The sequence below is a fragment of the Pseudomonas entomophila genome (genome assembly GCF_013523165.1).
GTDB lineage: Bacteria > Pseudomonadota > Gammaproteobacteria > Pseudomonadales > Pseudomonadaceae > Aquipseudomonas > Aquipseudomonas entomophila_A.
In genome coordinates this window covers 1-57,671 of sequence record NZ_JAAMQI010000018.1, presented here as the reverse complement: position 1 = coordinate 57,671, position 57,671 = coordinate 1, and the positions used below count along the sequence as shown (strand labels likewise).

The 57,671-nt window shown below is 56.2% G+C and carries 46 protein-coding genes and 8 pseudogenes (1 of these 54 running past the window's edge); 43 read left to right on the top strand and 11 right to left on the bottom strand.

What is annotated here, in order from left to right; genetic code table 11:
* From tssH to G7Z99_RS14820, 9 genes are all read right to left on the bottom strand, one after another.
* A protein-coding gene (gene tssH, locus G7Z99_RS14860) for a type VI secretion system ATPase TssH (RefSeq protein ID WP_181095035.1) crosses the window boundary here: on the bottom strand, nt 1–794 show its start. Its footprint begins 1,804 nt before the window's first position; only the first 794 of its 2,598 coding nucleotides appear in the window; its start codon is at nt 792–794; its stop codon lies beyond the left edge, outside the window.
* A complete protein-coding gene (gene tssG / locus G7Z99_RS14855; protein WP_181095034.1) occupies nt 791–1,861 on the bottom strand; it encodes a type VI secretion system baseplate subunit TssG in 1,071 nt (356 codons plus the stop codon). Before tssG ends, tssH begins: the two co-directional genes overlap by 4 nt.
* The gene (tssF, locus tag G7Z99_RS14850) at nt 1,825–3,645 is read right to left on the bottom strand and encodes a type VI secretion system baseplate subunit TssF (RefSeq protein ID WP_181095020.1); all 1,821 of its coding nucleotides are present in this window, start codon (nt 3,643–3,645) and stop codon (nt 1,825–1,827) included. The genes tssG and tssF overlap by 37 nt, the downstream gene beginning before the upstream one ends.
* Nucleotides 3,645–4,127, bottom strand: coding sequence for a type VI secretion system baseplate subunit TssE (gene tssE / locus G7Z99_RS14845; RefSeq protein ID WP_181095018.1), 483 nt, complete (start codon nt 4,125–4,127; stop codon nt 3,645–3,647). The genes tssF and tssE overlap by 1 nt, the downstream gene beginning before the upstream one ends.
* Nucleotides 4,128–4,153: 26 nt before the next feature.
* Nucleotides 4,154–5,656 (bottom strand): type VI secretion system contractile sheath large subunit, encoded by a 1,503-nt coding sequence (gene tssC, locus G7Z99_RS14840; protein WP_181095016.1) that lies wholly within the window; start codon nt 5,654–5,656, stop codon nt 4,154–4,156.
* Nucleotides 5,657–5,667: 11 nt separating this feature from the next.
* A complete protein-coding gene (tssB, locus tag G7Z99_RS14835) occupies nt 5,668–6,207 on the bottom strand; it encodes a type VI secretion system contractile sheath small subunit (protein ID WP_181095091.1) in 540 nt (179 codons plus the stop codon).
* Nucleotides 6,208–6,270: 63 nt separating this feature from the next.
* Nucleotides 6,271–7,020, bottom strand: a complete 750-nt coding sequence (locus G7Z99_RS14830) for a hypothetical protein (protein WP_181095014.1) — start codon at nt 7,018–7,020, stop codon at nt 6,271–6,273.
* 443 nt (nt 7,021–7,463) lie between these two features.
* On the bottom strand, nt 7,464–7,982 hold the full coding sequence (locus tag G7Z99_RS14825; RefSeq protein ID WP_258197049.1) for a hypothetical protein: 519 nt from the start codon (nt 7,980–7,982) through the stop codon (nt 7,464–7,466).
* Nucleotides 7,983–8,028: 46 nt separating this feature from the next.
* A complete protein-coding gene (locus G7Z99_RS14820) occupies nt 8,029–9,060 on the bottom strand; it encodes a hypothetical protein (protein ID WP_181095012.1) in 1,032 nt (343 codons plus the stop codon).
* A 258-nt stretch (nt 9,061–9,318) separates the two neighbouring features.
* Between G7Z99_RS14820 and G7Z99_RS14815 the strand changes: the two genes are divergently transcribed.
* From G7Z99_RS14815 to G7Z99_RS14745, 14 genes and pseudogenes are all read left to right on the top strand, one after another.
* Nucleotides 9,319–11,172 (top strand): type VI secretion system Vgr family protein, encoded by a 1,854-nt coding sequence (locus G7Z99_RS14815; RefSeq protein WP_181095010.1) that lies wholly within the window; start codon nt 9,319–9,321, stop codon nt 11,170–11,172.
* Between the two features lie 10 nt (nt 11,173–11,182).
* On the top strand, nt 11,183–11,770 hold the full coding sequence (locus G7Z99_RS14810) for a DcrB-related protein (protein ID WP_181095008.1): 588 nt from the start codon (nt 11,183–11,185) through the stop codon (nt 11,768–11,770).
* Between the two features lie 31 nt (nt 11,771–11,801).
* Nucleotides 11,802–12,269, top strand: coding sequence for a DcrB-related protein (locus tag G7Z99_RS14805; RefSeq protein WP_181095006.1), 468 nt, complete (start codon nt 11,802–11,804; stop codon nt 12,267–12,269).
* A gap of 6 nt (nt 12,270–12,275) precedes the next feature.
* A complete protein-coding gene (locus tag G7Z99_RS14800; protein ID WP_258197048.1) occupies nt 12,276–16,493 on the top strand; it encodes an RHS repeat-associated core domain-containing protein in 4,218 nt (1,405 codons plus the stop codon).
* On the top strand, nt 16,494–16,907 hold the full coding sequence (locus G7Z99_RS14795; protein ID WP_181095004.1) for an immunity 22 family protein: 414 nt from the start codon (nt 16,494–16,496) through the stop codon (nt 16,905–16,907).
* A 568-nt stretch (nt 16,908–17,475) separates the two neighbouring features.
* A pseudogene (locus tag G7Z99_RS14790) lies at nt 17,476–20,730 on the top strand (RHS repeat-associated core domain-containing protein); the annotation flags it as partial.
* Nucleotides 20,731–21,288, top strand: a complete 558-nt coding sequence (locus G7Z99_RS14785) for an imm11 family protein (RefSeq protein WP_181095002.1) — start codon at nt 20,731–20,733, stop codon at nt 21,286–21,288.
* Nucleotides 21,289–21,846: 558 nt separating this feature from the next.
* Nucleotides 21,847–24,333: pseudogene (locus tag G7Z99_RS14780) on the top strand (RHS repeat-associated core domain-containing protein); the annotation flags it as partial.
* A 440-nt stretch (nt 24,334–24,773) separates the two neighbouring features.
* Complete coding sequence (locus G7Z99_RS14775) at nt 24,774–25,775, top strand: hypothetical protein (protein ID WP_181095000.1); 1,002 nt, start codon at nt 24,774–24,776, stop codon at nt 25,773–25,775.
* A 300-nt stretch (nt 25,776–26,075) separates the two neighbouring features.
* A pseudogene (locus tag G7Z99_RS14770) lies at nt 26,076–28,870 on the top strand (RHS repeat-associated core domain-containing protein); the annotation flags it as partial.
* A gap of 14 nt (nt 28,871–28,884) precedes the next feature.
* Entirely contained in the window at nt 28,885–29,886 is a 1,002-nt protein-coding gene (locus tag G7Z99_RS14765; protein WP_181094998.1) for a hypothetical protein, read from the top strand.
* Between the two features lie 313 nt (nt 29,887–30,199).
* A pseudogene (locus tag G7Z99_RS14760) lies at nt 30,200–31,744 on the top strand (RHS repeat-associated core domain-containing protein); the annotation flags it as partial.
* Nucleotides 31,745–32,163: 419 nt separating this feature from the next.
* Nucleotides 32,164–32,778: a hypothetical protein gene (locus G7Z99_RS14750; protein ID WP_181094996.1), complete on the top strand. Its 615-nt coding sequence runs from the start codon at nt 32,164–32,166 to the stop codon at nt 32,776–32,778.
* A 234-nt stretch (nt 32,779–33,012) separates the two neighbouring features.
* The gene (locus G7Z99_RS14745) at nt 33,013–33,474 is read left to right on the top strand and encodes a hypothetical protein (RefSeq protein ID WP_181094994.1); all 462 of its coding nucleotides are present in this window, start codon (nt 33,013–33,015) and stop codon (nt 33,472–33,474) included.
* Nucleotides 33,475–33,571: 97 nt separating this feature from the next.
* On the opposite strand, the pseudogene G7Z99_RS14740 reads toward G7Z99_RS14745, so the two are convergent.
* Nucleotides 33,572–33,821 (bottom strand): annotated as a pseudogene (locus tag G7Z99_RS14740) (IS630 family transposase); the annotation flags it as partial.
* Here G7Z99_RS14740 and G7Z99_RS14735 point away from each other — a divergent pair.
* The 24 genes and pseudogenes from G7Z99_RS14735 to G7Z99_RS14635 all read left to right on the top strand — a co-directional run.
* Nucleotides 33,816–34,311, top strand: a pseudogene (locus tag G7Z99_RS14735) (RHS repeat domain-containing protein); the annotation flags it as partial. The pseudogenes G7Z99_RS14740 and G7Z99_RS14735 overlap by 6 nt on opposite strands.
* Before the next feature lie 356 nt (nt 34,312–34,667).
* Complete coding sequence (comJ, locus tag G7Z99_RS14730; RefSeq protein WP_181094993.1) at nt 34,668–35,147, top strand: competence protein ComJ; 480 nt, start codon at nt 34,668–34,670, stop codon at nt 35,145–35,147.
* 185 nt (nt 35,148–35,332) lie between these two features.
* Nucleotides 35,333–35,554: pseudogene (locus G7Z99_RS20205) on the top strand (hypothetical protein); the annotation flags it as partial.
* Between the two features lie 79 nt (nt 35,555–35,633).
* Nucleotides 35,634–36,227 carry a hypothetical protein gene (locus G7Z99_RS14725; protein ID WP_181094991.1) on the top strand — a complete coding sequence of 198 codons (594 nt, stop codon included), beginning with the start codon at nt 35,634–35,636 and terminating at the stop codon, nt 36,225–36,227.
* A gap of 97 nt (nt 36,228–36,324) precedes the next feature.
* Nucleotides 36,325–36,756, top strand: a complete 432-nt coding sequence (locus G7Z99_RS14720; RefSeq protein ID WP_181094990.1) for an NTF2 fold immunity protein — start codon at nt 36,325–36,327, stop codon at nt 36,754–36,756.
* Between the two features lie 179 nt (nt 36,757–36,935).
* A pseudogene (locus G7Z99_RS14715) lies at nt 36,936–37,961 on the top strand (type IV secretion protein Rhs); the annotation flags it as partial.
* A 74-nt stretch (nt 37,962–38,035) separates the two neighbouring features.
* Entirely contained in the window at nt 38,036–38,281 is a 246-nt protein-coding gene (locus G7Z99_RS20295; protein WP_445675011.1) for a hypothetical protein, read from the top strand.
* 164 nt (nt 38,282–38,445) lie between these two features.
* Nucleotides 38,446–38,979: a hypothetical protein gene (locus G7Z99_RS20290; RefSeq protein ID WP_258197047.1), complete on the top strand. Its 534-nt coding sequence runs from the start codon at nt 38,446–38,448 to the stop codon at nt 38,977–38,979.
* 83 nt (nt 38,980–39,062) lie between these two features.
* Nucleotides 39,063–39,698, top strand: coding sequence for an imm11 family protein (locus G7Z99_RS14705; protein WP_258197046.1), 636 nt, complete (start codon nt 39,063–39,065; stop codon nt 39,696–39,698).
* A gap of 208 nt (nt 39,699–39,906) precedes the next feature.
* On the top strand, nt 39,907–40,707 hold the full coding sequence (locus G7Z99_RS14700; RefSeq protein ID WP_219854233.1) for a hypothetical protein: 801 nt from the start codon (nt 39,907–39,909) through the stop codon (nt 40,705–40,707).
* A gap of 11 nt (nt 40,708–40,718) precedes the next feature.
* Complete coding sequence (locus tag G7Z99_RS14695) at nt 40,719–41,321, top strand: DUF1963 domain-containing protein (RefSeq protein WP_181094989.1); 603 nt, start codon at nt 40,719–40,721, stop codon at nt 41,319–41,321.
* Between the two features lie 285 nt (nt 41,322–41,606).
* On the top strand, nt 41,607–41,864 hold the full coding sequence (locus G7Z99_RS14690; RefSeq protein WP_219854232.1) for a DUF7716 domain-containing protein: 258 nt from the start codon (nt 41,607–41,609) through the stop codon (nt 41,862–41,864).
* 29 nt (nt 41,865–41,893) lie between these two features.
* Nucleotides 41,894–42,295 (top strand): immunity 22 family protein, encoded by a 402-nt coding sequence (locus G7Z99_RS14685; RefSeq protein ID WP_181094987.1) that lies wholly within the window; start codon nt 41,894–41,896, stop codon nt 42,293–42,295.
* Nucleotides 42,296–42,450: 155 nt separating this feature from the next.
* Nucleotides 42,451–42,942, top strand: coding sequence for an SMI1/KNR4 family protein (locus G7Z99_RS14680; RefSeq protein WP_181094986.1), 492 nt, complete (start codon nt 42,451–42,453; stop codon nt 42,940–42,942).
* A gap of 332 nt (nt 42,943–43,274) precedes the next feature.
* Complete coding sequence (locus G7Z99_RS14675) at nt 43,275–43,685, top strand: immunity 22 family protein (RefSeq protein WP_181094985.1); 411 nt, start codon at nt 43,275–43,277, stop codon at nt 43,683–43,685.
* Between the two features lie 568 nt (nt 43,686–44,253).
* Entirely contained in the window at nt 44,254–44,784 is a 531-nt protein-coding gene (locus G7Z99_RS14670; protein WP_181094984.1) for a DUF4303 domain-containing protein, read from the top strand.
* 147 nt (nt 44,785–44,931) lie between these two features.
* Nucleotides 44,932–45,159 (top strand): SMI1/KNR4 family protein, encoded by a 228-nt coding sequence (locus tag G7Z99_RS19910; protein WP_258197045.1) that lies wholly within the window; start codon nt 44,932–44,934, stop codon nt 45,157–45,159.
* 20 nt (nt 45,160–45,179) lie between these two features.
* Complete coding sequence (locus G7Z99_RS19905) at nt 45,180–45,422, top strand: hypothetical protein (RefSeq protein ID WP_258197044.1); 243 nt, start codon at nt 45,180–45,182, stop codon at nt 45,420–45,422.
* 153 nt (nt 45,423–45,575) lie between these two features.
* Entirely contained in the window at nt 45,576–45,881 is a 306-nt protein-coding gene (locus tag G7Z99_RS14660; protein WP_181094983.1) for a hypothetical protein, read from the top strand.
* Nucleotides 45,882–45,984: 103 nt separating this feature from the next.
* Entirely contained in the window at nt 45,985–46,479 is a 495-nt protein-coding gene (locus G7Z99_RS14655) for a hypothetical protein (protein ID WP_181094982.1), read from the top strand.
* A 101-nt stretch (nt 46,480–46,580) separates the two neighbouring features.
* Nucleotides 46,581–47,072 carry an SMI1/KNR4 family protein gene (locus G7Z99_RS14650; RefSeq protein ID WP_258197043.1) on the top strand — a complete coding sequence of 164 codons (492 nt, stop codon included), beginning with the start codon at nt 46,581–46,583 and terminating at the stop codon, nt 47,070–47,072.
* Nucleotides 47,073–47,209: 137 nt separating this feature from the next.
* Nucleotides 47,210–47,716, top strand: a complete 507-nt coding sequence (locus G7Z99_RS14645) for an SMI1/KNR4 family protein (protein WP_181094978.1) — start codon at nt 47,210–47,212, stop codon at nt 47,714–47,716.
* 214 nt (nt 47,717–47,930) lie between these two features.
* A complete protein-coding gene (locus tag G7Z99_RS14640) occupies nt 47,931–48,071 on the top strand; it encodes a hypothetical protein (RefSeq protein ID WP_181094976.1) in 141 nt (46 codons plus the stop codon).
* Nucleotides 48,072–48,200: 129 nt separating this feature from the next.
* The gene (locus tag G7Z99_RS14635) at nt 48,201–48,656 is read left to right on the top strand and encodes a DUF6386 family protein (RefSeq protein WP_181094975.1); all 456 of its coding nucleotides are present in this window, start codon (nt 48,201–48,203) and stop codon (nt 48,654–48,656) included.
* A 32-nt stretch (nt 48,657–48,688) separates the two neighbouring features.
* On the opposite strand, the gene G7Z99_RS14630 is transcribed toward G7Z99_RS14635, so the two are convergent.
* Nucleotides 48,689–49,603 (bottom strand): LysR family transcriptional regulator, encoded by a 915-nt coding sequence (locus G7Z99_RS14630; protein ID WP_258197042.1) that lies wholly within the window; start codon nt 49,601–49,603, stop codon nt 48,689–48,691.
* Nucleotides 49,604–49,814: 211 nt separating this feature from the next.
* Here G7Z99_RS14630 and G7Z99_RS14625 point away from each other — a divergent pair, with 211 nt between their 5' ends.
* From G7Z99_RS14625 to G7Z99_RS14605, 5 genes are all read left to right on the top strand, one after another.
* A complete protein-coding gene (locus G7Z99_RS14625; RefSeq protein ID WP_181094973.1) occupies nt 49,815–50,837 on the top strand; it encodes a zinc-dependent alcohol dehydrogenase family protein in 1,023 nt (340 codons plus the stop codon).
* A 440-nt stretch (nt 50,838–51,277) separates the two neighbouring features.
* Nucleotides 51,278–52,591, top strand: a complete 1,314-nt coding sequence (locus G7Z99_RS14620) for a hypothetical protein (RefSeq protein ID WP_181094971.1) — start codon at nt 51,278–51,280, stop codon at nt 52,589–52,591.
* Nucleotides 52,588–53,973, top strand: a complete 1,386-nt coding sequence (locus tag G7Z99_RS14615) for an aminotransferase-like domain-containing protein (protein ID WP_181094969.1) — start codon at nt 52,588–52,590, stop codon at nt 53,971–53,973. Before G7Z99_RS14620 ends, G7Z99_RS14615 begins: the two co-directional genes overlap by 4 nt.
* A gap of 72 nt (nt 53,974–54,045) precedes the next feature.
* Complete coding sequence (locus G7Z99_RS14610) at nt 54,046–55,701, top strand: VRR-NUC domain-containing protein (RefSeq protein ID WP_181095072.1); 1,656 nt, start codon at nt 54,046–54,048, stop codon at nt 55,699–55,701.
* Nucleotides 55,698–57,671, top strand: a 1,974-nt coding sequence (locus tag G7Z99_RS14605; RefSeq protein WP_181094967.1) for an ATP-dependent DNA helicase, incomplete at its 3' end; no start/stop codon positions are given. The genes G7Z99_RS14610 and G7Z99_RS14605, both read left to right, overlap by 4 nt.

Here is a 57,671-nt window from a genome sequence, read left to right as displayed (position 1 = left end):
CCCAGGTCGAGGGTGTGCAGGGCCACGTCCTTGAGCACTGCGGGCACGTCGCCCTGGGCGATGCGCAGCGCCAGGCCTTCGACCACGGCGGTCTTGCCGACCCCGGCTTCGCCGGTGAGGATCGGGTTGTTCTGGCGACGGCGGGTGAGGATGTCGACCATCTGGCGCACCTCGAACTCGCGGCCCAGCACCGGGTCGATGCGGCCTTCGCGGGCGCTCTGGGTCAGGTTGACGGTGTACTGGTCCAGCGCCGGGGTCTTGCCGCCGGCCTTGCTGGTGCTGGCCACCGGGGCGGCCGGGCTGGCCAGGGGGCTGGCCAGTTTCGATTCGGGGCTGCTCTCGACCAGGGCGGCCAGGTTCAGGCGCAGGTCGTCGGCGTTGATCTTCTCCAGCTCCGGGGCCGAGCCGATGACCACGCGGCGCAGTTCGGCATCGTCGAGCAGCGCTTGCAGCAGGTGGGCGCTGCGCACCTGGCCGACGCCATACTCGATCGAGGCCAGCAGCCAGGCCTGCTCGATCATGCGGGTGATGTGCGGGGAGAGCGCCGGGGTGCGGGTGTTGCCCTTCTTGAAGGTGCCGAGCGCGGTCACCAGCTGCGCCTGCAGGCGCTCGGCCACCACGTCATAGTGACGCAGGATCGGCGCCAGGTCGCTCTCGCCGTCGTCGAGCAGTTGCAGCAGCAGGTGCTCGACCTCGACGTCGTAATGGTGCTCGGACAGGCACAGGGCTGCAGCGCTTTCAGTGGCCGCGCGGCTGGTTTCGTTGAGCTTGGCGAACAGAGACTTCAGGTTCACAGGGCGACCCCATCGTAAGGAATGTGGAAGACGGCGCAACGCGAAGGCTCCGCGTCGCGGTCGGGACGTTTGAGCCAACCCAGCCAGCCCAGGGCGACGTTGCCCTGACGGCCCAATTGCGCGCGCGGCACCGCCTCGCGCTTGATGCGCGGGGCGATGTCGAAATCGAGTTCGGCGCCGACGTAGAAGCGCACCAGTTCCACCAGTTGGCGGTAGCACGGGGTGCCGGGCTGGAAGCGCCGGTAGTCGGCCAGGTCCAGCGGGCCCAGCTCGATGCGGATGCTCGACTGGTAGTCCCAGACCCGGTCCCCGGCCACGGCGCTGTGGCCGAGCTGGGCGTTCTTGCGCCCTAGTTGCGTGCGCTGCTCGGGCTGCAGGCGCAGCCAGCGCCCGGCGAACTGCCTGACCTGGATCGGCAGGCCGAACTGGAAGCCGAGCATGACTTCCAGGTTGAGCGCGTTGCGCGGCTTCTGGCTGAACAGCCCGGCGAAGTAGCTGAACAGGTCGCGGCGCAGGGCCGAGGGGTGCTCTTCGAACTTCAGCGCACGGGCACGCGGGCCCAGGCCGATCAGGCTCAGCAGGTAGCCCTCGAACGCCGAGCTGTCCTTGCGCTCGTGCTCGATGTGGAATTTGTACTTCTGCCACGCTTCGTAGAACAGCGTGGTCATGCGGTGCGAGAAGATGTCCAAAAACGCATGGGCGGCATCGTCGCGGTACTGCACGTGGCGTTCGAGCAGCAGCTCGGTGTACGGGCGTGGCAGCACGCCCGACGGGCCCACCAGCCCCATGAAGGTCACCTGGACTTCCGACAGCGGCAGGCCGGCCGGCGATACCTTGCCTTCGCGCTCGAAGTGCAGGTCGCTGACCTCGCTGGCCGGGAACGCCAGCGACAGCTGCGTGCGAAAACGCAGCGGGTCTTCGTGCGGCCGGGTCGCCAGGTCCATGCGCCCGGAGCGGCTGTAGTGCAGGCGGAGCAGACGCACCAACTGGAAGAACTCGAAGCGGTGCGGTTCGGCTCGGGCCTGATCGATCAGACCAGGGGCTGATCGCCAGTGCGGGCTGGCCATTGAACGACTCTCTTCTCTCGTTGTTGGGTACGTAGGGTCAGTTGGGTGAAGCTGTTCATCGAGCAGTACTGGCCGAAGAAGTGGTCCAGCACCTGGCCGAACAGGAACACGCCGCTGCCGATGAACTGGCGCTCGTCCAGGGTCAGGGTGATGCCCACACCGCGCACGAAGTTCGGGCGCGGGTGGCCGATGCGCGCCACCACCGGCTCGCTCTCGATGGCCTTGATGCCGTTGATCTGTTTGCGGATGGCCGAGACGTTGCGGTAGTTGTACAGCGACAGCAGTTCGAGCAGCACTTCGCGGCCCTGGCTGACCAGCGACAGGTGGTTGAGCGACAGGTGGGCGATCAGCCGCCAGATCAGGCCCTTGCCCAGCGGCACGCGCACGCTGGCGGTGGGCTTGCGCAGGCAGCGGATGTCGTCGATCACCGAGTTGGCCGGGATGCTGAAGTCGCCGCGGTCGCCACCGAAGGGCAGCATCAGCGGCACGTCCCGGTTGCTGCAGGTCAGGCTGATGCTGAGGGTGTCGCTGCCGCCGTCGATCAGTTCCAGGTCGCGGTCGACCACGCGGATGCTCATGGCCGTGGCGTCGGCCTGGTTGCGGCGCCGGGCGATCCAGAAGCTGGCGTGCGGGTCGTGCTCGCCACGGGGTTCGAAGAACGGCTGGCAGGTGGCGACCTGATCGATCCCGCCGAGCTTGCGCACCCGTCGCACGCGGTCGATGGACACCACCTCGGCAGCACTGTGCATGCGCGTGTCGGGGATGACCGGGTACTCGTGCTGGGTGTGGGTCAGCTTGATCGGCTCGGCCTGCTGACGGAACAGGTTGATGATCGGCGTGCAGTTGAGCTTGAAGTTGTTGCGCCCGATCGTCTGGGTCAGCCGCGCCAGGCGGTCATTGAGATCGTAATCGGCAAAGTAGAAGTTCAGCTCGACCTGCGCCAGGGCCTTGTCGCGCAGTGGGCGCGCCAGGCCGGTGAGGTCGAAGAACATGAACTTGTCGGGGAAGGTGAAGTACTCGTGCAGCAGGCGATAGCCCAGGAACGAGCGCTCGGAGTAGTCCACCAGCCCTTCGTCGCGGCCATAGCCGACGCTTTTGAGGGCATCGGCGGGCAGGGCGATCTCGCGGCGACGGCCGTCCTCGTCGAAGCTCAGGGTGACCTTGGCCAGGTTGTTGAACAGCAGCTCGTACAGCTGCAGCATCAAGGTTGCCTCGCCATCGAGGAAGAACCGCAGCCGGTCCAGCGCCAGTTCGCCGAACAGCGCCTCGCCGCTGGCCTGCAGACCGATGCGCAGGCGTGCCACCAGGTCGGCGCTGTGGCCATTGAAGGCCGAGCGCTCGAGTTCGGCGAAGGACGCCTGCTGCACGGTGATCGGCCAGAGCGACACCGGGTAGCAGGTGCGGAACCGGCACACCACGCCGTCCACGGCATTGGCGTGCAGCTCGGTGTGGCGTGGCACCTCGTAGGCCTCGGTGACCTTTTCCTGCTTGCCCAGGCTCAGCTCGACGATCGACATCGACGGGGTCGGGCGCAGGTAATGCGGGTACAGCACCTCGAGGAACGACTCGACGATCTCCGGAAACTCGTCGTCGAGCTTCTTGTGCACCCGGGCCGACAGGAACGAGAACGCCTCGATCAGCCGCTCGGTGTGTGGGTCTTCGCAGTTGTCGCCCTCGATCAGTAAGCGCGAGGCGATTTTCGGGTACTGCGCAGCGAACTCCTGGCCGAGGAAGCGCAGGTGCGACAGTTCCTTTTCGTAATAGGGCAGCAGTTCGTCGAGCATCAGTTGAGGTTCTGTACTGTGTATTCTTGGGTGTTGACCTGCAGCACGGCGTCGAAGGACACCTGGCGGCTGATGTCCTGCAGGCGCAGGACCGCATCCACGCGGAAGGTCAACATGCGGTGGCCGTCTTGCTGGGCCAGCAGCTGGACACGCACGCGGTGAAAGCGTCGGTCCCCGGTGGTGATCGCCCGCTCCAGCTGGTGCTGGATCAGCCGACGATCGTGTGGGTCGAGCACGCTGCGGCTGGTGAAGTCCGGCATGCCGTACTCGAGGATGGACCCGGCCAAATGCGGGAAACCCTCGAGTTCTTCGGCGACCAGGGACTGACGCGTGTTCACCAGCACCTCCAGGTCACGCACGATGCTGGCCTTGTATTCGGCCAGGGAAAACGTGCGCAGGCCGCTCGGCTCGGTCGACTGGTGCGGACGGTCGTCCAGCAGTCGATCGAGCAGCGAGGGCAGGAGGCGAGGCGGGTTACTCATGTGTCGTCCTTGTACACACCGTCCGATCAGCTACGCGCGCCTTGGGGCAACTCGGCCACCAGGCGCAGCGACGCGGTCAGTTCGTCCAGCTGGTAGTGTGGGCGCAGGTAGGTCACGGCCTTGTACACGCCTGGCTTGCCCGGCACCTCGAAGACCTCGGCGCGCGCTTCGCGCAGCGGGTACTTGGCCTTGGCTTCCTGGCTGGCGGTGTCGTCCAGCAGCACATAGCTGGCCAGCCACTGGTTGAGGAAGTTCTCCACGTCCATGCGCGAGGCGAAGCTGCCGATCTTGTCGCGCATGATCGCCTTCATGTAGTGGGCGATGCGCGAGGTGGCGAAGATGTACTGCAGCTGCGCCGACAGGCGTGCGTTGGCGTTGGCGATGTCGGTGTTGTACTGCTTCTGCTTCTGCGCCGACTGGGTGCCGAAGAACGCGGCGTAGTCGGTGCCCTTGCAGTGCACCAGCGGGATGAAGCCCAGGTCCGACAGCTCCTTCTCGCGGCGGTCGGTGATGGCGATCTCGGTCGGGCACTTGAGGGCGATTTCGCCATCGTCGGTCTTGAAGGTGTGGGTCGGCAGGCCTTCGACCAGGCCGCCGCCTTCGACGCCGCGAATGGCCACGCACCAGCCGTAGCGCGAGAACGCGTCGGTGACGCGGGTGCCCAGGGCGTAGGCGGCGTTCATCCACAGGTATTTGCTGTGGTCACGGCCATCGACGCTCTCGACGAAGTTGAATTCCTCCACCGGCGTGGTATCCGGGCCGTACGGCAGGCGACCGAGCACGTGGGGCAGGGTCAGGCCGACGTAGCGGGAGTCTTCCGAGGCGCGGAACGACTTCCACTTGGCGTATTCGACGGTGTCGAAGATCTTCGCCAGGTCGCGCGGGCCGGACATCTCGGTGAACGAGTCCCAGCCGAACAGCTCGGACGACGCCGCCGAGATGAACGGTGCATGGGCCGCGGCGGCGACGTGGGAGATCTCCTCGAGCAGGTACATGTCCTCGGGGCTGCGCTTGAACTCGTAGTCGCCGATCAGCATGCCGAAGGGCGCGCCCCCGAAGGTGCCGTACTCTTCTTCGTAGACCTTCTTGAACAGCGCGCTCTGGTCGAATTCGCTGGCCGACTTGAGGTCGCGCACCAGGTCCTTCTTCGAGGCGTTGAGCAGCTGGATCTTCAGGTTGGTGCTGGTCTCGGTCTGGTCGACCTGGTACTTCAGGCCGCGCCAGGAGGCTTCCAGCTGCTGGAACTCGCTGGCGTGCATGATCTCGTTCATCTGCTCGGAGAGCATCGAGTCGATCTCGGCGATGCGCGCGTCGAGCACGGCGATCAGGTCCTTGCTCGGCGTCACTTCGCCTTCCAGGACCTGGTTGACCAGCTCGCCGATCAGGTCGCGGGTGCGGTCACGCTCGGTGTCGGAGCGGGCCACGCGGCTCTGCGAGATGATGCTGTCGAGCAGCGACGGCTGGGGCGCGAAGTGCTCGACTTCGACCAGGTCGCTGGCCGGTTGGGATTCGGTGTGCTTGTCGGTCATGGTCAGGCTCCTCAGGCGCGATCGTCGCTGGACGGGTCTTTCACTTCGGCCTCACGGCCGAATTCCTTGCCCAAGGTCTTGAGCTTCTCGGTGTTCTGCAGCACGTCCATCAGCAGCTCTTCGAGCTTGTCGTTGCCGCCCATCTTGTTGCGCAGGTCGGCCAGCTTGTTGCGCACTTCCAGTAGCTTGCGCAGCGGCTCGACCTGCTTGACCACGTTCTGCGGCTCGAAGTCTTCCAGGCTGTTGAAGTTAAGCTCCACGCCCAGCTGCGTGCCGTTCTTGGCCAGGGTGTTGTCCACGCGGTAGGCCAGGCGCGGCTTGATGCCCTTGAGCACGCCGTTGAAGTTGTCACGGTCGATGAAGATGAACTTGCGGTCCTTGAGCTTGGGCAGCGGCTCGAGCGGATTGCCGGAGAAATCGCCCAGCACGCCGACGACGAAGGGCAGTTCCTTCTTCTCGATGGCATCGCCGATGTCCACGTCGTAGGTGATATGGACCCGAGGCGCGCGAACGCGGTCGAGTTTGTGCTGGGTGCTTTCCTTCTTCGCCATCGTGTTCTCCAATGCGAGCGTTTCGCTACGAATCATGGCGCCGCCCCTGGTCGGGGCCGCGCATTACAATCCTTCGATCGTCAGCAGCAGGCGCTGACGGATGTCGTCGTTCATGTCCAGAATGTTGTCGCGCCCGACCAGCTCCTCGAAACTGGTGTTGCCGGCGATCTGCGTGCTGCTGCGGATGACCGCGTCGTCCGGCAGGGTCGAGCGCACCGGCGAGCTGAGGATGCAGAAGGGCAGGTCGCCCAGGCCCTTGAGGCGCTCGAAGCTCAGCGCGAAGCGCAGGCCCTCGAACAGACGGCCCAGGCCGGGGGATTTGCTCAGGCAGTAGAACAGCACCAGGTAGTGCACCACGAAGCGGTACAGCTCGGCGCTGCTGCGGTTGGGGTCCTTGACGACGTCTCGGAACTTGGCCAGCTCGAAGGCGCTGAAGCCCACCACCCAGCGCGTCGGGCTGATGATGCGAATGACCTGGCCGCTCGGCTCGAGGACCTTGTCGTATTCCAGGGGGAAGAGTTCGGGCGTGGTGCTGATCAGGTTGAGCGGCACGTCCAGCTCGCTGACCAGCTGGAAGGGCGCGGCCGAGCCGACGCGCTCGTAGAGTTCGATGAGCGACTGGAAATGCCCCTGGGTCTCGCGGCCACTGCCGCGCTGGGCGCCTTGCAGGTATTCGCCGAACAGCGTCTGCGGACGAATCAGCGGCGCCACGGTCGCAAGGTAGTCCGCCGCCTGCGCCTTGAGCGCATCGGAGATCGCGCGCGTCTGGCTACGCAGCTTGATCAAGGCTTCGACATCAAACGTCTGTGTCATTCGTACATCGTCCATGAGCCTGCATGAGCGTCCTGAAACGCCGGTGGCGTGGACCCGAAAACGCACCACTCGGCCCGGTGCGTCTGGTGCTGGCACATGAATATCGTGTTGCCAGCAATGCCGAGTAGGGCACCCCGCTGTGGAAGAAGTTCCTGCGAGGGGGGTGATTTTTTCCCTGTTTGGAGGGGTTGCGCAATGGTGGCTTGGTGCTATCTATGGGTGGTTTACGACCCTAAAACTGGGGGCTTGGGCCTAAAGGCCTTGGGCGATGCAGGGGTAAGGGACATTTTTGAGCGGTTGCAGAGGATTTTTTCAAAATGTGAACTGCGTCTCAAATATGAGACGCGTCATGGAGTTGTCGGTGAGGCGGTCGAGGGGTGGAATGATGGCATTACAGTGACGGGATTGGGTCGCATTGCCCTGGCACGACGCTGGCTGGCGGTTCAGTTTCGTCCATCCACCTGGATGCACATATCCTTCCCATCGACCCGCTTGCAGGGCCAGTGATCCTTGATGTAGAAGTCCGGCTTGAAGCACAGCCGATCATCGTTGACCCAGAACAGCTGCCAGGCCGAGCCTGAAATCAGCAGCTTCGAACACGGGGAGTAATCCCGAGCGAGCAGCGCTGCCGTGGTTAGCACCGCTAAGGCCGGCGACACGTACAGCATGGACCTGAGCGTGATCTGCAACGACCGGACCTGGAAGCGGAACAGTCGCGACCCTCTGGGCGGGTCGAACTTCTCGCCGCGCCAGACCGCGTTCGCACAGCCCACGACGATGAGCGGCGTGACCACTAGAGGCGCCAGCAGGAAGAAGCCCAGGTAAGGCGTTTCCACGACCGGGGCATGGCGCAGGATTCGCCCGAACAGCGGCAATACATCCGCCGCCAGCCAATAGGCCGAGGCCACGCCCACGGCGAGCATGCCCAAACCCAGCACGCCTGCGATCAGGCGCAGCCCCATTGGGGATGGCTGCGAGGAGGGCGACGAAGAACGCGCAGGCATGGGGTCAGAACCCCGGCAGGTTGAACGTGGGCAGCTTCGGCAGTTTCGGCAGGCTGGGCATGTTGGGCAGTTCGGGCCGTGGCCATCCAGGCAGGTTCAGATCGCCCGGTTGAAGCTTGCGCAGCACCCACGACTTCGCTTCGTCGTACAACTGCTCGGCGATGCCGTCGGCGATCTCGCTCACAGTCTGTTGGGCGTACTTGCGCAGATCGTCCACCTTGATCTCCGCCAACTGCTCCTGCAGGGCCTGGATGTGGTCGACGGCATAGCGCAGGCCGGCCTTGACCGAGTTCTTGATCCCGTAGTGGTTGTCGAGCGCGTTCAACCCCCAGCCAATGGCCAGGACTACGGCAGCCCCGGCGATGGCCGGCGCGGCGGCAAGGGTGAAGACGCTACCGACCGCCAGCGCCGCCGCATAGCCGATGGCCGAGGCAACGCCCGCCTTGACCAGCTCGACACCTATCCCGGCGAACAGGTCGGACCAGACGCTCTCGTCGTTGAAGAACCACTCGACCGCCTCGATGCCGACCCCGACGTAGCACGACAAACGAAACCCCGAGAGGGCAGAGCCACGGATGCCGTAACGACCGATGCCCATTTCGACGATTTTCGAGTGCGTTATGCTGTAGCGCGTGCCTTTCAAGGCGCTGCGCAGACCGGGATAGCCCGACAAGATGATGTATTGTTTGCCATTGCGCACGGAGATACGAGCCTTGGTGCCGATTCCGCCAAGGTCGCGGACCATCTTGACGATGTTCTTGAGGTCCAAGGTAGACATCGCCAGGGGCACACCCGCATTGGTGTTGACGAACTCGTGCACGGTCGCGTCGTAGACCGATTTCACCGGATCGTAGATGCCCGTGAGTACGCCAGCCTGGCTTCGCGTACAGGCCTGCGGCGATTGCGTGCCAACACCGGCCATCTGTAGCCCCGTCCCAGGCAGCATGAGGTCTGCCACCGCAAAGATCATGACTTCACGGTGGTTCTTGTCCATATCGCATTCGACGCGGCTGAGTTGCTCTTCGCTCAGGCTCATGGCGATTCTCCCTGTGATCGCGAACGTCGAGCCTTGCGCTCGACGGCGGGAGCCTACACCGGGCTCAGGGGTCAGGGCAAACCGACCCGTCCCGCGGCGCGCGTGGCGTGTACGCGGCCGGGCCAGAGCCTGTCAGCCCTGTACGCACCGTGCGGACAAGACATGAGTGGTTACTTTGTGGCCTAGTGCCATCATTTGACAGCCGGGCGCGTTGGCGTTTTCATTGGATGCTTTTCCGACTGCTGCAGGATGCTTGGAATGATTATGGATGCTGTGAAGTCGATGCTGAGCCAGAACAAACGGCTGTTCACCTTCGACTCGCCATTGCCGCCCGAGCAGGAGCTGCAACTCCTGAGTTTCTCCGGCCGCGAAGCCATCTCCGAGCTGTTCAGCTTCCAGGCGCACCTGATCTCCCAGGACGCGCGCATCGAACTCAAGAAGCTGATCGGCAAGAAAGTGACGCTGGGCATCGCCCTGGCCGATGGCAGCACACGCTACATCAGCGCACACGTCTCCGACTTCGTGCACACCGGGGCCGATGCCGGCATCGCCAATTACACGGCCGAGCTGGTGCCGTGGATCTGGATCCTCAGCCGCCGCCGCGACTCGCGCATCTTCCAGGACAAGACCACCGAGCAGATCGTCAAGGAAGTCTTCGCGTACTACCTGACCCTTGCCGAACACGAATTCCGCCTGAGCAAGCCGCTCAAGCCCATCAGCTACTGCACCCAGTACCAGGAATCGGACCTCAACTTCGTGCTGCGCCTGCTGGAGCAGGAGGGGCTGTTCTTCACCTTCGAGCACACCCAGGAAGGCCACCGGATGATCATCAGCGACGACAGCAGCGAGCTGCCGCCGCTGGAGCGTCAGCCGGTGATCCGCTACCACAGCGCCTCGGTCACCGAGACCGCCGACTCGATCACCACCTGGTCGTCCAGCCGCCGCCTGCAGCCGACCCGGCTGACCCTCAAGTCCTACGACTACAAGCAGCCGCGCAACCCGCACCTGGTGCAGCTCGACTCGATCAACCAGCAAGGCGAGGTCGGCCAGTACGAGATGTTCGAGTACGAGGGGCTATACGGCTATTCCGACCTCGACGAAGGCACCCGCAAGGCCCGCCACCGCCTGGAAGCCATGGAAGTGCATGGCAAGACCTTCAACGGCGAGAGCAACTGCCGGGCCATGGAGCCGGGCCGCCACTTCCAGCTCACCCAGCACTACGACCACGACAACGACGCACCGGCCGATCGCGAGTTTCTGCTGCTGTCGGTCAACCACTGGGGGCGTAACAACTACTCCAACGAAGGCGAAGCAGGCTACCGCAACAGCTTCACCTGCATCCGCCGCAAGATCACCTTCCGCCCGATGCAGCACACGCCACGCGGCGTCATCAGCGGCCCCCAGACCGCCATCGTCGTCGGCCCACCGGGCGAAGAGATCTACACCGACGAACTGGGCCGGGTAAAGCTGCAGTTCCACTGGGACCGCAATGGCGAGTTCAACGACCAGAGTTCGTGCTGGGTGCGGGTGGCGCAGTCTGGTGCCAGTGGTGGGTTCGGCAGCATTTTGATCCCGCGCGTGGGCGACGAGGTCGTGGTGGTGTTCCTCGACGGCAACCCGGACCGGCCGTTGATCATGGGCAGCCTGTACAACAGCAACAACACGCCACCGTGGTCGCTGCCGGCGAACAAGACCCAGAGCGGGTTCCTGACGCGGTCGATGAAGGGGGATGGCGCGACGGCCAACTTCTTCCGCTTCGAGGACAAGGCGGGCGCCGAGCAGATCATCATGCATGCCGAGCGCAACATGGATACGGAGATCGAGCTGGATGAAACCCACGACGTGGGCAACAACCGCACCATCACCGTCGGCGGCACGCACACCGAACAGATCAAGAAAGACACCGTCGTCCAGGTGACCGAGGGCTCCTACACCCTGCAGGTGGACAACCAGTTCATACAGGTATCGGCCAACGAGCACATCATCCTGAAGGTCGGTGACAGCAGCATCACGATGACCCCCGAAGGTATCGAGATCAAAGGCAAGGTCATCGTCACCACCAGTACCGACACCACGCAGATCACCGGCGCCGCCGTGCGGATCAACGACTGAGGCCAGGCGCATGTACAAGCCTTCGATCTACGACCGTATCTCTGCCAAGCGCGCCGCCCAGGAAGAGGCGGCACGCCTGGCCAAGCTGGCAGAGGCCGCCAGCGAGCAGGAAGCGGCTGTCGAAGCCGCCGTGCCCGTCCCCGTGGCGGCGCTCGATGTGGCCAGCAGCTTCACCTTCGCCGGTTTCAACCTCCAGTTCCCACAGCACTTGCGGTTTCGCGATGTGCAGACAACGCTCGAACACGAGGGTGAGCTGATCGCCCTGAGTATCCGTCGGCGTGACGTGCGTGCTGCGCAGACGCTGGATCAGCTGTTCGAGGCGGCTATTCAAGCCTTGCGCGAACGACATCCGCAGCTGCGCGTGATTCGCCAGCGCGACGGCCATCTGGCTGGCAACCCGGCCAAGGTGCTGGACTTTCATTTTCAAGCCGGCGGTGAGCCCTGCCATGGCCGCCTGATCGGTGCATTGGTGCCGGTCGAAGGCGCTGAAACGCCCCAGTGGATGGACCTATCCACCGTGATCGATCCGACCCGTCCCGGTCTGAGCCAATGGCTGGCCGAGTTCGATCAGGTATTGGACGGCCTCGCGCTGCGCTGACCTCTTTTTCGTTATCAGGAAATCTCATCGCATGGATTACGAGTTGCAGGAAGGCAGCATCGCGCTGCCAGAAGGGTTCGACGATCGTACCGTCAACATGTTCGTGCTGGGGTCCAGCATCCCGGCACCACTGAGCATCACCGTCTCGCGCGATACGCTGCTGCCGGATGAAACCTTGCAAGCCTACGTCGATCGCCAGATCAAGATGCTCACGTCCAAACTGCGCGGTTACACGCGCATCGGCAACACAGCGGTTGCACTGTCGACCACCGCGCCCATCCCTGGCATCCAGATCGACGCGTACTACATGAACCAGGGCCGCCCGCTGTACCAGCGCCAGGCAGCCTTCATTACCCGCCCTGGACGGGCCTTGATCTTCTCCACCACGGCTCAGGCCGATTTCAGCGCCGAGCAGACCCAGGACTGGAACAACCTGCTGGCCAGCTTCACCCCACGCGCCGCGGCTACGACCGGCACTGAGCCAGGCGAGCAGGAGTAACGCCCCATGTTCGAAGCGGCCCGGTTCGGCGACGAGATTTCGCACACTGGCGCGCTGGGGGGCTTCCTGATCGGAGCTGCCCTGGGTATCGCGCTGGTGGCCACGGTGGCGATCGCCACGTTCACCTGTGGGTTCGGCGTGGCCTTGCTGGCCGGCCTTGCAGCTGGCGTCGGAGGCAGCTTGCTGACCGCCGCCGGAGAGGCGCTAGGCAGTTTGTTGACGTCCCCCTCAGGGACGATCACCACTGCCTCACCGAACGTCTTCATCAACAGCCGCAAAGCCGCCCGCGTCGAAAAGAGCATCGGTGCCTGCGACAAGCACCCAGGGCCGGTGCAGATCGCCGAAGGCTCGACCAACGTCTTCATCAACGGCGTCGCTGCGGCCCGCAAGGGCGACAAGCTCACCTGTGGCGCCACCATCACCAGTGGCTCGGGAGACGTGATCATCGGCGGTGGCACCTACCGCTATCTGCCCGTGGACGACGAAGTGCCCGAGTGGTTGCGCACCACGGTGGATGTCCTGATGGCCGTCGCGGGCGCGGCGGGTGGTATCGCCCAGCTGATCAAGGCAGGTACGCAGGCCGGCATGAAGGCCATCATGCCTTGCGCCCTGAAGTTCACCGCAGGCTTCGTGGCCGGTGAAGTCGCCAGCCGCTACGTGGTCGAACCCGTGGCACGACGCGCCATCGGTGGCCTGGTCGGCAATCCCGTGGACCTCACCACGGGCCGCAAGGTCATCCCCGACGAGCTCGACTTCAGCCTGCCCGGCCTGATGCCGATCGAGTGGACCCGCTTCTACGCCAGTGATCTCACCGTCGACAGCGTGCTGGGCCGCGGCTGGGTCCTGCCGTGGGAGCAGAGCCTGCGTCGCCAGGACAGGTTCATCTACCTCACCGACAACCAAGGCCGTGAAGTGCCATTCGTGGCCCTGCAGCCAGGCGAGCGCATCTACAACCCGCATGAGCAGGTGTACCTGGTCTGTACCGAAGGCGGCCATTACATCCTGCAGACGCTGGACAACCTGTTCTTCTACTTTGGGGAAGTGCCGGATACCAACACCAATGTCCCTATCGAGCGTATCGAAAATGCGCTGGGCCACTTCCTGCACTTCACTCGCACGCCCGATGGCAGGCTGACCGACATCAGCGCCACGGGCGGTGTTCGCGTGCACCTGCACTACGACCACCCCCTGGGGCGCCTGACCGACGTCAAACGCGTGGTGAACAACGAAGCAGTCGAAACGCTCACCCAGTACCGCTACGACGAACACGGCCAGCTCAACGCCGTGGTCAACCGCAATGGCGATACCGTGCGCAGCTTCAGCTACGCCAACGGGTTGATGGTCAGCCACAGCAACGCACTGGGCCTGACCTGTCATTACCGCTGGGACACCCTGGCGGGCAAACCCCGCGTGGTCGATCACTGGACCAGCGATGGCGAACACTACCGCTTTCGTTACGACATCGAGGCGCGCACCAGTTGGGCCACCGACGTGCTCGGTCGCGAGTTGCAGGTGCACTACAACGCTGATCATCGCGTCATCGCCAGCCGTGATTATGGCGGTGAGCGCTACGCCGTCGAACTGGATGAGCAAGGCAACATGGTCGGCCTGGACCTGCCCGACGGCAACCGGCTGACCTTCGTCTACGACGAGTACGCCCGTCTGCTCGAAGAGGTCGATCCGCTGGGGCGCAAGATCACCTATGAGTACCACCATCTGACCACGCTGGTGACCCAGGTCAGCTACCCCGACGGCAGCACCTGGAAGGCGCGCTACGACGACAAGGGCAACCTGCTCGCCGAGTTCGACGCACTGGGGCAGATGACCGAATACCTCAATGGCGAGGACGGCCTGCCGCATACCATCATCGATGCGACATACAAGTCCAAGTACCTGTGGTGGAACAACCGTGCGCAGGTCGAGCGTTTCCAAGACTGCTCGGGCAAGAGTACTTGGTATCGCTATGACGAACGCCAGCATCTGGTAGCAGTAACCGATGCGCTGAATCAGACTACGACGCTGGAGCGTAAGCCTGATGGTGAGGTGATTCGGATCATTCACCCGGATGGTACGACGGAACGCTTTACCTACAACGTTCACGGCCAGGTGCTCAGCCACACCGATGGCAAGGGCCAGACCGTGCAGTTGATGCGCACAGGACGAGGTTTGCCGAGCAGCCGGCAGGATGCCAAGGGTCAGCGGGTTCGCTACGAGTATGACAAGGCCATTCGCCTGACGGCGTTGGTCAACGAGAACAATGCCACCTACAGCTTTGCCTACGATGCCTCGGATCGCCTGACTGAAGAAGTGCGGGTCGATAACCTGACACGGCGCTTCAGCTACGACATCGCCGGTCATCTCACCTGCCTGGATGAGATTGGCTACGGTGAGCGTGGCGAGCGGCCTGAACGTCATACCCTGTTCGAGCGTGACAAGATCGGTCGGTTGATCGCCAAGCTCAATGGCGACGCCAAGCAGACGTACGCCTACGACGATGTCGATCGGTTGTTGAGTGTCGAGCGACATCCGAGCGATGTGGGCAAGCGCGTCGGGGTTACTGGAGAGAAGCTTGAGTACGGCTACGACATATTGGGCCGACTGACCCAAGAGATTACGCCAGACGGTACCTTAAGCTATGAGTATGATCCTCTAAGCAACCTGACCACACTCACGTTGCCCGATGGCCGCAAGATCAATCACCTGTATTACGGCAGTGGTCACCTGCACCAGTTAAACGTGGATGGCCAGGTCATCAGCGACATGGAGCGAGATGACCTGCACCGTGAGGTATATCGCACACAGGGCAAGCTCACCAGCTGCTTTGGCTACGACGCCATGGGCCGCAAGGCTTGGCAGTATGCCTCGACACTGCCTGCTGACAAGCTCTCGCAGGTTCATAATGCGGGGATTCAGCCGGCGCTGTATGTGGAGCACGCGTATAACCCAATCCATCGGCGTTACGAGTACGATCCAGCCGGTGAACTGGTGCGTACGTTGGACAAGCTGCGCGGTGAGATCACGTACGAGTACGAAGCCAACGGCCAGTTGCGTAGCCGCAATACCGGCTCGATCACCACCAGCGAGAGCTTCCGCTACGACCCGGCAGCCAACCAGTTGGACTTCGATGCGCGGCAGTTCGACAAGGTGAAGGACAACCGGATTCGGCAGTGGCGGGATCAGGAGTACCGGTACGATCCGTGGGGCAACCTGATCGAGAAGCGCTCGGGGCCTAGCAAGGTGCAGTACTTCAGCTATGACTGCGAGAACCGGCTGGTGCGGGCGGAGACGTTCCGTGGGGGACGGTTGGAGAGCAAAGGTGAGTACCGCTACGACAGTCTTGGGCGGCGAGTGGCCAAGCGGGCTGAAATCGAAGGTGTGGTGGAGCAGAAGCGCTTCCTTTGGCAAGGGTTGCGGATGCTGCGCGAGGAGACGCCTGGGCAGAACATTGTGTACCTTTACGAGCCGGGGAGCTATGCGCCGTTAGCGCGGGTCGATCAGGTGGAAGGGGAAGGGCAGGAGGTCTATTACTTTCATACGGATCAGATTGGGACGCCTCTGGAATTGACTGATGGTAATGGGAAAATAGTTTGGCAAGGAAAGCATCAGGCTTGGGGGGAGGCTGATTTACCGATTCGAGATTCAGTTGAGCAGAATATAGTATTCCCAGGTCAGTATCTAGATAAAGAGTCAGCCTTACATTACAATATTTTTAGGTATTACAGTCCGAAAATTGGCAGGTACTTAACCCAGGACCCAATAGGGTTGAGGGGAGGGTCGAACCTTTATGCGTATGTGCCTTCTCCTACCAACTGGATCGACCCACTGGGGTGGGTGCCTTGGCCAAAAAATGGCTTTGATTCTTGGTTTAATAATGCCTCGGTTCAGGATATTGTCGATAATAAAAAGGCTGTTGAAGGTGCTCTTCGACGTCCAGGGGGCATGCATGAAATGTTCCCGGTATCCCTTGCCTCCAAGGCTAAAGAACTCGGGTTCACTGCTCAAGAGCTAAAGGAACTGACAGTTCCGACTAAAGACATTACATTTGTTGATGTGATAGATAGCAAAGGGAGGCTCGTCGAAAGCGGACCACATCATGGGAGCCGGGCAGGCAGATTTTTCCATAACCAATTGATTAAAGATCTAAACCGTGCGCAGAGTAAATCTCAAGCGCTCAGTGTGATTGAGTCTCACCATAGTAAGCATATGAAGCTAGGAGCGTGCTAAATGAGTGCGGAAAGTATCGATCAGTATGATAAAGTTCACGTATGGGTTGGAACTAACTTTTCTCCCGAAGATGAATATCTTAAATATTTCGAGCTAGACTACTCGGTTGATATAGATGATCCTTCCTATCGGGTTTGCGGTTTTTGTAAGGACATTGGTATTACATGGTATGATGAAGACTTTATAGGGATTATGCCGAGGAAAGAAAAAGAAGTTGGCATTGATGAAATATTAGTTGACTCTGCAGTTGATCGTGATTTACTGCCCGAAGTAAAGTCTCAGTGTCTGAGATTGGGCCTTTCCAAGGCAAACGCAATATTTTGGTATTCTGATGGAAGTGTTGAGGTTCCAGATTCAGAAAATTTAGAATATAACGGATTGAAATATGTAGGGTTATACGAAGGAGAGTCATGACTAGTTGTGGCGGTTAAATTATGTGGGTGGCGATCTTTACGCTGCACAAGATGCTAAGTGCTGCGATTTATTGCTCAAGAAGTCAATCTTGGTAAGCTGGATAGTAGCACAAGCTTGATTTCCTGCATTATGTTCGTGGTTTCCTACGGTAAGCGTAGGTGGCCACGATATTGCGGTGATGAACGTGATTGACTGCCTAGTGAAGTCTGTCAAGGGGAAGGGGTTTTAACCTTTTTGTTGGCGCATGTAAAGATTTAACAAGTGGTCCTTTTTAACATGCCTTGCGCAATTTTTTTGGGTGCTTATTTTGCTTTGTTGTTAGAAGTTTGAGTTAATGTTTTTATGATTTATTGGCGCGATCTTTAATAATCTGGTTTAATATTTTAGCTTGATGGGTCCTGCATGGACTTATGCGGTGCTCTTGTTGCGCTTGCAAAAGATTATTCTCAGCTCTCATAGTTGGCGAAGGTGATTTTAGATTCAACTTTAGTGGTGTTCTTGTTCATATGCCAGCGACTTGATTGTCGCGGTTGAGTCTTGCCGTGGGAACTGAGTCTGCGTCGCCAGAAAGCGCATCTACAACCCGCATGAGCAGGTGTATCTGGTCTGTACCGAGGGCGGCCATTACATCCTGCAGACGCTGGACAACCTGTTCTTCTACTTTGGGGAAGTGCCGGACACCAACACCAATGTCCCTCTGGAGCGCATCGAAAATGCGCTGGGCCACTTCCTGCACTTCACCCGCGACAAAACCGGCAGGCTGACCGACATCAGCGCCACCGGCGGCATTCGCGTACATCTGCACTACGACCACCCCCTGGGGCGCCTGACCGACATCAAACGTGTGGTGAACAACCAGGCGGTCGAGATACTCACCCAATACCGCTACGATGAACACGGCCAGCTCAACGCCGTGGTCAACCGCAACGGCGATACCGTGCGCAGCTTCAGCTACACCGACGGGTTGATGGTCAGCCACAGCAACGCATTGGGCCTGACCTGCCATTACCGCTGGGACACCCTGGCGGGCAGACCCCGCGTGGTCGATCACTGGACCAGCGATGGCGAACATTACCGCTTCCGTTACGACATCGAGGCGCGCACCAGCTGGGCCACCGACGTGCTTGGTCGCGAGTTGGAGGTGCACTACAACGCCGATCACCGCGTCATTGCCAGCCGTGACTACGGCGGCGAGCGTTACGCCGTCGAGCTGGATGAACAGGGCAACATGGTCGGCCTGGACTTGCCCGACGGCAATCACCTGACCTTCGTCTACGACGAGTACGCCCGCCTGCTCGAGGAAGTCGATCCGCTGGGCCGCAAGATCACCTATGAGTACCACCACCTGACCACGCTGGTGACCCAGGTCAGCTACCCCGACGGCAGCACCTGGAAGGCGCGCTACGACGACAAGGGCAACCTGCTCGCCGAGTTCGACGCGCTGGGGCAGATGACCGAATACCTCAATGGTGAAGACGGACTGCCGCACACCATCATCGATGCGACGTATAAGTCCAAGTACCTGTGGTGGAACAACCGTGCCCAGGTCGAGCGTTTCCAAGACTGCTCGGGCAAGAGTACTTGGTATCGCTATGACGAACGCCAGCATCTGGTAGCAGTAACCGATGCGCTGAATCAGACTACGACGCTGGAGCGTAAGCCTGATGGTGAGGTGACTCGGATCATTCACCCGGACGGTACGACGGAGCGTTTCACTTACAACGTCCACGGCCAAGTGCTCAGCCACACCGATGGAAAGGGCCAGACCGTCCAGCTGATGCGCACAGGGCGTGGCTTGCCGAGCAGTCGCCAGGACGCCAAGGGTCAACGAGTCCGGTACGAGTACGACAAAGCCATCCGCCTGACGGCGCTGGTCAACGAGAACAATGCCACCTACAGCTTTGCCTACGATGCCTCGGACCGCCTGACTGAAGAGGTGCGGGTCGACAACCTGACCCGGCGCTTCAGCTACGACATCGCCGGTCATCTCACCCGCCTGGATGAGATCGGCTACGGCGAGCGAGGGGAGCGACCTGAGCGCCATACCCTGTTCGAGCGCGACAAGATCGGTCGGTTGATTGCCAAGCTCAACGGCGACGCCAAGCAAACGTACGCCTACGACGATGTCGATCGGTTGTTGAGTATTGAGCGGCACCCGACCGATACAGGCAAGCGGCTAGGGATCACCGCGGAGAAGCTCGAGTACGCCTACGACGTGCTGGGCCGACTGACGCAAGAAATCACGCCCGACGGCACGCTGGGTTATGAGTACGACCCGCTGAGCAACCTGACCACGTTGACCTTGCCCGATGGCCGCAAGATCAATCACCTGTATTACGGCAGCGGTCACCTGCACCAGCTGAACGTGGATGGTCAGGTCATCACCGACATGGAGCGCGATGACCTGCACCGCGAGGTCTATCGCACCCAGGGCAAGCTCACCAGTTGCTTCGGTTACGACGCCATGGGCCGCAAGGCCTGGCAGTACGCCTCGACGCTGCCTGCCGACAAGCTGTCGCAGGTGCACAACGCCGGGATTCAGCCGGCGCTGTATGTCGAGCATGCCTACAACCCGATTCACCGGCGTTACCAGTACGATCCTGCCGGTGAACTGGTGCGCACGCTGGATAAGCTGCGCGGCGAGATCACGTACGAGTACGAAGCCAACGGTCAGTTGCGTAGCCGCAATACTGGTTCGATCACGACCAGTGAGAGCTTCCGCTACGATCCAGCAGCCAACCAGCTGGACTTCAATGCGCGGCAGTTCGACAAGGTCAAAGACAACCGGATCCGGCAGTGGCGGGACCAGGAGTATCGGTACGATCCGTGGGGCAACCTGATCGAGAAGCGCTCGGGGCCGAGCAAGGTGCAGTACTTCAGCTATGACTGCGAGAACCGGCTGGTGAGGGCGGAGACGTTCCGCAATGGTCGGTTGGAGAGCAAGGGTGAGTACCGCTACGACAGCCTTGGACGGCGAGTGGCCAAGCGGGCTGAGATCGAGGGTGTGGTGGAGCAGAAGCGCTTCCTTTGGCAAGGATTGCGAATGCTGCGCGAGGAGACGCCTGGGCAGAACATCGTGTACCTGTACGAGCCGGGGAGCTATGCGCCGTTAGCGCGGATCGATCAGGTGGAAGGGGAAGGGCAGGAGGTCTATTACTTCCATACGGATCAAATTGGAACACCGCTGGAATTGACAGATAGTCGAGGAGGAATCGTTTGGCAGGCGACATATAGTTCGTGGGGTGAAATTGAACGCGTCCACGTCAATAAGATTCAGCAAAGCTTGCGGTTCCAAGGTCAGTACAGTGATAGTGAAACCGAATTGCATTACAATACATTCAGGTACTATGATCCTGAAAGCGGTAGATTTGTTACTCAGGACCCGATCGGACTAGAGGGTGGCTTTAACCTCTATCAGTATGCCGCCAACCCGTTGGGTTGGTTGGATCCGACAGGTCTGGCAACTTACAACACTATGCCTGGCATTTCGGGTTTCCAGAAGCATCATATCATTCCGCAACAGCTACGTGATCATTCGGTTTTGAAAGCAGCGGGCATGAATATCCATGAGTCGAAAAATATAATTTATTTGCCCAAGTACGCTGAAAATCACCCAGTGAGAACTGTACATAGAGGATCCCATCCAGAGTACAATGCAAAGGTCCTAGAAAGTTTAGACGAAATTGAGTTGAAAGGCCTAGAAAACGGATGGGGAAAAGAAGAATATCGCAGCGCGGTTAATAAGCTTATAAGTAAGAATCGTCAAGGGTTAAGGCGAGGAAAAATAGGGTTGAACAAAAATTCAATAAGGAGCACCTGTTAAATGAAGCTAAAATTTCCAGATGATAAATATCCTGAAAAATACTGGCTTAAATATGATCGAGAAGTCAATCCGAGGCACGTTGAGTTCTTGCTAGGAAAAAGAATTGATACAAAAGGCAATGCTATTTTATTTTTTCTTAAAGATAAAGTTAGTTTGGCAGCCATCAGTAAATACGACTTCCTTTACAGTGATGGGGCTGATGTGGTAAGTGAGAATGTCGCCAAAGTACTTAATGAGATTTGTCCTGATGATATTCAATTGTTGCCGGCTATAGTAAATGTAAATGGCGTGGTTCTTTCGGGTTATTATGCTTTGAATTTGCTAAAGTCAGAGCCTGCTTTGGATTTGGAAAATTGTGTCTACTCTTATTTGGGAGAAGATGCTGACGCTCCAAAGAGATTCGAAAAAATAGCTCTTTTAGACAGGGAACCCTCGTCTGATATTTTCAGGGCTTCGGAAAAAAGGACTAGTATTATTTTATCGGACCGACTTGCAAAGGAGTTTGAAAAAGCTTCGGTGAAAGGCATAAAATTTGTATCAAAAATTGAAGGTTTTTAGAGGTCGCTTGTAATCCGCTGTTTAATGCTAAGAATAGTTGCGATTATGTTCTTAGAAAATCGGAGAGTAAGTCATGTTGCTATCCTACTAGAGCCTAGCAAGCAATCATGTGTCTAGATTTTGGGTGATATTTAGTCTAGTTTGGTAATAGATATGATTCCAAAATGGCTGTTGCGGTATTGAAATGAGAGAATTGGCTTAGGATTGGAGCGAAAAATCATTGGTGATTTTGAAGTTGGCGGAGCCAATTTTTATCGTCAGTTATTATTTGTCTATGGGTAAAGGTCTAGCCGAATTATTCAAGATTTCTAAATTAAGGGTGTCTTAGCTTTCGCATTGCCTGTGCGGCGAACAGCATAGGGATTTTGACAAGATCTTTAAAAATAGATATTGAGGTTAAAGGCTATGGATTGCCACAAAAAATTCTATGTGCTTATATGAGAGTTAGCAGGTGTAATGGATTGTCCCTGTGTCCAGGTTTTACAAGCTCATTTCAAATGGTTATTTTGGGGTGCCATCTATTACAAACGCTAGACAACCAACGTCACGGTTAACCGCAACGACGATGCATTGGGTCTGACCTGCTGCTACCTTCGGGACACCCTAGCGGGCAAACCCCATGTGGTCGATCCCTGCTGAATCAGCGATGGCGAACACTACCGCTTCCGTTACGACATCAAGGCGCGCACCAGTTGGGCTACCGACGTGCTCGGCCGTGAGCTGCAGGTGCACTACAATGCTGACCACCGCGTCATTGCCAGCCGTGATTACGGCGGCGAGCGCTACGCTGTCGAGCTAGATGAGCAAGGCAACATGGTCGGCTTGGACCTGCCCGATGGCAATCGGCTGACCTTCGTCTACGACGAGTACGCTCGCCTGCTCGAGGAAGTCGATCCGCTGGGCCGCAAGATCACCTATGAATATCACCATCTGACCACGCTGGTGACCCAGGTCAGCTACCCCGACGGCAGCACCTGGAAGGCGCGCTACGACGACAAGGGCAACCTGCTCGCCGAGTTCGACGCCTTGGGGCAGATGACTGAGTATCTCAACGGCGAGGATGGCCTGCCGCACACCATCATCGATGCGACGTATAAGTCCAAGTACCTGTGGTGGAACAACCGTGCCCAGGTTGAGCGTTTTCAGGACTGTTCGGGCAAGAGCACCTGGTATCGCTACGACGAACGCCAGCATCTGGTGGCGGTGACCGATGCGCTGAATCAGACCACGACATTGGAGCGTAAGCCGGACGGTGAAGTGACGCGGATCATTCACCCGGATGGTACGACGGAACGCTTTACCTACAACGTTCACGGCCAGGTGCTCAGCCATACCGATGGCAAGGGCCAGACCGTGCAGTTGATGCGCACAGGACGAGGTTTGCCGAGCAGCCGGCAGGATGCCAAGGGTCAGCGGGTTCGTTACGAGTACGACAAGGCCATTCGCCTGACGGCACTGGTCAACGAGAACAATGCCACCTACAGCTTTGCCTACGACGCCTCCGATCGCCTGACTGAAGAGGTGCGGGTCGACAACCTGACCCGGCGTTTCAGTTATGACATTGCCGGGCATCTTACGCGGTTGGATGAGATCGGCTACGGCGAGCGAGGGGAGCGACCTGAGCGTCAGACACTGTTCGAGCGCGACAAAATCGGTCGCTTGATTGCCAAGTTCAATGGCGACGCCAAGCAGACGTACGCCTACGACGATGTCGACCGGTTGTTGAGTGTCGAGCGGCATCCGACCGATGTGGGCAAGCGCATAGGAATTGCTGGTGAAAAGCTCGATTACGTCTATGACGCACTGGGCCGACTGACGAAAGAAATCACCCCTGACGGCACGCTGGGTTATGAGTACGACCCGCTGAGCAACCTGACCACACTCACGTTACCCGATGGCCGCAAGATCAATCACCTGTACTACGGCAGCGGTCACCTGCACCAGCTGAATGTGGATGGCCAGGTCATCACCGACATGGAGCGCGATGACCTGCACCGTGAGGTGTATCGCACCCAAGGCAAGCTCACCAGCTGTTTCGGCTATGACGCCATGGGCCGTAAGGCCTGGCAGTACGCCTCGACGCTGCCCGCCGACAAGCTGTCGCAGGTGCATAACGCCGGGATTCAGTCGGCGCTGTATGTGGAGCATGCCTACAACCCGATCCACCGGCGTTACCAGTACGACCCGGCGGGTGAACTGGTGCGCACGCTCGACAAGCTGCGTGGTGAGATCACGTACGAGTACGAAGCCAATGGCCAGTTGCGCAGCCGCAACACCGGCTCGATCACCACTAGTGAGAGCTTCCGCTACGACCCGGCGGCCAACCAACTGGACTTCGATGCGCGGCAGTTCGACAAGGTCAAAGACAACCGGATCCGGCAGTGGCGGGATCAGGAGTACCGGTACGATCCGTGGGGCAACCTGATCGAGAAGCGCTCGGGGCCTAGCAAGGTGCAGTACTTCAGCTATGACTGCGAGAACCGGCTGGTGCGGGCGGAGACATTCTGTGAGGGGCGGTTAGAAAGCAAAGGTGAGTATCGCTACGACAGCTCTGGACGGCGGGTGGCCAAGCGGGCCGAAATCGGAGGTGTGCTCGAGCAGAAGCGCTTCCTATGGCAAGGGTTGCGAATGCTGCGCGAGGAAAGGCCTGGGCAGAACATCGTGTACCTGTACGAGCCGGGGAGCTATGCGCCGTTAGCGCGGGTCGATCAGGTGGAAGGGGAAGGGCAGGAGGTCTATTACTTCCATACGGATCAGATTGGGACGCCGCTGGAGTTGACGGATGGTCGAGGAAAAGTTGTTTGGCAGGCGACCTATAATTCATGGGGTGGTATTGCATTAACTTATACAAAAAAAGTCGAACAAAATTTTCGGTTTCAAGGGCAATATTTCGATTTAGAAAACGGCCTGCACTATAATCTATTTAGGTACTATGCTCCGGATATAGGAAGATTTACAAGTCAAGATCCTATTAGTTTGGCTGGTGGAAGCAATCTATATAGGTACACATCCAACCCGATAAGATGGGTGGATGTATTAGGATTAATGCCGTTGGCAAATCCTGTGAGTGTTGGTCATCATATGGTTCCACACTCATTAGCAACATCTCTTGGTATTACTCCGTTCAACTCGTTCAATAATGTTCCTTCAATGTTCTGGTTAGAGCCTGGTCAATGGACGGGGGATGAACATGATGCAATGCATGGCTTCAATAACAAAGGCAAAGAGACAAAGCCTGTAGTGACATGGAAGGCATATAATGCAAAAGGCTTGACAGAAGAGAAATGGCTCCAGTCTCTCGAGTCGCATTACAACAACCCAGAAATATCTCACTACAGAGGAGACTTGAGGCTTGTAGAAAATGGAAAGCCTGGGAGGCTCCTGGCCTCGAACGTTTCCCCAGCAGAAGGATGGGAAATCACTAAAAGGTGGGCAAGATCCAAAGGGGCAGCAGTGCCAGGGTGTAAATAGTGAGGAGAGAAAATATGCAGTATATAACTACAAATGATTGTAGGATAATTGCCAGTTCCGTACTGAGGATAGCTGGCATACATATAAAAATGTCAAGCTTTGATTTTGCCGAGTTCAAAAATTCGCAAAGAAAAACTTTAGTTAGCTGGAGCGCGGAGGATAGAGGGATCTATTACGGAGCTGCTGTAGGTAGTCAGAAAATTTCAGAAGAAAAGCTCAGTATTGAAGTTTCAAATCCAGGTGAAGTGATTATAGATCTTGGTTCCGAAGAGCTAGTATTAAATAGAGATTTCATTGAGTGTGGCAAGTATGATCTTTCGGTTGAGATATATCTTGATATTCCGCTGAAACATTATGGAGAAGCGCCAGATCACATAAAGCCCTTGTTTAAATATTCTGAAATTGTCCATGTCATTATAAACTTGACAAGGCAGCAGAAATCGCCTTTAAAAATTGGAAAGGAAAAGAATCCAGTTTATAATAGTTATGGGCAGCTAGGGTTCTTCATCGCCGATCTAGATAAAATGAATGAATACATTGTATCTAAGCTTGGCAAGGGTGAATTGAATCTGAAAGACGCTTTCTGTGAGACTGAAATTGCTAATGAGCTATTCGATGCTGGGCTTTTGATATTGGTTTGGGGAATGACTCCAACAGCCTATTATATCTATGATTTGGATTCGCCTGATGACGCTAAATTAGTTCCAAGTCTAGAGCAGCCTCAGTTTAGTGGGTCTTATAGGTTTAGATCTGACATAAAAAATCCAAGTGTTGTCCCAGGAGATTATTTACTGGATTGGCCTAAATGCGTAGAGTTAGATTTTCCCAAAATTTCTCTTGTCGGAGAAGGCGAGTCAGTAGAGGTTGATGTGCATGTTATGGGATATTATTATCCGGGCATTGGTACAGGGCCGAATTTTCCTGTCATAACGGTCTTTAGGAGTGAAAAATCTATAGATAGTCAGCCGCTGCTTATGGTTGATATGAGTTTCGCAGAGCCAGAGCTATGTTTTTAAAATCGTGTATTCAAAATATTTTCCTAATGTTCGATAACACCTATGCGCATTATAAGAATTCGTTAGTCATAAAATCCGATTAAGCCATACCTAAGGAGGCTCCGAGCAACTTCGGCAAAACGGGCGCTCGGGCGCAGAAATGAACAAACCCTGCCCATTCCAACGCAGCAGGGCCGTTTTGCTAAGGTAAACCGGACTTTTCAGCCCGATCTGCCGCTTTACACCCGTAACTTGCCCATACCCATCACCTGTTTTCGGGCCATCCCTAAGCGGTTAAATTCTTGAGGGTTTGGAAGCGTACTTAGATTGCCCTATAGCAATGCACTAGACCTGACCTACCACTACCGCTGGGGCACTTTCGCAGGCAAACCCCGTGTGGTCGATCACTGGACCAGCGATGGTGAACACTACCGCTTCCGTTATGACATCGAGGCACGTACCAGTTGGGCTACTGACGTGCTCGGTCGCGAGCTGCAGTTGCACTACAACGCCGATCACCGCGTCATCGCCAGCCGTGACTACGGCGGCGAGCGTTACGCCGTCGAGCTGGATGAGCAAGGCAACATGGTTGGCTTGGACCTGCCCGACGGCAACCGCCTGATCTTCGTCTACGACGAGTACGCCCGTCTGCTCGAGGAAGTCGATCCGCTGGGGCGCAAGATCACTTATGAGTACCACCACCTGACCACGCTGGTGACCCAGGTCAGCTACCCAGAGGGCAGCACCTGGAAGGCGCTTTACGACGACAAGGGCAACCTGCTCGCCGAGTTCGATGCCCTGGGGCAGATGACTGAGTATCTCAACGGCGAGGACGGCCTGCCGCACACCATCATTGATGCGACGTACAAGTCCAAGTACCTGTGGTGGAACAACCGTGCCCAGGTTGAACGCTTTCAGGATTGTTCGGGCAAGAGCACTTGGTACCGCTATGACGAACGCCAGCATCTGGTAGCAGTAACCATGGCAAGGGCCAGACCGTGCAGTTGATGCGCACAGGACGAGGTTTGCCGAGCAGCCGGCAAGATGCCAAGGGTCAGCGGGTTCGCTACGAGTACGACAAGGCCATTCGCCTGACGGCGTTAGTCAATGAAAACAATGCCACCTACAGCTTTGCCTACGATGCCTCGGATCGGCTGACTGAAGAGGTGCGGGTCGACAACCTGACCCGGCGTTTCAGTTATGACATTGCCGGGCATCTTACGCGGTTGGATGAGATCGGCTACGGCGAGCGAGGGGAGCGACCTGAGCGTCAGACACTGTTCGAGCGCGACAAAATCGGTCGCTTGATTGCCAAGCTCAATGGCGATGCCAAGCAGACGTACGCCTACGATGATGTCGATCGGTTGTTGAGCATTGAGCGGCATCCGACCGATACAGGCAAGCGGCTAGGGATCACCGCGGAGAAGCTCGAGTACGCCTACGACGTGCTGGGCCGACTGACCCAGGAGATCACGCCCGATGGCACGCTGGGTTATGACTACGATCCCCTGGGCAACCTGACCACGCTGACCTTGCCCGATGGCCGCAAGATCAATCACCTGTACTACGGCAGCGGTCACCTGCATCAGCTGAACGTAGATGGCCAGGTCATCACCGACATGGAGCGCGATGACCTGCACCGTGAGGTATATCGCACCCAGGGCAAACTCACTAGCTGCTTCGGCTATGACGCCATGGGCCGCAAGGCCTGGCAGTATGCCTCGACGCTGCCTGCCGACAAGCTGTCGCAGGTGCATAACGCGGGGATTCAGCCGGCACTGTATGTGGAGCATGCGTATAACCCGATTCACCGACGTTACCAGTACGATCCGGCGGGTGAACTGGTACGTACACTGGACAAGCTGCGTGGTGAGATCACGTACGAGTACGAAGCCAACGGCCAGTTGCGTAGCCGCAACACCGGCTCGATCACCACCAGCGAGAGCTTCCGCTACGACCCGGCAGCCAACCAACTGGACTTCAATGCGCGGCAGTTCGACAAGGTCAAGGACAACCGGATCCGGCAGTGGCGGGACCAGGAGTATCGGTACGATCCGTGGGGCAACCTGATCGAAAAGCGTTCGGGGCCGAGCAAGGTACAGTACTTCAGCTACGACTGCGAGAACCGGCTGGTGCGGGCGGAGACGTTCCAGAGTGGTCAGCTGGAGAGCAAGGGTGATTATCGCTACGACAGCAATGGACGTCGAGTGAGCAAGCAGATTGAAACTCAAGGCGTGGTCGAGCAAAAGCGCTTTCTTTGGCAAGGGTTGCGGATGCTGCGGGAGGAAACGCCTGGGCAGAACATCATATACCTGTATGAGCCAGGGAGTTATGCGCCGTTGGCGCGAATTGATCAAGTAGAAGGGAAGGGGCGAGAAGTCTATTACTTCCATACGGATCAGATTGGGACGCCGCTGGAGCTAACAGATAGCAAAGGTGAAATCGTTTGGCAGGCGACTTACAATTCTTGGGGTGGTATTGCATTTACTTATGCAGAAAAAGTTGAGCAAAATTTTCGGTTTCAAGGGCAGTATTTTGACTTGGAAAATAGGTTACATTATAATCTATTCAGGTACTACGATCCGGATTTAGGAAGATTTATAAGTCAGGATCCTATAGGTTTGGCTGGTGGAAGTAATCTATATAGTTATACGTCCAATCCTATAAGGTGGGTGGATGTATTGGGATTAATGCCGCTGGCAAATCCTGTGAGAGTAGGTCATCATATGGTCCCTCACTCATTGGCAACATCCCTCGATATTGCTCCATTTAATTCATTTAATAACGTTCCGTCAATGTTTTGGCTAGAGCCTGGGCAGTGGACAGGGTATGAGCATGACGCAATGCACGGATATAGTAATAAAGGAGATGAAACAAAACCGGCAGTGACAAGGAGAGAATACGATGCAAAAGGTTTGACAAGAGAAAAGTGGCTTCAGTCACTCGAGTCTCACTATAATAATCCAAAAATCTCAAGCTACAGAGGAGATTTAAGGCTTATAGAAAATGGAAAGCCTGGAAGAATTCTTGCTTCAAATGTTTCTCCAGCGGAAGGCTGGGAAATTACTAAGAAGTGGGCAAGAGCAAAAGGTGCAGCAATGCCTGGATGTAAATAGTGAGGGAAGAGAATATGCAGTATATAACTACTAATGATTGTAGATTGGTCGCTAACTCCGCTCTAAATATTGCGGGAATTAATATTGCAATGTCAAATTTTGATTTTGCAGAATTTAAATATTCGCAAAGAAAAACTTTGTTAAGCTGGAGTAGAGAAGGCGGAGAGATTTACTATGGCGCTGCTGTTCGTAGTAAGAAGATTTCAGAGAAAAGTCTTAGTTTCGAGGTTTTAACGCCAGGTGATGTGGGGATAGATCTTGGTCCCGAAGAGCTGGTGTTAGATAGTGGTATTATTGAGTGTGGAAGATATGTTCTTTCGGTTGAAGTCTATCTTGATATTCCATTGAAAAGCTTTGGCGAAGTTCCTGATCACATAAAGCCCTTGCTCGAATATTCTGAAATTGTTCATGTTATTGTAAAGTTAGAAAATGAAGAAAAACCAATTTTTAAAACTGGCAGAGAAAGACAGCCAGTTTATAATAGTTATGGTGAGCTTGGTTTTTTTATTGCTGATTTGGAGAAAATGAACGAATACGTAGTGTCTAAGCTTGGTAGAGGGGAAGTAAACCTAAAAGACGCTTTTTGTGAGACTGAAATAGCTAATGAGTTGTTCGATGCTGGGCTTTTGATACTGGTTTGGGGGATGACGCCGACAGCTTACTATATTTATGGGTTGGAGTCAGCAGAAGATGCCAGGTTGATTCCAAGTTTAGAACATCCTCAGTTTAGCGGGGGCTATAAATTTAGACCTGACATCCAAAATCCGAGTGTTGTGCCGGGAGATTATTTGCTAAATTGGCCCAAATGCATGGAGTTAGATCTTCCCAAGATTTCGCTTATTGGAGAAAGTGGCTGGGTGGAAATTAATGTGCATGTTATGGGGTATTATTATCTAGGTGTTGGTACAGGGCCAAATTTTCCAGTCATAACTGCCCGTCGAAGTGATGAAGCAAAGACGAGTCAGCCGTTGCTTATGGTTGATATGAACTTTGCAAAGCCAAAGCTATGTTTTTGAAATGTTACATGCAAGATTTTACCATATTTGATGGCGCCTATATGTGAAACAGAAATTTGCTAATCGCAAAATTCGATTAAGCTGTCTTAGTGAGGGTTTTCAAGAATTACCTATGAAACTATTTGCCCAGTACTACTGGTTCGATCGCGATCAGCGAGAGCTTCTGCTACAACCCGGCAGTCAACTAGCTGGGATTTAATGCGCGGCAGTTCGGCAGGGTGAAGGGCAACCGGATTCGGCAGTGCCGAGACCAAGAGCACCGGTATGATTCGTGGGGTAACCTGATCGAGAAACGTTCAGGACCGAGTAAGGTGCAGTATACAGCTTCGCCTTCGATGCCTTGTATCGCCTGACTGAAGAAGTGCGGGTCGACAACCTGACTCGGCGCTTCAGCTATGACATCGCCGGACATCTCACGCGGATGGATGAGATCGACGACGGCGAGCGCGGCGAGCGACCTGAGCGTCATACCCTGTTCGAGCGCGACAAGATCGGGCGGTTGATCGCCAAGCTCAATGGCGACGCCAAGCAGACATACGTCTACGACGATATCAACCGCTTGCTGAGCATTGAGCGGCACCCGACCGATGTGGGCAGGCGCATCGGGATTACTGGAGAGAAGCTCGAATATGCCTATGACGTGCTGGGCCGACTGACGAAAGAAATCACGCCCGACGGCACGCTGGGTTATGAGTACGACCCGCTGAGCAACCTGACCACGTTGACCTTGCCCGATGGCCGCAAGATCAATCACCTGTATTACGGCAGCGGTCACCTGCACCAGCTGAACGTAGACGGCCAGGTCATCACCGACATAGAGCGCGATGACCTGCACCGTGAGGTGTATCGCACCCAGGGCAAGCTCACCAGTTGCTTCGGTTACGACGCCATGGGCCGTAAAGCCTGGCAGTATGCCTCGACGCTGCCTGCCGACAAGCTGTCGCAGGCGCACAACCCGGGAATCCAGCCGGCGCTGTATGTGGAGCATGCGTATAACCCGATCCACCGCCGTTACCAGTACGATCCTGCCGGTGAACTGGTGCGCACGCTGGATAAGCTGCGCGGCGAGATCACGTACGAGTACGAAGCCAACGGTCAATTGCGTAGCCGCAACACCGGCTCGATCACCACCAGCGAGAGCTTCCGCTACGACCCGGCAGCCAACCAGCTGGATTTCAATGCGCGGCAGTTTGACAAGGTCAAGGACAACCGGATCCGGCAGTGGCGGGACCAGGAGTATCGATACGATCCGTGGGGCAACCTGATCGAGAAGCGCTCAGGGCCGAGCAAGGTGCAGTACTTCAGCTATGACTGCGAGAACCGGCTGGTGCGGGCGGAGACGTTCCAGGGTGGGCGGTTGGAGAGCAAAGGTGAGTACCGCTATGACAGCCTTGGACGGCGGGTGGCTAAGCGGGCCGAAATCGAGGGTGTGCTCGAGCAGAAGCGCTTCCTTTGGCAAGGGTTGCGGATGCTGCGTGAGGAGACGCCTGGGCGGAACATCGTGTACCTGTACGAGCCGGGGAGCTATGCGCCGCTAGCGCGGATTGATCAGATGGAAGGGGAAGGGCAGGAAGTCTATTACTTCCATACGGATCAAATTGGGACACCGCTGGAGTCAACGGACAGCCAAGGGGAAGTTATTTGGCAGGTTACGTACCGCTTGTGGGGCAAAATTGAGCGTGTCCACATCGAAAAGATCAAACAGAATCTGCGTTTTCAAAGGCAGCATTAGGATTACGAGACCAAACTACATTATAATCTTTTCAGATATTTTGAGCCTTATGCCGGAAGATCTATAACTCAGGATTCTATAGGTCTAGAGGGTAGTTGCAATCTATATTCGTACACACCTAATCCGCTTGCATAGATTGATCCACTTGAGTGTGTAAAAGCGCTGTAAGTGGCAAGAAGGGAACCAAAAAAGCTGAGCATGATCTTGAGCGAAATGGCTATACAGTTGTCGTTGAAGAGCTAACTATGAAATTAAACGGAAGTCGGATGCGAGCAGGCTTTGTAGCACGTGACAAGCAAGGGGGCTAGATGTGTTTGAGGTTAAGCATCGTGCAGGGGCACTTACTAAAAACCAAAAGGCTGCTGGTGTTTCGACATGAGCAATCCGGCAAACACAACAGAACATTTAGGTGGAGGGACAATAAAGCCATCGCTCGGGAGTAGAGCCAAGTTAAAGGTGGATATAAAAGCGACCTTGGCAAAGAGCTAGGCGGCAAAGGCGCTGTAAACGAAGCTACATTTAATGTGCTTAAATATAGGTGGCGTATGACTGCTAACAACAGACTACAGTTTGAAGCTGAGTTGCTTAAAGAATTGAAGCTTATTTCATCAATGCTTAATGGCGTGGTTGCGACAAAAAACAAGCTAAAATTCAAGCACAATAAAAAATACGTGGCCGAGCTTTATTTTACTCATATTCAGCGCTCTGATGCATACATACTTGGAGGTCGAGTTTATGGGGGTGATCTCTATGAATGCATGCTTAACCACACTCCTCCATACAAGAGCAATCTTTTTCAGGATGCTTGTTTTTCTTTCGTAACTTCGGGTGAGCAAGGTAGGAAGTTTAGCGGAAACATGATGGGTGCTATAGAAACGCCGTCACCCGAAAAAGTAGGGGATGTATGCGGGCATATAAAGTCAGTGCTGGAAAAATTTTATATTCCAAAGATTCTTTCATGTATTACGCCTACAGAACAAACAGTTGATGAGGTGCTAATGTCTCCCGATAATTATGCATACCCTGCAGTATTCATAAGCTGTGCGGCAAGTTTGGGTAGCTCTTTTGATTATGGTGAAAAAATAAAAAAATCCATCGACTCCAAAAGAATAATTAAAAATAAATCCTATGATGTTCCTTTGCTTTCTGGTTTTTTATAAAGGCGGCAGAAATATCGAGTGCGGCATTTGAATAACCCGATGCGGTAAGCCAGTGTCTTACTATGAGTTCAGATCGAAAAGATTATCTCCTTCAAGTTGGCCAACTAGGATAGGTGGCGAAGGTGTGCATAGTAGTAAAAATCTAGATGCTCTGACTCCTTGAGAGCATGAATCTGTCGATAGCTTTAGGCATGCTGGCAATGATTTAGTCAGAATCGTAGAAGGGGCTGATATATGGTAGTCGTAGAAGATGTAAAGGCTTGGGTAAACAGCGTTGAGTATGACGATTTACTAAAAAATGTTTGTAAAAAGCTACAGGTAAAAGTAAACCATGAGTCGCAGCCTAATGTAGTTTGGCAGCTGGATGTTAAAAAATTGAATTTGGCAGAGCTAAATATTGATGATATATCTGTCGTGGCTAAAGGCTATGAACTGGTCGCTGAGTATGTCAAGAAAAAGCTTATATCTTCCGAAACAAATCCCGATGAGCAAGAGGGTGGAGATCCTGAGGATGATGAGGATGATGATGTTGAGGTGCACGCTTTTTATAAAAGTTTTTTAAACTTGTATTTAATTGAGCTTCATTTTTTGAAGTTCAATCCCGCGGGTCTTGAGAATTATTTGAAGTTAATTCGTATTCCATTTGCGAAAAAGTATGCCGCGCAAATTAGTAAGATTTACCGAGAGCTAACCTAGTCAAGGTGATATAGAGCCCGTCTGACAGCGTTGGTCAACGGGAATAATGACGTATATGGCTTTGCCTAGTGTGGTGTTTCAGAAGTACTGCTAAAAATCATTTGCCCAGCGCTCGCGCCGCACGCACGACTGAGGCGAGGATGCCCTCAGCCTTCTTGTGCCACCGAAATGGCTTCAGGTTTGGGTTGTAATTTTCCAAGTAGTGCCTGATCGTCGCCTCCAGACCCTCAGCGCTGACATGTGCTGTCGTTTGATCCACTTCTCGCTCAGCGTTGAGAAAACTGCTCGACCAGATTCAGCCGGGATGCCGAGGTAGGTATGAAGTCGATTGACAGGCTCGGCGACGCATTGCCAAGACCTCGACGTTCAATGACTACCCTGAACGCAACGAACATAAGCACTTTCTCTGGCAAGGTCTGCGAATGCTGCGCGAGGAAAGCCCAGGGCAAAGCAGCCTTACGTCTACGAACTGGGCAGTTACGCGCCATTGCGAGAGTGGATCAGCATGAAGGCGAGGCGAAAAGCTCTACTACTTCCATACCGACCAGATCAGCACCCCCACTGGAAATGACCGACGCCGACGGCAGCATTGTCTGGCAAGCGACCTACGAGGCGTGGGGAGCGCTGGAAACGCTGCATATGGGCGAGGTCGAGGAGAACCTGAAGTTTCAGGACCAGTACTTCGACGACGAAGCGGGGCTGCATTACAACACCTTCCGACACTATGATCGGGAGGTAGGGCGGTGTGTGACGCAGGATCCGATTGAGTTGGCGTGTGGATTCAACCTGTACCAGTACACCCTGAGTCCCGTGACATGGGTAGATGCACTGGGGCTTACAGGATGTGCGCTTCCTAAAAGTAATTCTAAGGACCATGATTACAATTTTAAGTTAAAAATCTGAATGCTTGGAGATATTTCGGTATATCCAATATTCGATAAATGCGGGCAACCTTATATCGTCACTATTAAAAGAGATGCTGCTAAGTTAAACAGAAAGCTAAGCTTGGAATATGTAAAAAAGATGAAGGCAAAAGATCGGGATGAATAGCCTATGGCAATGTTCAAAGAAGGCAGTGAGGGTGCCAGTGTAAGGCACATTGATCCTAGCGATAATCGAGGTGCAGGGTCTAGCATAGGCAACATATTGTCTGATTTGCCAAGCGGTACGAAGATCAAAGTGGAGGTGTATTAATGGTTGTCTCGAATCAAAAATTTGATTTGCTCATATCTCATAGCCAAATTCAGGTGCGCTCCCGCCCCTATGACGAGTCGGCTAGTCAGTGGGGGCAAAAAAATCTTGAGCAAGGCGCTGTTCTACATAATGACTACGTAGTATTTGATCCACTCCCGGATGATGCGTTTGGCGCCAATGTGAAGCTGTATCTTCTCGAAAGCTTTTCACTGGATGCGTTGTCCCAGCGCTGTATTGTCGTCCCTTTCAAGGTGACAAATTTGGAGCATGTTGAACTCGCCTCAGCTACTGAAAAAGCCAAAATTACCCTGAGTTTGGAGCAACGACAGTATTCCTTATACTTCGAGGTCTGTAAGGGGAATGAGATTTTTTATAAAATAACTTTTGTCCCTACAGTAACGAAGATCGACGCAGAGTTTTTGATTGACGATCCGTGGGGCGGCGTAAAGAGTCGGCGGCTTGTGCAAGGCGTCGCTTGAACGTGGACTTTGTGTTCATCCCAATAACAAGCTTTTGTGTGGGCTATCGAAAAAGTGGTTGTAGATTCTCTGTAGCCACGGCGCCTGCGCCAACCGCTCTTTTACAATCTGCTATATAGGTGACTGACATCAAACCTCAGTCATCTCTCTTCAAGGCTTTCTTGTCGCCGAGGTTGCGATCGCTATTAGATCGGCACCGCTACGACGAACACGGCCGGTTCAACACTGTTGTCAACCGCAACGGCGATACCGTGCGTAGCTCTAGCTACACCGATAGGCTGATGGTCACCCACAGCAATGCACTGGGCCTGACCTATCACTACCGGTGGTATATCTTGGCGGGCAAACCCCGCATGGTCGATCACTGGACCGGGAATGGCGAACACGACCGTTTCTGTTACGGCATGCTAAAATAATTTTCGAATGAACTTGCCGAACTTAAAGAGCACCTTAATGGGGTAAAGCGTTCGGCGTTAGGAGATAACCATGATCCCAGATAAATTCACGTGCCTATTAAACAAGGTGAAGTGTAAATTCACAGCAGGCGTTGATGATCTGAAGGATTTTAGAAGTGTTAAGGAAGGCGCTATAGATTGGTCTATAGGTCCGAGTATTTCAATCGTACCGTATGGCCTAGAGCTTGCAGGAGTACCTCCATCGCCTCTCACTAGTAAGGAGCCAAAGAGCAAAAAAAACTGCTTTAAATATTACTATGATGATGGAGTATTGGTTGGTTCTGACATATACGGAGCGAGCGGAAAAGAAATAGAGTGGGAGGTCTTTCAGTTAGGTGAAGGTGAAAATTTCTGCTTGCGCTTTGATGACGATGATCGGTTGGTTCGTGTTTCTGGCGTTTTTTATAACGAAGGTCACCTAGACATAGCGTGCCGTTTAGAGGAGGATGGAGAGTACTGGTGTTATGAGTATGAGTACGAAAGGGGTCAGGCGGTTTCTATGCTTGTGTATGCCACTCATAGTGTCCCGGGTACAAGAATTTATATTGAGAAGAATAGTGAGGGGCTGGTTGGTCTTTACTTTTATAATGGATCATCAAAGATTTATGTGTATAAGCGCAAATAGCTATGGGCTTGCGTGATCTAAGGTTTGTCTGAACGTCAGCCTGTGTCCATATAAACCATGATGTATATCATCCTCGAAGGTCTATTTAGTATTCAATATGATCAAAGAACTTGACAAAAATGACCCAGAAAGCACCTTGCTTGCATTTATGAGCTCGATGAAGGATTGGGAAGGTGAATTCTTTGAGGTATGGAAAGATAACTTGAGCAAAGGTATTAATGGCCGCGGAATTTACACTGATCATATCAATGGGCTGGAAAATATACTTGAGAGATTTTCAGTCAGAGGAAAGCTCAACTGGGGCCGGCTTATTGATCTTGGGTGCACAAAACCTGTGACCTATGATCCAGATATAGATAGTATCAGTGTGATTTCTCAAGACGAGAAGAAAGCCATTCTAGAGGTGAAGTCTGGCTACGAATATAACAATGACTCTAGATTCAACATGGCAAAAAAATATGGATCTTGGAAAATAGTTAAGATAGAGATTTTAGCTTACGATGGTAAGTGGAAACGTTCCGCGCTGTAAGGCTTGCTCAGTCGAAAAACGAAAAGGCTTCGTTTGGCTGAAGGCGGATAAAGAAGATGCCCGATTTCTTATGTATAACTATAAGCAAGCGGCGGAGGAGTTTTTCGATGCTATGAATGGGCTAAGTGGGTTTTATAATCCGTGCTTTTTCGCCTAGGTGAGTGCCTGTATGAGCAATATTCGTCTATGACGAGTATGCCCGTCTGCCCGAAGAGATCGATCCGCTGGGTCGCAAGATCACTCACAAGCACAGGCACCTGACCACCCTGACGACCCAAGTCAGCTACCCTGACGGCAGCACCTGAAAGGCGCGTTACGACGACAAGGGCAACCTGCTTGCCGAGTTCAATGCGCCGGGGACAGATGACCGAGTATCACAACGGCGAGGACGGCCTGCCGCACACCATCATTGAGCGACCTACAAGTCCAAATACCTGTGGTGGAACACCCGTGCCTAGGTGGAGCGCTTCTAGGACTGTTCAGGCAAGAGCACCTGGTATCGCTATGATGAACGCCAGCATATGGTGGCGGTGACCGATGCGTTGAACCAGACCCCGGCGTTGGAGCGGAAGCCTGATGGTGAGGTGGTGCGTACCAACCAAACGGTACGACGGAGCGTTTCACCTACAATGTTTACGGCCAGATACTTAGCACATCGATGGTAAGGGCCAGATCGTCCAGTTGATGCACACAGGGCGTGGCTCGCCGAGTAGTCGGCAGGATGCCAAGGGTCAGCGGGTTCGCTATGAATACGACAAGGCCATTCGCTTGACGGCGTTAGTAAACGAGAACAATGCCACCTACAGCTTTGCCTACGATGCCTCCGATCGCCTGACTGAAGATGTGCGGGTCGACAACCTGACCCGGCGCTTCAGCTACGACATCGCCGGGCATCTCACGAGGCTGGATGAGATCGGCTATGGGGAGCGCGGCGAGCGACCCGAACGCCATACCCTGTTCGAGCGCGACAAGATCGGGCGGTTGATCGCCAAGCTCAACGGCGACGCCAAGCAGACATACGCCTACGATGATGTCGACCGATTGTTGAGCGTCGAGCGGCATTCGACCGATGTGGGCAAGCGCATAGAGATTACCGGGAAAAGCCTGAGTACGCCTATAACGTGCTGGGCCGGCTGACGAAAGAAGTCACGCCCGACGGCACGCTGGGTTATGCATACGATTCCTTGAACAACCTGACCACGCTCAGACGGCGCTGTATGGGGAGCATGCCAACAACTCGATCCACCGGCGTTACGAGTACGACCTCGCGAGAAGATCGTTGCGCACGCTGGATAAGCTGCGTGGCGAGATCAAGTACGATGATGAGGTCAACAGCCAGCTGTGCAGCCGTGACACCGGTTTGATCAGGACCAGCAAGAGTTTCCGCTGCGATCCGGCGGCGAACCAGCTGGAATTCGATGTCCGGCAGTTCGATACGGCCAAGGACAACTGGATTCGGCAGTGGCAGGGACAAAAATTTTTGTTGGAAATGGTCAGGCAGGGAAAGATACTGCAAGAGGACTAGGGCAGAAAGTATTCGAAGGTAGAAATGGTTTGAAGGGTGCGTCACACAGGCCAAACTCTGTTGGCATTAAATCCAAATAAATGCTGCTATCTTGCTGCTGCTGATAAGCATAAGGCTAAAACTAGAGTAAAAAAGTCTGGTGGAAAGGTTAAAGGGGCTGCGTCATGGTGAAATCGCTGAAGTGGCAAGAAGGATTGGTGCTTAGCTTCGAAATTGAGAAAGGAATTTACGCTATTTCGCAAATGAGGGAAAACTATCTGTTGGAGATATTTGATATGTTTGCGGAAGAAGATGAGTGGAAAGGAATAGATCTCAATAGCGTCGACGTGTTGTTTGCGATATTTGTATCAATCAAAAATACCAAAAATATGTTTTCGAGAGTAATTGATGGTGGGTCGATTAAGCCAAATAGAAGGCCGGTTGAAAAATATATGCTGTCTGCAATATTCGGCACTCCAGGGAATACAGGGGCTAGATTGATAAGTCTATCGAAGGCTTATTCAAATATTGGTGCGGACATTGTAAAGAGTTTCCTGTCGCCAAGCCATGATTTGGATACAATTTATCGATATGAGCTTTGCGGCATGGTGGGGGATCCTGATAAGATAATTTCAAGGATCAATACGTACAGGAGAACTGGCGTTAATTGGGATCCTTCCAAGGAGTTTTTGTTCCCTGATATCAAAAGGCCGAGTTAGCCTAGTGTTGGACCGGAATATATGATAGAAAATAGTTATTACATTATGATGCTTTCCCTCAAGCTGGCATTTGACGAAAGTAGATGTTTCACATCGACGCTATCCACCGACAAGCTTTTGCTGACGCACAACGCTGGGAGTTAAGGGAGCAAGCTGTGGCTAAAAATTTCATTTTGACCATCTCGAAAGATTACCCTGAAAGCTATTGGCTAAAGATGAAGATGCCCTCTGGCGGGGACAGAGCTATATTCAAAAGAGGGCTTGTTTTAAAGGAGAAGATGGAGTTGTTTTTCGAGGCTCCGAAAAAAGCAAGCCTTTCCAGGTTGCTGGGCTACGATTTTTTCTTCAGTGATGGTCCTAACCTGATCTCGCCAAGATTGTATAAGCTAATGGGGAGTGAGGGAATTTCTGGGGTTCAGTTTTTGGATGCAAGCCTGATATCCGGTGAGCAATCATTTGTGGGTTATAAAGTATTTAATGTTGTAAGTGTCTCGCGTGCTATGGATTTAGAAAGCTCTGTCAGTGAGCCTTTGATTAGTACTATGCCGAATGGACCCAGATGGTTCAGAAAAGTTGTCTTAGATGATAAGTTGGAGCTTTCCAGCGATATTGTCAGGGCTGAAGAAGAGATGGCCAATATAGTTGTCAAGGAGCGTGTAAAAATGATCTTTGAGCGTCACTCTGTTCGAGGGCTGAGATTTGAGTCTTCACAAATTTAGTGGCAGGAAGCCAAGTGTTGGCACGTCAATTAGAGAATGAAAAAAGTCCCATCCACTTGACGGTAATGACAAACGTGGGCAACCCGATCGAAAACTTGCCGAGTGCCAAGCAATGAGAAGGCATTGTCCTGCATCATTCTTGAATGTTATCTAGATAAAAATACGTTTAATGACTGGATCGAAAGGGTATGGATAGAGGTATGAGGTTGTGAGTAATACAAATGGAGTGGCGATATACGGAATTGAGGCCAATCCGATTGGTTATATTTTCGAAATGGGTGTTTTATTTTTCAAAGTCATAGGCGTGAGTATAACGGCCACAGGGTATTATAAATATCGAGAAGATAGGTCAGAGGAAGATATAGATTTTGTAGAGGCTTCTTTGGATGGCTTAAGGATTGCGATTGGAAACGGTGATGCAACATCCTTCAGGCTTTTTCATGAACGTAAGGATGGGTATTTGTGGAGTGCGTCTTTTGGATATTCTACAAAGGATTTCGGAGGATTTTATCATATTGATGCGCAAGGATGCTCATTAAACCTGACACAGGATAATTTCCTAGATTTCATTGGCCAGTTCAGTATGTCCGGTTCAATGGACTATGCAATATTTTACCATGCTGGCGATGTGTCTGAAGCCATGGACTATGCAGCGGGTCAAAATTTAATAAAAATATATGGTTTTGAGAGTCCAAGTATTTTTAGCAGAGAGACAGGAGGTAGGTTGAGAGGGTTAGAGCGATATAGGGCTGAAAAGCTTAGGATGGTATACCCTGTGAATATTGTCAATGATGCCCATTTAAAGTTAAAAATCGGTGAGCGCTGCTTAAGAGAGTGGATTTTAAGTGACATGTCGCATGGCTCTCTGGGGCAGGTGGCAGAAAACGTATGGTTTTGGTGTGTGAGTGAAAAGCATCTTGACTTGGTCAATAACGAACTAGGTCTAGAGGGCATTTTGGTATCTTGGAAACCCTCTGAGGCGCGCAAGGCATCGAAAAGAATACCATGAGGAGGCTGGAGATGAAGGTTTTCAAAATAGTCCTTACTTCGGAAAGGGGTGCGTTTACATTTGGAGGTGACAAAGCCTATATTGAAAGTTGGCCTAAGAATCCTGAAGGCAAAGAACTTACGCTCATGTTCAGCCTCGATTGCAAAGCTGTCAGAGATACAATGCAAAGGAGCGACTTGCCCTCGGAAGGCTTTTTACATGTTTTCTCGACTTACGATCCTGAAGAATACTTTCTTGATCTAATTTCTTATGATCAGGTCAGCCAGCAAAAAGATGTACCTTCATACACTCTCGTTGTTCACTCGAATGCAGGAAGAACTTGTCATTCGCCTCGAGCATCGATTCCGCTTCAATATGCGGATCTCGTCGAAGAGACAATTGGCGATAAGGAAATAAGCGTGGCATCTCTGTTTGCTGCTGATGCGCCGGTTGGCGCTATGATACCCCGGACCATAGAAGAGCATTATAGCTTTTTATGCCAGGTCTATTCTTCAGATTTCCCGAGTCCATACCAAGATGCGCTATATTTGACAGACGGTGTCGGGTATCTTTTGGTCAACAAAGACCTTGGTAATGAAAGGGCTGACGGGTGCTTTTTTGTTCAGGTGGCTTAGCGAGTGGCAACAAGCGATAAAATAGTTACAACGCCATGGTCCGGGAGGCCTGGCCGTTCGCTTCGCTGTCGCCAGCCGACAAACGTTCGCAGGTACACAACGCAAATGTCCGTAGAGTGCCACTCCAGCGTTGAATTTCTAGACCGCTTGGGTTTTACTGCTTCAAGGGTATGATTGGCTAGATTGTAGTAAGGAGGTTCTATGCTGGCTCAAAGCAGATTCTAAAAGTTGTCAGAGATCATAGAGTATGTGAAGTGGAGTGGGGATGAAGGCGACGATTTTTGCTTGTACGGTGAATACGACAAAGGCCTTAACCTGGAAGCCAATTACTTTTTGGCAGACTATCCCAGAGTGGAGAGCGATCAGGAGGTGTATCCTGAGTCTGTGAAAGCAGAAGGTTTGAGCTATATTTTTTCGGGGCAGCAATGTGTCGATGTGGTGAGGTCAGTGCTGGAGCAGAAGCCCGAGGCCACTCACGGGGAATACAGTGCAACATTGAATTATTACGCAGACCACGACACCTTCATGGATGTGGAAATTTAAGGGACGCTGTTTAAACGAGGGTCGACAAGATGGATGCTTATGACATCGAGCGGTACCAGAAAATTCATGTCTGGGTGGGAAGCAATTTCTCTCCAGAAGAGGAGTATCTGAAATATTTCAAGCTGGACTATACAGCTGATCTGGGTGATCCGGATTACAAGATCTGTGGCTTTTGCAGGGATATCGGCACCGATTGGTACGATGAGGACTTTATCGGTATTATCCCTCGCAGAGAAAAGGAGGTAAGTCTGGACGAAATCCTTTCAGAGTCATCTGTCGATCCTGGTGAAATAGCCGCTTTGAAAGCCGCCTGCCTGACGTTAGGCATAGATAAGGCCAATGCCATATTTTGGTATTCAGATAGCGGCACGTTGGTTGCCGAGCCGATCCGGACTGAGTATAACAGGTTGCGCTATGTTGGGCTATTTTAGGGAAATTGAATAGATCGGAACGCGCGTATTAGATGCGCTTCAACGCGTAGCCTTAGTTGATCTCCCGTGCTCGTCAATACGCGTACTAAAAAAATAAAACTCTTCAAGGCGTCCTGCTGCATGCCTGCAGCAGCATACAAAGGGGTTCATCAAGCATGCAAAGATTATTTCTATCTGAGGGCGGCCCGCCCGTTCGGATTGAAGCGTTTTCGGAAGTTGAAAAGGCACTGGATTTCACCTTTCCTAAGGCGTTCAAATCGTTATACCTGAAGTGTAATGGAGGGAGGCCGAACCTTGAGTTTTGGAACGGAGATACACAGTATGAACCCTTCAGAATAGAGTTTTTCAATCCTGTACAGGTCGTGGGCGAGGAACCCCTTGAAGATCAGTTCGATTTGCTCGGGTTCGCAACAGCGATGCTCCAGAAGAATGCAATCCCTAAAACCCTGGTGCCGTTCGCTTTCGACGAAGCAGACAATTTCATTTGCTTCGAGAAACCGTCGGGTCGAATCATCTACTACACAGCCGATGCCTTCCAAGCGGATGTCCATCTCAGCCTCAACCACCTCATGGCACAAAGGCTTTTATCCAATTCTTTCGACGGCTTCTGCAAAGCCTTGGTAGCGGAGGAAGACCTAGATTACTGATGCATCGTACTCCCGGCTCCCCAGGCAGTACGCCTCTGCGATGGCGACTGAGCGTCGATTGCCCATGCTGGCCGTGCGCTGGTCTCCAGTATGCATCGCCTGTACGCTTGTCTTGAATGACCTGGCGCTGAGCAAATGGCGAAAAGCCGCCAGATGCTGATACCGCCGGCCCAATGATCAACAAGGGTCGATGGTCTGCGAACCCGCTTCTCAGCGCAACGGCTAGTCTTGCAGGTCAACAGGGTTATCGACGGTAGAGAGTGAATGATAATGTGCCAGATGCTTGAACAGACTTGCTCGATCATGATGGAAGTTAACGTTTGGAGATAAAAATGGAGCCGGAAACGCTGGAACAGTACGACAAGGTGCATGTATGGGTGGGTACGAATTTTTCGTCTGAAAAAGAATACCTGAGCTATTTCGAACTGGATTATTCAGTCGAGATTGATGACCCTGAATATCAGGTGTGCGAGTTTTGCAAGGATATTGGCATTTCCTGGTATGACGAAGATTTCATGGGGATCATGCCACGCAAGCCGGAAGAGGTCAGCCTTGATGAACTGCTGGTCGATTCAGCTGTCGACCGCGACCGGTTGCCCGATCTCAAAGCCCAATGCATGGTGCTGGGTATTGTGAGGGCCAATGCCACCCTGTGGTACTCCGATGGGAGCGTTGAGGTTTCTGATATGCCGGGCAAGCTCTATAATGGTTTGCAGTACATAGGCTTGTATGATGGAGAGTAGTGGCGGCTGTTGAAAGGCCAAACGTCGACGTGCACGTCATGGGCTATTGCTACATGGGTATCGGTATGGGGCCAAATTTCCCTGTCATAACGGCTTGTCGAAATGAGCATATTGATGCTGCGCAGCCGTTGCTCATGGTCGATATGGCCTATGTAAAGTCACAGCTGTGTTTCTGATTAGACTGATTTTAGGGTTTAGACAGTATGCGATTGCAGTCAGTGCAAACTACGCATTAAAGTGATTGCCTTTATTGGCCACATGCGGCATGGTAGTCAAACTTATGAAGTGTGGAAGGACAACGTTTGCAAAGGAATTGGTGGTCGACAGTTCCAGGTCGAGCCTGTGTACGAATGCAGTAACGCTTCGAAATTCAGTATTCTGAGAAGTATGAGGCTTGGAAAATAGGCTTGCCAGCAGTTCAGTGGTCGAGGGCAAATGGCGACGGGTACCGCTCTAGGCGTATCAATATGGTTTTTCAGTGAGCGTAGTGGTGCCCGTAGGCTCACACATGGTACTGTGCATTATAAGGTTTAGGTCGAAACGTCCAACGCACGGAGAGAAGTTGATAATGGATTGGGATGTTCTCAAGGAACAAATTGCAGGCGCTGTAAGGCAGTCATTGCCTGAGTTGCTGGCCGCGCATCCAAGTGAGCATGTCTACGCGATTGCCTTGTACACGGACTCCAGTGCCATGACAGTGGCATTGGCAGCAAATTCGTGGGAGGCATTAGACATAAAACTGAGGGCAGAGGATGAGGCAGATCGTCAAGATCTGGAAGCTGCCTATACCTGGGCGACCTCCGAATGGGTCTATGAAGGGTGGGGTGATCAACACTTCGAGCGTGTGTGTGAGCTTTTAAGGGAGTCAGAGGAGCGTACGGATTTCGACACTTTCAAGCAGGCAGTGATTTCCTCCATGGTGCAGGCCCTTGAATATGCAAGTAAAGAAGGGGTGTTCGATTCTATCGAGGGTGTCGAACCGATACTATTCGTCAGTATTACTGATGATAATGCTGCCGAGGAAGTGGAGAATTCGTCGGCACGTCTATTGAATTCGAGTGAGACGCTGCATGAGTTTTTGGCCAGGTATCAGATGTGATGCGTCAGGCTCGATGTTTTTTGAGATTGGCCAAGGCTCTCTGATTGACCCTGTGCGCTCCTGCAGGTCAAAACGTGAGCTTCACCTATGAGCTTTGTTTCCTCCCAGAGGATTCAGGTCATTACGCATTTCCTTTGAGGATGAAAAATGACTTACCTTGATCTCTTGGCTTCTGAAATACATGCGAGTGGTGAAGAGCCCGCTTATTCAGGCGGCGCTGCAGACGGCATGATCGCGCAATTTGAAGCAGATTTGGGTGTGGCATTTCCCGACTCGTACAGACGTTTTCTGAAGACATACGGCGCTTTGTCATTTACTGGCGATACGTACTATGGGATCACTGGAGATGGCCTGAAGGCCATGGAGATGGCCTGAAGGCCATGGAGATGCCCTGTGTGGCTTTCGCCACTCAGACCGCTCGTAGGGACGGGGATGCTGATGGTTCCATGATCGTGATCAAGGCGTCTGGTTATGGTCCGATTTACTCCATTGATACCTCGATCATGGGCGGTATGGGTGAACCCGTCGTCGTCGAGACACCGCTATCATTCAAACGCACCGGCGAGAAGAGCATCAGCCACCAAAGTTTTGAAGCATTCTTCACGGATATGATTCGAAGCGCTATCCAGGAACTTTGATGTCTCGGACATGCCTTCCGCCGTAAGCCAGAAGCACTGGCACTCGGTCGGTCGTTCGCGTCGATAGCACAATCATGGGTACAAACGCATGCTTCTCTCGGCTTCTGATACCGTAGGAGAGCCTCCAGTGAGCATTGAGGTAAACGGATAAAAATGAAGATTTTCAATGGCTTTGACGCATTGTTAAAGGATGTCAATCGACTTCCTGACACGGGTTGGATTTTCGTAGAAGGCGATGGTGATCTTGAGTCGCCCAGTTCGATCATGGCAGCCACTTACTATATTGCAGACACCGAGGTTGAAGAAATCACTCTGGAAAGGAGTAAAAGAACATTTGTGGAAGCGCCTACCCTACAGGATATTGTATCTACTTTAGACACGAGGCCGATTGCTCAGCAGTTGAATGACTACGTAGAGGCAGTGCTCTACTGCCGTGTCAACGACGATTTTCTGGATTAATGGGGACGCTCACTATCATTCGCACGTGATTTACCCATTGATGATGTCGAACGAGGTCCGCCTTAAGTGTTCCAACGCGTGAACTTGGAGTCGCGGATATTCCATGTATGCGAATGTTCCCAACCGCGTCATCGTACCCAGCGACGTGTCTTGCTTCGAACGGTATCTATTCGACTGGGTGAGGTCGCTGTTGGATACACTCACATTGAAAACAGGCACCAGGATGAAGCGATATACGCTGGCTGATGTAGAGCACAAGCTACACAGCAAGGATTTTTTTGAGACCATCGTGGCAGGCGTCGATGACTGGGACACGCTGCTCGCTCAGCGCGATGACGAACGTTTCGATGCCCAATGGTCTGCTTCGTACGAGGCATTGCTAAAGGTGCCATACCGGTTCCTCGAAGATGAGAAGACGGCCGCAAGGATTCGGGGGCATGTGTTCAAAAAGGTACTTGCCCTGACAGGAAGCTCGGAGGTGGCTGGGTATGCCTCAGACGATTTCGGCTTGATCATGGACGCTGCTCTAAAGGCGTCTGACAGTGCATGGGCGAACATGATGTTCAACAGTTATACCGAAGGTGTGTTCCCTTGTTGACCCTGTGTCTTGTCAACGGAATGCTGTGTAAGCCCAGGTCACGCGTTGCGCCCTGCAGACCACTGTGGCAATGTGCTTGTTTCGACAGTTCCGGTATGCCCATGATCACGCTGTCACGCTCTGATCCAGCAATCAGCGCTTCCGACATCGCAGCGCTCGAAACACAGATTGCAGCCCGCTTGCCTGCTTCATTCAAACGCTTGTTCCTGTCATACAACGGCGGTGTTCCCAACAAAGATTGCTGGGAAGGTGATGACGACCATGACGTGATACGAGTGAAAAAATTCAAGGCCCTATCGCCATCTGGTGCACAGGACGCGTCGGAAACCAGGTACCTTGGTGGATGCTATGCCCTCATGACGGAGCGGCAGGTGGTGCCGATGACACTGCTGCCTTTTGCGATCGATGGAGGGGGCAATTTTTTCTGCCTCGACCTGGCCGATGGAAGCGTGTGCTTCTATGCGACTGACGCGTTCGATCCTGATTCGTCGGTTATCGAGAACCAACGGCACGCCTATCGTCGGCTGGCTGAGACCTTTGACAGCTTCTTGTCTGGATTGAAGGATGAGTCGGAGATCAATGCGTGGGATTAACGTCCAGGTTTCAGCATCGTATGTGGAGCAGCGCGCCCACCTGCATTGAGGCGAAAGGCTATGCAGGCTTCATGCCTTATGATGTCAGTTTTTAAAAACTGGGTTTTGGGATTCTGTATCTTGAGCGAGCTGTTGAAATGAGAAAAGAAAAATTATTCTTATCCATGGGTGATAACCCTGTCGAATTGTCAGATATTAGAAAGGTCGAAAATGTCTTGGAATTTACTTTCCCTGATGAATTCAAGTCATTATATCTGGATTGTAATGGAGGTGCTCCTAGTCGAGAGTGCTGGAACGAGGATGTTGATTATGAGCCTATCTTAGTCGAGTCCTTCAAGCCGATTGAAGTTTGTAATCGTATGCTCGATGGCGACACTTCGCACCTTGTTGGTTTCATTCTGACTATGCAGGAAAAAGAGGTGGTCCCTGCACATATTTTACCTTTTGCTGTGGATGAGGCTAATAACTTCATCTGCTTCGAAAAAAAGTCAGGTAAGGTGCTGTATTTTGCAGTCGATGTGTTTCGTCCTGATGTTGAAATGGCTGTCAATCATTTGGCCGCACAGAAAATCTTGTCGGAATCATTCAAGGAATTTTCTGAATCTCTGTGTCTTGGTGAAAAAGGGGACGACGAAGAAGATTGATAGGTTACCCATAGCAACGCGCTGGGCACTGACCGCCTTCGCTGCAAGTACCCCCTAGCGGGCGAGCTTCGCGTGGTTGATCGCTGGACCAACGGTGGCGACACTCATGGTTCCGTTACGATATCGATCCGCACTTACGACGCTGTCCAATGACGTCCTGAACCCCCTCGACACGCCTGACAGAGCCTTCCTGCTCTCACGCTTCGAGCACTGCATGCATGAAATCAACGCCTTCGAAGACTCGATCAAAACCGTCAAAAGGGAATCGATCCTCGAATTCCTGTACGCACTAGGGGACGCCGTGGGCCTCCCAAGCGACGACGACTATCTGGAAGCCTGGCGCGGCGACTGGTAGGCGCCATATACCCGGCCTGCCCTCGATCCCTCGACACGATCACCTTGCAGGGTTGGTACTCCACGGCACAGGCGCATCCCACCCACTGCCGAACCCAGTCCAACCCGACAAGACCTACCCAGCCCCCCCATGACCCTCGACTTCCACCTGCACACCGACACAGCCACCCTGGCCATCTTCGATACGCAAGCGATACGCCACCGCCTGGACGACACCTGCGATTGGTGGAGCCTCCCGCACGACGAACTGCTGGAAATCAACGCGGGCACCATCGCCTTCCTGAATCTGCCGAGCGATGGCACGTACCAGGTCAGGGTCCAGGCGTTGCTGACGGACGCAGACGGCAGCGTCCACCTGCGGGTGCCCTCGGGTCAGGTATTCATCGGAGCAGGCGAGGACACCACAGGAGGCGGCCTGGAGCCCGACGGTTTCGACGTGATCCAGGGACAGTTCATCACCCTCGACAAGGGCACCTATTGCATGCGCTACAAAGAGGAGGCGGGCATCATCCACCTGTCCTTTGCACCGTCCACGACCTGCTGCAACCACCTCACCGACCCCATCAGGTTGCCAATGCCGCATTGACGATCTGCGACAGAACCCTCTGGCGATCGCCTTCACACACTGTCTGGATCCCCGAAGAACACCTGAATCCGCGACCGCAACCACCGCTCCGCCGGGTCATTGTCCTGCGCCCCACGCCAGGCCATGTGCAACTCGAACGTCCCCACCTCGATCGGCGGCTCCTCCGCCCGCAGCCCACCCGCTGCCGTCAGCACCTCCGCCGTATAGTCCGGCACCGTCGCCAGGATGTCCGTCCCCGCAAGCAGGCTCCCCAGCCCATTGAACTGCGGCACCGCCAGCACCACATGGCGCTTGCGCCCGATCGTCTCCAGCGCCTCGTCGATGAACCCCGACAGGTCCCCGGCGAACGACACCAATGCATGGGGTCGGGCGCAGAAGTCGTCCAGGGTGATCGCGCCGGGTACGCTGTCGGCGCGCAGCAGCGTCGCCCGGCTGCGCCGCAGCACCTTGCGCTTGGCATTGGCCGGCAGGTCGGCGGTGTAGCTCACGCCCACCGAAATCTCGCCCGAGGCGAGCAGGGCGGGCATCAACAGATAATTGACCCGGCGCACCACCAGCACGATGCCAGGGGCTTCGGCACGGATGCGCTTGAGCAGCAAGGGCAGCAAGGCGAACTCGACGTCGTCCGACAGGCCGATGCGAAACACCGCGGTGCTGGTGGCCGGGTCGAACTCGGCGGCGCGGCTGACGGCGGTGGAGATCGAGTCCAGGGCCGGGGAGAGCAGGGCGAAGATCTCCTGGGCGCGGGCCGAAGGCTCCATGGTGCGGCCGGTGCGCACGAACAGCGGGTCGTCGAACAGGTTGCGCAGGCGCGACAGCGCAGCGCTGATCGCCGGCTGGCCGAGGAACAGCTTTTCCGCCGCGCGGGTCACGCTGCGCTCGTGCATCAAGGTCTCGAACACAATCAGCAGGTTGAGGTCTACACGACGCAGGTCGTTACGGTTCATCGATCGTTGGGCCTGTATGCCAGGGGGTGGGGCAGGGGTGAATACTAAAGCCAAAGGCTGTTACCCTGCATCGCTTTCCCGCACGTCGGGCGCCCAGGTGCCCGGCCGATCGATGTCAGGCATGTCGACTATCGATGATCGCCCATGGCTTGGCGGGCTATGTCCCGATACAGTGCAAGGTAATACGACGTTCACACAGGCGAGGTAGGCCATGTCGCGCATCATCCGTTTCCACAAGTTCGGCGCCGCCGAGGTGCTGCGCTGCGAGCAGCAGACCGAGCCGACGCCGACGGCGGGCGAGGTGCAGGTGCGTGTCGAGGCGATCGGCATCAGCTGGTACGACGTGCTCTGGCGGCAGAACCTGGCTCCGTCCAAGGCGCGCCTGCCGGCCGGCATCGGCCAGGAGATGGCCGGAGTGGTCACCGCCGTGGGCGAAAGGGTCGAGGACATCGCCGTGGGCGATCGCGTGGCCAGCTTCCCGGCCGCCAGCGCCAATGACCATCCCGTCTATGGCGATGTGGTGGTGCTGCCCTGTACCGCCATCACCCGCTACCCGGACCTGCTCTCGCCGATCGAGGCGAGCGTGCACTACACCCCGCTGCTGATCGCCTACTTCGCCTACGTCGAGCTGGCCAGGGCCAAACCGGGGCAGACCGCGCTGGTGACCGACGCCAGCCACTGCGCCGGGCCGGCCTTCGTGCAGCTGGGCAAGGCCTTGGGCCTGAAGGTGTTCGCGGTGACCAAGCAGGCCGAGCAGCGCGCACCGCTGCTGGCGCTGGGCGCCGACAAGGTGATCGTCACCGAAGAGCAGGACCTGCTGCTGCAGGTGGCCAAGTACACCGACAACCGCGGCGTGGACATGGTCCTCGACGGGCTGGGCGGGCCGCAGATGTCACTGCTGGGCGATGTCCTGGCGCCGCGTGGCAGCCTGGTGCTGTACGGCCTGCAGGGCGGCAACCAGACACCGTTCCCGGCCTGTGCGGCGTTTCAGAAGAACATCCAGTTCCACGTGCATTGCATCGGCAACTTCACCGGCAAGCCCGAGCTGGGCATCGCCCAGGACCAGGTGGCGATGGCGCGGGCCCTGGACGTCATCAACCGTTTCACGGCCGATCGCCTGCTGACGCCGCAGATCGTCAAGGTCTACCCGTTCAGCCAGGTGGTCGAGGCGCACCGCTACATGGACGGTTGCCCGTGTGGCGGGCGCGTGGTGCTGGACATGGCGCTCGACTGACACCCTGTGCAGGTGATGGTCAGGGGCGTCTGGCCATCTTCTCTCTGCAAGCGGTGCGCTGCCCTCGTTGCTTCTCAGTTAAGAAATTTCCTACAACACTATAAGTAATTGCCGATAGTCCAGTCGGCAAACTTACAGTGTGCACTTTGTTATCGTCGACTGGCTGAAAAAGTCTGAATGAAAGTTGTTCGATAATACCCGTCTGAATGGTTTTTTTACCCTGAACTGTATCTGTTATTCCCGCCTCGGGAATCGATAATGGCCCCGTGACAGTCGTCGGCCAGGCCGCGCCAGGCGTGGACTGGGTCGAATGAAGGCCGCCAGTACGGGCTCGCCCGCTCGGGGAGGACGCTTATTTCGAAGGGTACTTCCCCCTGCGTGCCTTCATTCAATGACGTGTCGCGTGAAGAACCCGCCCAGATGCCAAGGAGGTGCATGACATGGCAAGTACGATTCATGACCAGGCCATGCAGTACATATACAAGCAAGTATTCGAGCGCTTGTTGGACGACATGAGCCGGCCCCAGCGTACGGCGTTGCAGTTGCTGGTCCAGCGGCTGGTAGTCGCCGCCGGTGGGCCTGATGAGATCGCGCGCTTTCGCGTGCTGTTCCCCTTCAGCGGCGATGGCCGCAGCAGCCACGCCCTGGGCTGCCTGCGGGCGGCGCAGTTGAGCCTGGCCAGCCGCGGGTCGGCGACCTTCGTCTTGCGTGTACTGCTGCTGCCCCTGGGCGGGCATCGGATGCCGTCGGGCGAGCGCCTGGAGCGTTGCTTCAGCCGGCTGTTCCTGGAGGACGACCCGCGTGTCGAACTGCTGATGGTCGACGGCGGCCATGTGGTGCCGTTCTGCGGGCGGCGCCTGCTCGATCCGCAGCTCGATGCGGCCGCACGCGAGCGGCTGCTGACCCTCGGGCACCTGTGCCACGGCCAGCCCGAGCGGGTGCTCCAAGGCTGGCACGTGCTGGCCCGGGCCAAGGCATGCCGCGAGGCGCTGGACCCGCAAGGCAGCGTGGGTGCCCTGGTCACCGAGCTGCCCTCGGCCCGGCAGCGACAGCTGCTGGCCTGGAGCCAACGCTGCCGACGGGCGATGGGGTTGCCGGCCGACCGCTGGGTGCGGTATTGCGCACGCAGCCTGCTGGACAACCTGGCCCAGGTCTACGAACACCTGACGCCCCATTGCCTGAGCACTGCGCATGCGCGGCACGAGGTGGCCGAACCCATGCCGAGCTGGCCGCCTCTGCAGGTGGTGGAGCTGGCCGACCTGCTGCCCGACGAACCCGTCGACGCCCGGGCGAGCGACCCCTGGCTTAGCCACCGACCGTTGTCAGCGTCCCAGGCATGTGAGGGCATGCCGCAGGTCGACACGTGGCGTGAGGAGGCTTACCGGACCTTCCTGCGCGCCCATGCGCTGTCGTCCCAGCAACTCGACTGCCTGCTCAGCGCGCCGTTCGTGGGCCGCGGCAGGGGGCTCGAGGCCTTCGTTCGGCGCCGTTACCCCGAAATGCGCGTGGCGCTGCCGCTGTTGCACCAGGCCTTGCAGGGCCGACCTTGCCCGGAAGCGGTAGGCCGCTGGCTGACCACCGCCACCGGGCTGCCGCTCGGCACCCTGCAGGCTCTGTACGCTGACGATGGGTACGCGCACGGGCTGCGGTCGCTGTTCGCCCACGTGACCTGGCGCGAGGAGGCACTGCCCGACTGGGCACAGGATGGCCTTGCGAGCGACAAGGTTCCGGCATCGAGGCTGGCGGCCCGATGAGCAAGTCGAACGGGGGCGAGTTCGCCTATCAGGCGGTGTACCGCTACCTGCTGACCCTGACCCGTCACAACACCGTGTGCAACGAACACAAGCTGCCGTCGTTGCGCGATCTGGCCAGGCGCCTGAAAGTCTCCCTGTCGACCGTGCAGCACGCCTATCACCAACTGGAGCACGAGGGCTACGTGCGTTCGGTGCCCAAGTCCGGTTACTACATCAACCGCGCCATGGTCAGTGGCCCACGTGCACGCCTCACGGCCTCGGTGATGTCGGACGACCACCAGAGCCTGCGCTTGCTCGAGCCGCCGCTGCCCGGCATGCCGGCGCTGGACCACGCGCTGCTCACCGAGGAGCGCCGTCTGGCGCGGCAGGGCAGCCGCAACGTGAACGAGCGGCGTGTGACCGGGGCGCTGATGCTGCGCAGCGCCCTGGCCGCGCGCTACACCCACGCCTCGGTGCACTGCTGGAGTGCCGAGGACGTCTACCTGGCGACTGATCTGCAGGCGCTGCTGGAGACCGTCTTTGCGGCCCTGCGCCTGGAACACGAGGCACTGCTGGTGCCGTCCCCTGTCTGCGCGCGCCTGTTGTGGCTGCTGAAGCAGACCGGTCGCCGGATCGTCGACGTGCCGCTCGATGCCCAGGGCAGCCCGGACGTGGGCGCGCTGGCGCACCTGCTGCGGCACGAACGGATCGGATTGGCGGTGTTGCCCTCCTGCCTGGCCAGCCCGCTGGGCCGGGTGGTGCCGACCGCAGCGCAGCGGGCCATGGCGGCGCTGCTCGACCAGCACCGGGTCTGGGTGCTGGAAAACGACATGGACAGCGACCATTGCTTCGACGGCCCACCGACGGCGCGGTTGCGCGATACGCTCGACCCGAAGCGGTTGCTGGTGCTCGGCTCGGTGCAGGCCTGCGCTGGCGCCGAGGCGCCCTATGTCTATGTGTTGAGTGCCCACGAGCCGGTACGCCAGGCGTTCGTCTGGCGCGACTTCCACCTGCCGCCTCTGCGCCAGCACGCCCTGGCGCGGTTGCTGGTCAAGGGGCAGGTCGATGCTCATTTGCAGGTGGTGCGCAGCGAGCTGGGGCTGCGGGTGGACGCCCTGTGCGCGGAAATCGCCCGGCAGATCCCGGATCAGCTGGTGTTCGAGCGCCCGGCAGGCGGGCGTGGGCTGTGGGCGCGGGCCAACCAGGACATCGATGTGCAGCGCGTGCTGCGCACCTTCTCGGCCAAGGGCCTGCACGCCGCGCCAGGGCCGATGTTCAGTGCACGGGGCTGGCACCGGCAGCACGTGCTGCTGGCCTGGGAGGGTGGCCGTCTGAACGACCTGCGCCAGGCCGTGGGCCTGCTTCGGCAGCGGCTGGCACGGTGTGGGTTGCCCGACCGCTGATCCAGCCGATTTGCCTGGAGTCGGTTTCTGTATGTATAACCAGTGCGTCAATCCCCTTGCCGCCTGTCTACCGTGATCGCCCATTCCGTCGAAGAACCTTTCTACTACCTGTACAACTTCCAACAGGTACTCGACTGGGTCGAGCTGCGCTACGCCGACTTGCTCGACGAGCAGGAGCGCGCGTTCATCCGCACGTTCGCCGAGTTGCCGCGCCCTGCGCGCGCCTTGCTGGTGCGCATGGTCATGCGCAAGGGCGAGCTGTTTCGTACCGACAAGCTCCAGTACGCGGAAATCGGCTGCACCCACGCCGCCTTGACCCCGCTGCTCGACACCGGTTGGGTGGCCGAGCAGGTCGAGCTGGGGGTCGAGCAGCTGTTCGGCCTGCTGCGCAAGGACGAACTGGCGCGGTGCTTCGCCGGGCAGTTGAGCCGGCCCAAGGCGCTCAAGCACGAACTGCTGGCCGAGCTGCAAGCGCTGGACCTGCCACCCCGGACCTTGGCGTCCTGGTTCCCGAGCTTTCCCGAGCGCGTGGTGCAATGGCGCCTGCAAGCGCTGTGCGACCGGCTGCGGCTGTTGTTCTTCGGCAACCTGTACCAGGACTGGTCGGAGTTCGTGCTGGCCGACCTGGGTTTCGCGCGTTACGAGCAGGTGGCCTTCAGCGCCGACTCCCGCGCCTTGCGCAGCCGCGAGGACGTGACCGCGGCCATGGCGCTGCATGCCTGTGCCGAGCAGCTGGAGCAGGGCGCCACGCCGCAGCAGGTGTTCGCCGCGTTGCCGGCGCTGGCCGCCGACAACCCCTGGCTGGCCCGACGCCGGGCGCGCCTGCTGTTCGGCCTGGGCCAGCAGTGCGAGCGGCTGGGCGACTGGGAACAGGCCACGGCCATCTACGCCGACTGCCAGCACCCGCAGGCGCGTATCCGTCAGATCCGCGTGCTCGAGCGCAGTGAACAGTGGGCCGCTGCCCATGCCTTCGCCACCCAGGTGGCCGAGGCACCGGCCAATGCCCTGGAAGTCCAGGCCCTCGAACGCATGCTGCCGCGCCTGGCGCGCAAGCTGGGCGGCGCGCCGCGTTCGCGCCGCAAGGCACCGGCGGCCAACCTGATTCACCTGGTATTGCCGGCCGAGCACGCCACGCTCGGGGTCGAGCGTGCCGTCGGCCAGTACCTGCACCAGGAGCATGGCGGGCAGGTGCACTACGTGGAGAACACCCTGTTCAACGGGCTGTTCGGGCTGCTGTGCTGGGAGGTGATCTTCGCGCCCGTGCCCGGCGCGTTCTTCCACCCGTTCCAGAGCGCGCCGCAAGACTTGCACGAGGCCGACTTCCAGCTGCGCCGCGCCGAGGCCTTCGAGGCCTGCTTCGCGCGGCTCGATGCCGGCACCCATGCCGAGGTGATCCGCCAGGTGCACCAGGCCAAGCAAGGCCTGCAATCGCCCTTCGTCTGCTGGCCGGCGCTGTCGTCAGACGTGCTCGACCAGGCGCTGGGCTGCCTGCCGCCAGCGCACCTGAAGGCATGCTTCATCCGGCTGCTGCAGGACATCCGCAACAACCGCACCGGCATGCCGGACCTGATCCAGTTCTGGCCCGACGAGGGGCGCTACCGCATGATCGAGGTCAAAGGCCCGGGCGATCGCTTGCAGGACAACCAGCTGCGCTGGCTGGAATTCTGCCGTGAACACGGCTTGCCGGTGGACGTCTGCCACGTGCGCTGGGACAGCGCCGCCCCATGAGCTACACCGTCGCCGTACGCGCCTTGTGCGAGTTCAGTGCCAAGGTGGGCGACCTGGACCTGCGCTTCACCCCATCACCCACCGCCCAGGAAGGTATCGACGGCCATCGCCGCGTGGTGGCGCGCCGAGGGGCAGGGTATGAGGCCGAGGTGGCGCTGGAGGGGCAGTATCAGAGCCTGCGGGTGCGCGGGCGGGCCGATGGCTACGACCCGGCGCTCAACCGCCTGGAAGAGATCAAGACCCACCGCGGCGACCTCTCGCGCCAGCCGGCCAATCACCGGCAACTGCACTGGGCGCAGGCCAAGGTCTATGGCTGGCTGCTGTGCCAGGCGCGGCAGCTGGCGCGCATCGAGGTGGCCCTGGTCTACCTGGACGTCGACAGCGACCGGCAGACGGTGATCAGCGAGTCCTGGCAGGCGACGGACCTGGAGCATTTTTTCGACAAGGTCTGTGCGTACTTTCTCGGCTGGGCCCAGGCCCAGGAGCAACGGCTGCTGGCGCGCAACGAGGGCTTGCAGGCATTGCAGTTCCCCTACGCCGCATTCCGCCAGGGCCAGCGGCAGTTGGCCGAGACCCTGTACAAGGCCGTCAGCACCGGGCGTTGCCTGATGGCCCAGGCCAGCACCGGCATCGGCAAGACCCTGGGCACGCTGTTCCCGCTGCTCAAGGCCACTACGCCGCAGCGGCTCGACAAGATTTTCTTCCTGACCGCCAAGACCCCAGGCCGCGCGCTGGCCTTGCACGCGCTGCGCCAGTTGACCGAAGCCTCACCGCAACCGGCGTTGCGAACCCTGGAGCTGATCGCCCGCGACAAGGCTTGCGAGCACCCGGACAAGGCCTGCCACGGCGAGTCCTGCCCGCTGGCCCAGGGCTTCTACGATCGCTTGCCGGCGGCACGCGCAGCGGCCAGCCAACGGCCGCTGCTGGACCAGGCCGGTGTGCGCGACGTGGCCCTGGCGCACCAGGTCTGCCCTTACTACCTGGGGCAGGAAATGGCGCGCTGGGCCGATGTGGTGGTGGCCGACTACAACTACTACTTCGATGCCCACGCCTTGCTCTTCGGCCTGGCGCAGGCCAACCAGTGGCGCACGGCGGTGCTGGTGGACGAGGCGCACAACCTGGTCGAGCGTGGGCGGCAGATGTACAGCGCCAGCCTCGATCAGGGCCAGCTGGCCACCTTGCGCAAGCGCAAGCCCGCAGGCCTGAGCAGCGTGCTGGACGGGCTCAACCGCACCTGGAACGCCCTGTACAAGGAGCAGCGTGCGCCGTACCAGGCCAGCGCGGTGTTGCCCGAACCGCTCCTGCGCGCCTTGCAGCGTTTCGTCGGCGTGGTCCAGGAGCAGATGAACCAGGCCCCGACCGGCATCGAGCCCGACCTGTTGGCGTTCTACTTCCATGCCTTGCAGTTCACCCGCGTGGCCGAGCTGTTCGACGAGCACTTTCTGTTCGACATCAGCGTGCGCGAGGGGCCGGGCAAGCGGCGGCTGGCCACCCTGTGCCTGCGCAACGTGGTCCCGGCCCGGCTGCTGGCGCCGCGCATGAGCGCCGCCCGCAGCGTCACGCTGTTCTCCGCGACGCTCGGCCCGCGCCAGTTCTACACCGACTTGCTGGGCATGCCGGCCGACACCGCCTGGCTGGAGGTGGCCGCACCGTTTCGTGCCGAGCAGCTGCAGGTGCGCATTGCCAGTCATGTGTCGACGCGCTACCGCGAGCGGCAGGCCTCGCTAGCGCCGATCGTCGAGCTGATCGCCGAGCAGTACGCGCGGCAACCCGGCAACTACCTGGCATTCTTCAGCAGCTTCGAGTATCTGGAGCAGGTCGCACGTCTGCTGGCCGAGCGTCACCCGTCGATCCCGCGCTGGGAGCAGGCGCCGGGCATGGACGAGGTGCGGCGCGAGGCCTTTCTGGCGCGCTTCGTGCCGGATGGGCAGGGGGTCGGGTTCGCGGTGTTGGGCGGGGCCTTCGGGGAG

Coding starts and splice junctions, on each gene's coding strand:
- G7Z99_RS14640 (WP_181094976.1), top strand. CDS start 47,931: ATGCATGAAATCAACGCCTTCGAAGACTCGATCAAAACCGTCAAAAGG.
- G7Z99_RS14635 (WP_181094975.1), top strand. CDS start 48,201: ATGACCCTCGACTTCCACCTGCACACCGACACAGCCACCCTGGCCATC.
- G7Z99_RS14795 (WP_181095004.1), top strand. CDS start 16,494: ATGAGTGCGGAAAGTATCGATCAGTATGATAAAGTTCACGTATGGGTT.
- G7Z99_RS14830 (WP_181095014.1), bottom strand. CDS start 7,020: ATGACACAGACGTTTGATGTCGAAGCCTTGATCAAGCTGCGTAGCCAG.
- G7Z99_RS14630 (WP_258197042.1), bottom strand. CDS start 49,603: ATGAACCGTAACGACCTGCGTCGTGTAGACCTCAACCTGCTGATTGTG.
- G7Z99_RS14720 (WP_181094990.1), top strand. CDS start 36,325: ATGATCAAAGAACTTGACAAAAATGACCCAGAAAGCACCTTGCTTGCA.
- G7Z99_RS20290 (WP_258197047.1), top strand. CDS start 38,446: ATGGTGAAATCGCTGAAGTGGCAAGAAGGATTGGTGCTTAGCTTCGAA.
- G7Z99_RS14750 (WP_181094996.1), top strand. CDS start 32,164: ATGACTGCTAACAACAGACTACAGTTTGAAGCTGAGTTGCTTAAAGAA.
- G7Z99_RS14655 (WP_181094982.1), top strand. CDS start 45,985: ATGTATGCGAATGTTCCCAACCGCGTCATCGTACCCAGCGACGTGTCT.
- G7Z99_RS14815 (WP_181095010.1), top strand. CDS start 9,319: ATGATTATGGATGCTGTGAAGTCGATGCTGAGCCAGAACAAACGGCTG.
- G7Z99_RS14785 (WP_181095002.1), top strand. CDS start 20,731: ATGAAGCTAAAATTTCCAGATGATAAATATCCTGAAAAATACTGGCTT.
- G7Z99_RS14725 (WP_181094991.1), top strand. CDS start 35,634: ATGATCCCAGATAAATTCACGTGCCTATTAAACAAGGTGAAGTGTAAA.
- G7Z99_RS14705 (WP_258197046.1), top strand. CDS start 39,063: ATGTTTCACATCGACGCTATCCACCGACAAGCTTTTGCTGACGCACAA.
- G7Z99_RS14805 (WP_181095006.1), top strand. CDS start 11,802: ATGGATTACGAGTTGCAGGAAGGCAGCATCGCGCTGCCAGAAGGGTTC.
- G7Z99_RS14800 (WP_258197048.1), top strand. CDS start 12,276: ATGTTCGAAGCGGCCCGGTTCGGCGACGAGATTTCGCACACTGGCGCG.
- G7Z99_RS14650 (WP_258197043.1), top strand. CDS start 46,581: ATGATCACGCTGTCACGCTCTGATCCAGCAATCAGCGCTTCCGACATC.
- G7Z99_RS14645 (WP_181094978.1), top strand. CDS start 47,210: ATGAGAAAAGAAAAATTATTCTTATCCATGGGTGATAACCCTGTCGAA.
- G7Z99_RS14670 (WP_181094984.1), top strand. CDS start 44,254: ATGGATTGGGATGTTCTCAAGGAACAAATTGCAGGCGCTGTAAGGCAG.
- G7Z99_RS14695 (WP_181094989.1), top strand. CDS start 40,719: ATGAAGGTTTTCAAAATAGTCCTTACTTCGGAAAGGGGTGCGTTTACA.
- comJ (WP_181094993.1), top strand. CDS start 34,668: ATGGTTGTCTCGAATCAAAAATTTGATTTGCTCATATCTCATAGCCAA.
- G7Z99_RS14745 (WP_181094994.1), top strand. CDS start 33,013: ATGGTAGTCGTAGAAGATGTAAAGGCTTGGGTAAACAGCGTTGAGTAT.
- tssB (WP_181095091.1), bottom strand. CDS start 6,207: ATGGCGAAGAAGGAAAGCACCCAGCACAAACTCGACCGCGTTCGCGCG.
- G7Z99_RS14775 (WP_181095000.1), top strand. CDS start 24,774: ATGCAGTATATAACTACAAATGATTGTAGGATAATTGCCAGTTCCGTA.
- tssG (WP_181095034.1), bottom strand. CDS start 1,861: ATGGCCAGCCCGCACTGGCGATCAGCCCCTGGTCTGATCGATCAGGCC.
- G7Z99_RS14825 (WP_258197049.1), bottom strand. CDS start 7,982: ATGGGGCTGCGCCTGATCGCAGGCGTGCTGGGTTTGGGCATGCTCGCC.
- tssE (WP_181095018.1), bottom strand. CDS start 4,127: ATGAGTAACCCGCCTCGCCTCCTGCCCTCGCTGCTCGATCGACTGCTG.
- G7Z99_RS14765 (WP_181094998.1), top strand. CDS start 28,885: ATGCAGTATATAACTACTAATGATTGTAGATTGGTCGCTAACTCCGCT.
- G7Z99_RS14660 (WP_181094983.1), top strand. CDS start 45,576: ATGAAGATTTTCAATGGCTTTGACGCATTGTTAAAGGATGTCAATCGA.
- G7Z99_RS19910 (WP_258197045.1), top strand. CDS start 44,932: ATGACTTACCTTGATCTCTTGGCTTCTGAAATACATGCGAGTGGTGAA.
- G7Z99_RS14615 (WP_181094969.1), top strand. CDS start 52,588: ATGAGCAAGTCGAACGGGGGCGAGTTCGCCTATCAGGCGGTGTACCGC.
- G7Z99_RS14620 (WP_181094971.1), top strand. CDS start 51,278: ATGGCAAGTACGATTCATGACCAGGCCATGCAGTACATATACAAGCAA.
- tssF (WP_181095020.1), bottom strand. CDS start 3,645: ATGCTCGACGAACTGCTGCCCTATTACGAAAAGGAACTGTCGCACCTG.
- G7Z99_RS14685 (WP_181094987.1), top strand. CDS start 41,894: ATGGATGCTTATGACATCGAGCGGTACCAGAAAATTCATGTCTGGGTG.
- G7Z99_RS14810 (WP_181095008.1), top strand. CDS start 11,183: ATGTACAAGCCTTCGATCTACGACCGTATCTCTGCCAAGCGCGCCGCC.
- G7Z99_RS14675 (WP_181094985.1), top strand. CDS start 43,275: ATGGAGCCGGAAACGCTGGAACAGTACGACAAGGTGCATGTATGGGTG.
- tssC (WP_181095016.1), bottom strand. CDS start 5,656: ATGACCGACAAGCACACCGAATCCCAACCGGCCAGCGACCTGGTCGAA.
- G7Z99_RS14625 (WP_181094973.1), top strand. CDS start 49,815: ATGTCGCGCATCATCCGTTTCCACAAGTTCGGCGCCGCCGAGGTGCTG.
- G7Z99_RS14680 (WP_181094986.1), top strand. CDS start 42,451: ATGCAAAGATTATTTCTATCTGAGGGCGGCCCGCCCGTTCGGATTGAA.
- G7Z99_RS14820 (WP_181095012.1), bottom strand. CDS start 9,060: ATGAGCCTGAGCGAAGAGCAACTCAGCCGCGTCGAATGCGATATGGAC.